Origin of the sequence: Xanthomonas sp. CFBP 8445 (assembly GCF_025666235.1) — a bacterium.
Lineage (GTDB): Bacteria > Pseudomonadota > Gammaproteobacteria > Xanthomonadales > Xanthomonadaceae > Xanthomonas_A > Xanthomonas_A indica.
In genome coordinates this window covers 2484388-2542058 of the sequence record NZ_CP102594.1, presented here as the reverse complement: position 1 = coordinate 2542058, position 57671 = coordinate 2484388, and the positions used below count along the sequence as shown (strand labels likewise).

The 57671-nt window shown below is 68.9% G+C and carries 44 protein-coding genes and 1 pseudogene (2 of these 45 only partly in view); 2 read left to right on the top strand and 43 right to left on the bottom strand.

The annotated features are described in order from the left end of the window. From NUG21_RS10825 to NUG21_RS10635, 39 genes are all read right to left on the bottom strand, one after another. Positions 1-435: the start of a methyl-accepting chemotaxis protein gene (locus tag NUG21_RS10825; RefSeq protein ID WP_263390850.1), read on the bottom strand. The gene continues 2061 nt to the left of window position 1, outside the view; 435 of the gene's 2496 nt are visible here — the first part of the coding sequence; it begins with the start codon at positions 433-435; the stop codon falls past the left edge of the window. A gap of 666 nt (positions 436-1101) precedes the next feature. Further along, positions 1102-3360 (bottom strand): methyl-accepting chemotaxis protein, encoded by a 2259-nt coding sequence (locus tag NUG21_RS10820; RefSeq protein ID WP_263390849.1) that lies wholly within the window; start codon positions 3358-3360, stop codon positions 1102-1104. A gap of 332 nt (positions 3361-3692) precedes the next feature. Continuing rightward, on the bottom strand, positions 3693-5936 hold the full coding sequence (locus NUG21_RS10815; protein WP_263393065.1) for a methyl-accepting chemotaxis protein: 2244 nt from the start codon (positions 5934-5936) through the stop codon (positions 3693-3695). A gap of 246 nt (positions 5937-6182) precedes the next feature. Next, the gene (locus NUG21_RS10810; protein ID WP_263390848.1) at positions 6183-8549 is read right to left on the bottom strand and encodes a methyl-accepting chemotaxis protein; all 2367 of its coding nucleotides are present in this window, start codon (positions 8547-8549) and stop codon (positions 6183-6185) included. 13 nt (positions 8550-8562) lie between these two features. Next, complete coding sequence (locus tag NUG21_RS10805; protein WP_263390847.1) at positions 8563-9324, bottom strand: transporter; 762 nt, start codon at positions 9322-9324, stop codon at positions 8563-8565. 229 nt (positions 9325-9553) lie between these two features. Further along, positions 9554-12202 carry a methyl-accepting chemotaxis protein gene (locus NUG21_RS10800; protein ID WP_263390846.1) on the bottom strand — a complete coding sequence of 883 codons (2649 nt, stop codon included), beginning with the start codon at positions 12200-12202 and terminating at the stop codon, positions 9554-9556. A 352-nt stretch (positions 12203-12554) separates the two neighbouring features. Further along, positions 12555-14798: a methyl-accepting chemotaxis protein gene (locus NUG21_RS10795; RefSeq protein ID WP_263390845.1), complete on the bottom strand. Its 2244-nt coding sequence runs from the start codon at positions 14796-14798 to the stop codon at positions 12555-12557. Between the two features lie 462 nt (positions 14799-15260). After that, positions 15261-17528, bottom strand: a complete 2268-nt coding sequence (locus NUG21_RS10790; protein ID WP_263390844.1) for a methyl-accepting chemotaxis protein — start codon at positions 17526-17528, stop codon at positions 15261-15263. A 498-nt stretch (positions 17529-18026) separates the two neighbouring features. Next, positions 18027-20030: a chemotaxis protein CheA gene (locus NUG21_RS10785; protein ID WP_263390843.1), complete on the bottom strand. Its 2004-nt coding sequence runs from the start codon at positions 20028-20030 to the stop codon at positions 18027-18029. Between the two features lie 31 nt (positions 20031-20061). After that, positions 20062-20427, bottom strand: coding sequence for a response regulator (locus NUG21_RS10780; protein WP_010341778.1), 366 nt, complete (start codon positions 20425-20427; stop codon positions 20062-20064). Then, a complete protein-coding gene (locus NUG21_RS10775) occupies positions 20424-20732 on the bottom strand; it encodes an STAS domain-containing protein (protein ID WP_010341777.1) in 309 nt (102 codons plus the stop codon). Before NUG21_RS10775 ends, NUG21_RS10780 begins: the two co-directional genes overlap by 4 nt. Positions 20733-20841: 109 nt before the next feature. Next, positions 20842-22221, bottom strand: a complete 1380-nt coding sequence (locus NUG21_RS10770; protein WP_263390842.1) for a chemotaxis protein CheW — start codon at positions 22219-22221, stop codon at positions 20842-20844. After that, positions 22218-23000 (bottom strand): ParA family protein, encoded by a 783-nt coding sequence (locus NUG21_RS10765; protein ID WP_160946684.1) that lies wholly within the window; start codon positions 22998-23000, stop codon positions 22218-22220. Before NUG21_RS10765 ends, NUG21_RS10770 begins: the two co-directional genes overlap by 4 nt. Further along, the gene (motD, locus tag NUG21_RS10760; protein WP_160946685.1) at positions 23000-23947 is read right to left on the bottom strand and encodes a flagellar motor protein MotD; all 948 of its coding nucleotides are present in this window, start codon (positions 23945-23947) and stop codon (positions 23000-23002) included. Before motD ends, NUG21_RS10765 begins: the two co-directional genes overlap by 1 nt. A 7-nt stretch (positions 23948-23954) precedes the next feature. Then, the gene (locus tag NUG21_RS10755) at positions 23955-24695 is read right to left on the bottom strand and encodes a flagellar motor protein (RefSeq protein WP_010341770.1); all 741 of its coding nucleotides are present in this window, start codon (positions 24693-24695) and stop codon (positions 23955-23957) included. 332 nt (positions 24696-25027) lie between these two features. Further along, a complete protein-coding gene (locus NUG21_RS10750; protein WP_263390841.1) occupies positions 25028-26776 on the bottom strand; it encodes a chemotaxis protein CheA in 1749 nt (582 codons plus the stop codon). A gap of 4 nt (positions 26777-26780) precedes the next feature. Then, the gene (locus NUG21_RS10745; protein WP_242083539.1) at positions 26781-27389 is read right to left on the bottom strand and encodes a protein phosphatase CheZ; all 609 of its coding nucleotides are present in this window, start codon (positions 27387-27389) and stop codon (positions 26781-26783) included. Beyond that, positions 27390-27782 carry a chemotaxis response regulator CheY gene (gene cheY / locus NUG21_RS10740; RefSeq protein WP_010341542.1) on the bottom strand — a complete coding sequence of 131 codons (393 nt, stop codon included), beginning with the start codon at positions 27780-27782 and terminating at the stop codon, positions 27390-27392. Between the two features lie 19 nt (positions 27783-27801). After that, on the bottom strand, positions 27802-28551 hold the full coding sequence (locus tag NUG21_RS10735; protein ID WP_160947158.1) for an RNA polymerase sigma factor FliA: 750 nt from the start codon (positions 28549-28551) through the stop codon (positions 27802-27804). Then, complete coding sequence (locus NUG21_RS10730; protein WP_010341540.1) at positions 28548-29432, bottom strand: MinD/ParA family ATP-binding protein; 885 nt, start codon at positions 29430-29432, stop codon at positions 28548-28550. The genes NUG21_RS10735 and NUG21_RS10730 overlap by 4 nt, the downstream gene beginning before the upstream one ends. Further along, positions 29419-31029, bottom strand: coding sequence for a flagellar biosynthesis GTPase FlhF (flhF, locus tag NUG21_RS10725; protein ID WP_263390840.1), 1611 nt, complete (start codon positions 31027-31029; stop codon positions 29419-29421). Before flhF ends, NUG21_RS10730 begins: the two co-directional genes overlap by 14 nt. A 170-nt stretch (positions 31030-31199) precedes the next feature. Next, positions 31200-33260: a flagellar biosynthesis protein FlhA gene (gene flhA, locus NUG21_RS10720; RefSeq protein WP_184502592.1), complete on the bottom strand. Its 2061-nt coding sequence runs from the start codon at positions 33258-33260 to the stop codon at positions 31200-31202. A 17-nt stretch (positions 33261-33277) separates the two neighbouring features. Then, entirely contained in the window at positions 33278-34408 is a 1131-nt protein-coding gene (gene flhB / locus NUG21_RS10715) for a flagellar biosynthesis protein FlhB (RefSeq protein ID WP_019798439.1), read from the bottom strand. 102 nt (positions 34409-34510) lie between these two features. After that, entirely contained in the window at positions 34511-37411 is a 2901-nt protein-coding gene (locus tag NUG21_RS10710) for a diguanylate cyclase domain-containing protein (RefSeq protein ID WP_263390839.1), read from the bottom strand. 271 nt (positions 37412-37682) lie between these two features. Beyond that, complete coding sequence (gene fliR / locus NUG21_RS10705) at positions 37683-38474, bottom strand: flagellar biosynthetic protein FliR (RefSeq protein ID WP_160947162.1); 792 nt, start codon at positions 38472-38474, stop codon at positions 37683-37685. Positions 38475-39114: 640 nt separating this feature from the next. After that, entirely contained in the window at positions 39115-39384 is a 270-nt protein-coding gene (locus NUG21_RS10700) for a flagellar biosynthetic protein FliQ (RefSeq protein WP_010343869.1), read from the bottom strand. A gap of 4 nt (positions 39385-39388) precedes the next feature. Then, entirely contained in the window at positions 39389-40219 is an 831-nt protein-coding gene (gene fliP, locus NUG21_RS10695) for a flagellar type III secretion system pore protein FliP (RefSeq protein WP_160947163.1), read from the bottom strand. Between the two features lie 2 nt (positions 40220-40221). Beyond that, positions 40222-40638 (bottom strand): flagellar biosynthetic protein FliO, encoded by a 417-nt coding sequence (gene fliO / locus NUG21_RS10690; RefSeq protein ID WP_184502590.1) that lies wholly within the window; start codon positions 40636-40638, stop codon positions 40222-40224. 8 nt (positions 40639-40646) lie between these two features. Next, the gene (fliN, locus tag NUG21_RS10685) at positions 40647-40922 is read right to left on the bottom strand and encodes a flagellar motor switch protein FliN (protein ID WP_223875781.1); all 276 of its coding nucleotides are present in this window, start codon (positions 40920-40922) and stop codon (positions 40647-40649) included. Between the two features lie 59 nt (positions 40923-40981). Continuing rightward, a complete protein-coding gene (fliM, locus tag NUG21_RS10680; RefSeq protein ID WP_019796142.1) occupies positions 40982-41989 on the bottom strand; it encodes a flagellar motor switch protein FliM in 1008 nt (335 codons plus the stop codon). Between the two features lie 12 nt (positions 41990-42001). Next, positions 42002-42520, bottom strand: a complete 519-nt coding sequence (locus tag NUG21_RS10675; RefSeq protein WP_019796143.1) for a flagellar basal body-associated FliL family protein — start codon at positions 42518-42520, stop codon at positions 42002-42004. Between the two features lie 251 nt (positions 42521-42771). Further along, on the bottom strand, positions 42772-44076 hold the full coding sequence (locus NUG21_RS10670) for a flagellar hook-length control protein FliK (protein WP_263390838.1): 1305 nt from the start codon (positions 44074-44076) through the stop codon (positions 42772-42774). After that, positions 44073-44534, bottom strand: coding sequence for a flagellar export protein FliJ (gene fliJ / locus NUG21_RS10665; protein WP_160947166.1), 462 nt, complete (start codon positions 44532-44534; stop codon positions 44073-44075). The genes NUG21_RS10670 and fliJ overlap by 4 nt, the downstream gene beginning before the upstream one ends. Positions 44535-44537: 3 nt before the next feature. Next, on the bottom strand, positions 44538-45914 hold the full coding sequence (locus NUG21_RS10660) for a FliI/YscN family ATPase (RefSeq protein ID WP_184502432.1): 1377 nt from the start codon (positions 45912-45914) through the stop codon (positions 44538-44540). Beyond that, positions 45911-46534, bottom strand: a complete 624-nt coding sequence (locus tag NUG21_RS10655; RefSeq protein ID WP_160947168.1) for a FliH/SctL family protein — start codon at positions 46532-46534, stop codon at positions 45911-45913. The genes NUG21_RS10660 and NUG21_RS10655 overlap by 4 nt, the downstream gene beginning before the upstream one ends. Then, the gene (fliG, locus tag NUG21_RS10650; protein WP_019797080.1) at positions 46531-47520 is read right to left on the bottom strand and encodes a flagellar motor switch protein FliG; all 990 of its coding nucleotides are present in this window, start codon (positions 47518-47520) and stop codon (positions 46531-46533) included. Before fliG ends, NUG21_RS10655 begins: the two co-directional genes overlap by 4 nt. A 10-nt stretch (positions 47521-47530) precedes the next feature. After that, positions 47531-49252 (bottom strand): flagellar basal-body MS-ring/collar protein FliF, encoded by a 1722-nt coding sequence (fliF, locus tag NUG21_RS10645; RefSeq protein ID WP_242083522.1) that lies wholly within the window; start codon positions 49250-49252, stop codon positions 47531-47533. A 12-nt stretch (positions 49253-49264) separates the two neighbouring features. Then, entirely contained in the window at positions 49265-49627 is a 363-nt protein-coding gene (fliE, locus tag NUG21_RS10640) for a flagellar hook-basal body complex protein FliE (protein ID WP_019797186.1), read from the bottom strand. A 255-nt stretch (positions 49628-49882) separates the two neighbouring features. Further along, positions 49883-53377, bottom strand: coding sequence for a glycosyltransferase (locus NUG21_RS10635; protein ID WP_263393064.1), 3495 nt, complete (start codon positions 53375-53377; stop codon positions 49883-49885). 467 nt (positions 53378-53844) lie between these two features. On the opposite strand from NUG21_RS10635, the gene NUG21_RS10630 reads away from it, so the two are divergent. Beyond that, on the top strand, positions 53845-54294 hold the full coding sequence (locus NUG21_RS10630) for a hypothetical protein (RefSeq protein ID WP_263390837.1): 450 nt from the start codon (positions 53845-53847) through the stop codon (positions 54292-54294). 224 nt (positions 54295-54518) lie between these two features. Here the strand turns inward: NUG21_RS10630 and NUG21_RS10625 are convergent, their stop codons facing one another. Next, positions 54519-55595: an FkbM family methyltransferase gene (locus NUG21_RS10625; protein ID WP_263390836.1), complete on the bottom strand. Its 1077-nt coding sequence runs from the start codon at positions 55593-55595 to the stop codon at positions 54519-54521. Positions 55596-55636: 41 nt separating this feature from the next. Then, the gene (locus NUG21_RS10620; protein ID WP_019796353.1) at positions 55637-55780 is read right to left on the bottom strand and encodes a hypothetical protein; all 144 of its coding nucleotides are present in this window, start codon (positions 55778-55780) and stop codon (positions 55637-55639) included. Positions 55781-56094: 314 nt separating this feature from the next. Here NUG21_RS10620 and NUG21_RS10615 point away from each other — a divergent pair. Then, positions 56095-56238, top strand: a pseudogene (locus NUG21_RS10615) (30S ribosomal protein S16); the annotation flags it as partial. A gap of 147 nt (positions 56239-56385) precedes the next feature. Here the strand turns inward: NUG21_RS10615 and NUG21_RS10610 are convergent. Together NUG21_RS10610 and NUG21_RS10605 are read right to left on the bottom strand one after the other, a co-directional pair. Beyond that, on the bottom strand, positions 56386-57003 hold the full coding sequence (locus NUG21_RS10610; protein WP_019796193.1) for an LbetaH domain-containing protein: 618 nt from the start codon (positions 57001-57003) through the stop codon (positions 56386-56388). Further along, positions 57000-57671, bottom strand: the 3' portion of a protein-coding gene (locus NUG21_RS10605) for an aromatic ring-hydroxylating oxygenase subunit alpha (RefSeq protein ID WP_263390835.1). 468 nt of this gene lie beyond the right edge of the window; only the last 672 of its 1140 coding nucleotides appear in the window; the start codon falls outside the window, past its right edge — the gene reads right to left on this strand; its stop codon occupies positions 57000-57002. The genes NUG21_RS10610 and NUG21_RS10605 overlap by 4 nt, the downstream gene beginning before the upstream one ends.

The following is a 57671-nucleotide window of genomic DNA, read 5'->3' as shown; positions in this document are numbered from 1 at the left end:
GTCGGCCTGGTTTGCGACCGCGGCGAAATCGCTGCGCCTGGTCTGCAAGGTCTGCTGCAACTGCGCCAGCGCCGCCGTGCTGCGTTCGAAGCCGGGCAGGGACGGCACGGTCCGCTGCAGTGCGTGCAGCGCCCGGTCCGCGGTGTCGCGCGCCTTCGCCGCGTCTGCGGCGTTGCCCACTTGTTCTTCCTGCAGCGCCCCGAGCAGGACCAGCATGTCGCGCAGCGGCGCGTAGCTGCGCAGTTCGGCGCGGCTGACCTCCACGCCGTCGCTGAGCGTGCGCGTGTACAGCAGCAGCGGGATGGCCAGCCCGATCAAGGCCAGGACCCCGATCAGGCTGAGCTTGCGTGCGATGGGAAGGTCGTGCCAGACCCGTAAACGGGAGCGGCGTTCGGAGGCGGGCGGAGCGGCGTGGTTCGCGGGATGCGACGTCATTGCGCGGGTCTCAGAGGAAGAGCGAAAGAAGGCGGGCGATCCACTGGGATCCGCGCCATGGGAATGCAGGGTGCAACCGGATGGCCGCCGAGCGTCGCCTGTCCAGGCGCGCGCATGCGGTGGAATCGGCAGCGCTCGACCGGGTCGGGCAGATCTTTAGCGGCCGCCGTAGACAAATGTTGAACCTGTCATGATGACCGGGTTAAGTCGCCGCCCCTGATGGTTGGCCGAGGCAGAGGGACGCATCAGGCGGGAGATACGCCGCAAGGCGTGGCTCGGATGCAGCATGCGTGCGCTTTTTCGCGCGCCTTGGCCCGCAGGCGTCATGTATGCCGGGCAGGGGCGTTGTCAGTGTGGCCTGGCGGACATCGGAGTGCAGCGTTGGCTGCTGTGTGATCGGGCGGATGCGAGCGAGGCATCGCGCCGCCGATGACTACGACCGTGGGTCGCGGGGGCTGCATGTGTGTCAGCGTGGGATCGCGGTGATGTCAGAGACGCGATTGAAATGAATGTCAGACGGATGCGGCTGTGGTCACAGCCGGTCCGGCTCGGGGCGGCATTTGCGCGAGCCTCGGGACATGGCGGGACGGCAGCCGATCGCAGTGTCGACCGGCTGCCAGATGCATCCTCGCGGCGTCGGTTGCCGGGCGGCCGGCCACCGTGGGCTTAGAACTCCTGCCACGTGTCGCCATTACTTGCCGCGGCCGCGGCCGCACGCCGCGCGGTTGGCGCTTGCGGGCCGGCGCTGGCCTTCGCCACGGTTGTGATGGCCGGCTTGGCCATCCGTGCGGGCGGCGCGCTGCGGGCCGGCGCCGGCCGCGCGATCGCGGCGACATTGTCGATCTTGAACAGCGCGACCGCATCGCTCAGTTGCACGGCCTGTTCTTCCATCGACCGTGCGGCGGCCGTGGCTTCTTCCACCAGGGCCGCGTTTTGCTGGGTGGTCTCGTCCATCTGGGTGACGGTCTGGTTGACCTGCTCGATGCCGGCGGATTGCTCCTGCGAGGCGGACGAGATCTCGCCCATGATGTCGGTGACGCGCTGCACCGAGGCGACGATCTCCTGCATGGTGCGGCCGGCCTGGTCGACCAGGACCGAGCCTTCGCTGACGCGGCCGACCGAGTCGTCGATCAGCGTCTTGATCTCCTTGGCGGCGTTGGCCGAGCGTTGGGCGAGGGTGCGCACTTCGCTGGCGACCACGGCGAAACCACGGCCCTGTTCGCCGGCACGCGCGGCTTCGACCGCGGCGTTGAGCGCCAGGATATTGGTCTGGAAGGCGATGCCGTCGATGACCGAGATGATATCGGCGATCTTCTTCGAGGAGGCCTCGATGCCGCTCATGGTCTCGACCACCCGGCCGACCACGCTGCCGCCTTGCGAGGCGACCGAGGCCGCGCCCACCGCCAGTTGATTGGCCTGGCGCGCGTGTTCGGCGTTCTGCTTGACGGTGGAAGTCAGCTCTTCCATCGACGCCGCCGTTTCTTCCAGGCTGGCGGCCTGTTGCTCGGTGCGGCGCGACAGGTCGTCGTTGCCGGCGGCGATCTCGGTGGCGGCGGCATTGATGCTCACCGCAGCGGTCTGGATGCGGCCGACGATGCCGGTCAACTGGTCGGCGGTGGCATTGGCGTCGTCGCGCATGGTGGCGAACACGCCGTGGAACTCGCCGTCCATGCGGGCGGTCAGGTCGCCGGAGGCGATCGACTGCAACAGCGCCGACAGCTTGCCGAGATTGCGATCGCTGACCTCCATCATCGCGTTGAGGTCCTGCACCATCAGCCGGAAGTCGTGCTGGAAGTGCGCCGCATCGCCGCGGGCGCTGAAGTCGCCGGCCGCGGCCGCCGCGGCCAGGCGCTTGATCTCGGTATTGATCGCCAGCAGGCTGGCCTTGGCCGCGTCCATCGATTCGTGCAGCACCGCGCGGCTGCCGGGCAGGCGGCGGGCGTCGCGGCGCAGGTCGCCATTGGCATATTCGTTGAGGACGCCGATCGCGTCGACGATGGCGTCCAGGTGCTCGAACATCATGGTGTTGATGCCCTTGCTCAACTCGCCGTACACGCCGGGGAAGTCCTGCGGCATGCGGTGGCTCATGTCCTTGTCCGCATGCAGTTCGATCATCAAGGCGGTTTCGCTGGAGAACCGCTGCAACTGGGTCTGCATGCGACCCATCGCGATCAGCAGGCGGCCGGGTTCGTCGCGCGCGGTGGTACCCACGTCGTTGTCCAGGCGCCCGTCGGCGATGGCTTCGGCGGCGCGGGTGGCGCGGCCCAGCGGCCCGGTCAGGCTGCGGGTGATGGTCCAGCCCAGCAGACCGCTGACCAACAGGACGGCGAGACCGCCGGAGATCAGGACGATGCGGCCACGCGCCATCGCCGCCGAGGAGACCGCATAGGCCTCCTTGCTCAGGCGCCGCTGCAGATCGGCATTGGCGCGGATCGCGGCCTGCTGCTTGTCCATCGCCACCGCCGCATCGCCGAGCAACAGCGCCTGCGCCTGCGTATTCTGGTCCTTTTCGCCCAGCGCGAGCACCTGATCGTTCAGTTGCATCGAGCGCGCGCGCGAGGCCTCGATGGTGTCCATGGCCTGGCGCTCGACCGGGCTGGTGGGCATCGCCGACAAGGCATCGTGCGCGGCCTTGTAGCGCGCACGGTTGCTCTGCACGATGTTGATCATCTTCTGGTTGGCCGCATCCCCATCGACGATGGTGATGGCCAGCAACCCGATCTGCACGTTGGTATTGGCGTCGAGCATCTCGTTGGAGAGCCGCACCTTTTCCATGTTCCTGTTGACGATGCTGTCCAGCTCGCGATGCGCCCTGGCCATGGTCAGCAAACCCATGGCGACCAGCAGGCCGGACAGCAGGATGAGGATGCCGAACGCCATGCCCAGGCGCCGACCGACGTTGTAGCGTTGCAGAATTGCGTTCATAGCCGACCTTTTGGGGGGACAGAGGGAGCCGGGTCGTAACGCTGGCAATCAGCGGTTGCGACGCGACCTGGTGATGCCTTGTCGCACCCTCAATATCGACGTGTCGGTGAGAAGTTGAGCATTTCTCACCGAGTTGTTGGCAGCCGGTTAGGAAGCTGTCTGCCTTCCGACTCGCGTCGTTCGGAGAGGGCAGAATCCGACGTTGTTCCGACATGCGCTGGCGGGTAATGCACCGGCATATACCTTGCGTATCGCCGGCATGTGCATGTGCGCATGGTGCACTGCCTGCACGGAATCCGGTCGCCATGCCCGCGGCATGGCGACCGTGCGACTCAGAACTCCTGCCAGTCGCCGCCGACCGCAACCACGGCGCGCTTGACGGTCTGCCGCTGTGGACGCGCCGCCACCTTGGCGACCCGCGGCGCGCTGGCCGCAACGGACGGCACCGGCGCTGGATGTACGCCAGCGGCTGTGCCGCCGATGCTGTCGATCTTGAACAAGGCCACCGTGCTGGTGAGCTGACCGGCCTGCTCCTCCATCGAACGTGCCGCTGCGGTGGCTTCTTCCACCAGCGCCGCGTTCTGCTGGGTGGTCTCGTCCATCTGCACCACGGTCTGGTTGACCTGCTCGATGCCGGCCGACTGTTCCTGCGAGGCGGCCGAGATCTCGCCCATGATGTCGGTGACGCGCTGTACCGAAGCCACGATCTCGCTCATGGTGCGGCCGGCCTGGTCGACCAGGACCGAGCCTTCGGCCACGCGCGTGACCGAATCGTCGATCAGGCCCTTGATCTCCTTGGCGGCACTGGCCGAACGCTGGGCCAGCGTACGCACTTCGCTGGCGACGACGGCGAAGCCGCGGCCCTGGTCGCCGGCGCGGGCCGCTTCCACCGCGGCGTTCAAGGCCAGGATGTTGGTCTGGAAGGCGATGCCATCGATGACGCTGATGATGTCGGCGATCTTCTTCGATGCCGCCTCGATGCCGCTCATGGTCGCGACGACCTGGCCGACCACGCTGCCGCCTTGCGAGGCGACCGAGGCCGCGCCCACCGCCAACTGGTTGGCCTGGCGCGCGTGCTCGGCGTTCTGCTTGACGGTGGAGGTCAGTTCTTCCATCGATGCGGCGGTCTCTTCCAGGCTCGCGGCCTGCTGTTCGGTGCGGCGCGACAGGTCGTCGTTGCCGGCGGCGATCTCGGTGGCGGCGGCACTGATGCTGACCGCCGCGGTCTGGATGCGACCGACGATGCCGGTCAATTGATCGGCGGTGGCGTTGGCATCGTCGCGCATGGTGGCGAACACACCTTGGAACTCGCCTTCCATGCGTGCGGTCAGGTCGCCGGCGGCGATCGACTGCAACAGCGCCGACAGCTTGCCCAGGTTGTGGTCGCTCACTTCCATCATCGCGTTGAGGTCCTGCACCATCAGGCGGAAGTCGTGCTGGAAGTGCGCGGCATCGCCGCGGGCGCTGAAGTCGCCGGCCGCGGCGGCCGCGGCCAGGCGCTTGATCTCGGTGTTGATCGCCAGCAGGCTGGCCTTGGCCGCGTCCATCGATTCGTGCAGCACCGCACGGCTGCCGGGCAGGCGGCGGGCGTCGCGGCGCAGGTCGCCGTTGGCGTATTCGTTGAGGACGCCGATGGCGTCGACGATGGCGTCCAGGTGCTCGAACATCATGGTGTTGATGCCCTTGCTGAGCTCGCCGTACACGCCCGGGAAATCCTGCGGCATGCGGTGACTGATGTCCTTGTCGGCATGCAGTTCGATCATCAACGCAGTTTCGCCGGAGAAGCGCTGCAACTGGCGTTGCATGGCATCCATGGCCAGCAGCAGGCGGCCGGGTTCGTCGTGTGCGTCGGTGGCGACGTCGTTGTCCAGGCGCCCGCCGGCGATGGCCTCCGCGGCGCGGGTGGCACGGCCCAGCGGGCCGGTCAGGCTGCGGGTGATCGTCCACGACAGCAGGGCGCTGAGCAGCAGGACCGCCACCCCACCGGCGATCAGCAGGTTACGGCCGGTAACCATCGCTTGCGTCGCCTTGACGTGGGCGAGCTTCATCTGCGCTTCCTGCAAGTCCACGTTCTCGCGGATCTTGGCCTGCCAAGCCAGTGTGGCTGGGCGCGAGCGCTCGCTCAGAACCGTCTGCGCCTCGGCGTTGCGGTGTGCGGTGGCGAGCGCAATCACTTCATCGTTCATGGCGCGCGCGGCGGTGCGGGCGGCATCGATGTCGGCGCGCAGCTTCACCGCATAGGCGTTGGCGGGCGGGAACGCCTCCAGCTCGTTGCGCAGGTCGGTGTAACGCTGGCGCTTGGCCTTGATTTCCGCCAGTGCCTGATCGTTGAGTTCTTCGCGCGTCTCCATCGCCAGCGTGCCGAGCGCGATCAGGATGCTGGAGTTGGCGTCGAGCATGCCGTTGCTGATCCGGCTCTTTTCGACATTCACCTTGACGATGTTGTCCAGCTCGGTGCGCGTGCGTGCCATGGACAGCAGGCCGATGGTGACCAGGGCGCAGGACAGCAGGATCAGCAGGCCGAAGGCGCCGCCGAGACGGCGGCCGACGTTGTAGCGTTGCAGGAAGGAGTTCATTGGTCGACCTCTTCGTTGACGATGTTCCTGGAGCATCCAGGGCCTACTGCGTCCAGACGGACTCCAGCAGCGCGTGTGCGCGTGGAGCGGCGGGGCGTGGCGGTCAGAAAAGAAGCAAGAAAAACCAAGTGCCTTTGCTGTTTCACTCTGCAACGCCGTCGCTCGAATGTGATATCGGCGTGACGGCGGATTACTCGATGGGTCGTTGGTCGTAAGACAATTCCCGACGCTGTCTAATTCATTTCCCTACGCGGTGAGCGGCTGCCACTGCGTGCCGATCGCGTCGGCGATGGCCTGGGCATTGGCCTGCGGCGCGTGCGCGGCGGCGGTCGTTGCGGGGGCATGGCTGGGCGCGGTCGCGGCAACGGCGCTGGGTGCAGGTGCGGCGCTGCGCACGGCCTGCTGTTCCACCCGGAACACCGCCACCGCATCGCTCAACTGCGCGGCCTGGTCCTCCATCGACCGTGCCGCGGCGGTGGCTTCCTCGACCAGCGCGGCGTTCTGCTGGGTGCTCTCGTCCATCTGGGTGACGGTGCGGTTGACCTGCTCGATGCCGGCGGACTGCTCCTGCGAGGCCGCGGAAATCTCGCCCATGATGTCGGTGACCCTGCCCACCGAGGCGACGATCTCCTGCATGGTCTGGCCGGCACGCTGCACCAGCTCCGCGCCGGTGGCGACCCGCTCGACCGAGTCGTCGATCAGGCCCTTGATCTCCTTGGCGGCGTTGGCCGAGCGTTGCGCCAGCACGCGCACCTCGCTGGCGACCACCGCGAAGCCTCGGCCCTGTTCGCCGGCGCGCGCCGCTTCGACCGCGGCGTTGAGCGCCAGGATGTTGGTCTGGAAGGCGATGCCGTCGATGACGCTGATGATGTCGGCGATCTTCTTCGATGCGGTCTCGATGCCGCTCATGGTGTCGACCACCTGGCCGACCACGGCGCCGCCCTGCGAGGCGACCGCGGCGGCGCCGGCGGCAAGCTGGTTGGCCTGGCGCGCATGCTCGGCGTTCTGCTTGACCGTGGCGGTCAACTCCTCCATCGAGGCGGCGGTCTCTTCCAGGCTGGCGGCCTGCTGCTCGGTGCGTTGCGACAGATCGCTGTTGCCCTGGGCGATTTCGGTGGCGGCGCTGTGGATGTCGCCGGCGGCGCGCTGGATGCGGCCGACGATGTCGGCCAGGCGCTCGGCGGTGCCGTTGGCGTCGTCGCGCATGGTGGCGAAGATGCCGTGGAAGTCGCCGTGCATGCGCGCACCGAGGTCGCCGTCGGCCAGCGCGCTGAGCAGCCGCGAGACTTCGGCGATGCTGATCGCGTTGGCGTCGAGCAGGCCGTTGAGTTGCTGCGCCAGCATCAGGAAGAAGCCCTGCTTGCCGGTGCGGTCGATGCGCTGCGACAGGTCGCCGGCGGCGGCGCTGCGCACCACTGAGGCCACTTCCGCCTCCACCCGCGTCTCGGCGGTGCGGTCGCGCCATTCGCAGACGAAGCCCAGGTGCGCGCCCTCGGCGTTGCGGATGGCGGAAATCTCCTGGGCGATGCAGACCTCGCGATAGCGCACCTCGCGCTGCGCCGCGCCCTGCCGGTCCAGCCGTTGATAGATCTCCGCGTCCTGCGAATTGCCCACCTCCAGCAGCGCCACCGACTGGCCCAGCAGCGGTGCGGTGCGGTCGAATGCCGGCGCGCAGGCGCGGATATCCTCTGCATGGGTCTGCAGCAAGGTCTGCAGCGCCGTGTTGGCGTAGATGATGGTCAGGTCAGGATCGGCGATGTACATGCCGGTGGAGGCGTTGTCCAGGGCGGTACGGATGCGCAGGTTCTCGGCGGCGACGCTGCGCTCGCGTTCGATGCGCTCGCGCAGTTCGCGCTGCATCCGCGCCAGCGCTGCCATCAGGCTGCGCCCGTGCCTGGCGGCGACCGGGATGGGCTGGTCCAGGCGGCCTTCGGCGATGTGCTGGGCCGCGTCCATCGCTACCCGCGGTTCGCCGCCGAGCAACTGCGCGACCGAGCGCAGGATCCAAGCCGCGGCAGCGCCCAAGCACAGTACGGCGAGCAGCACCGCGCCGGCCTGCTGCCAGATGGCGCGCCGGCTCTGCTGCTCGGCGGCCTTGCGGCTCTGTTCGTTCAGCGCCAGGATGCTGTCGCTGATCGTGTCCATGTCGGTTTCCAGCCGAGCGAACTGCGCGGTGAAGTCCGCATAGGCGGCGCTGCTGTCGCCCTGGGTCTCGGCCAGCGTCACCACCTTGTCGGCGGCGGCGATGTAGCGCTGCAGCGCAGGCCCGGCGGCATCCAGTTGCGCGCGCAAGGCGCTGTCCAGCGGCAGATGGTGGTTGTCGTCCAGCGCCTTGCGAAATTCGCCGGCGTGTTCGCCCAGGGAGGCACGCGCGGCCTTGACCCCGTCCGCATCCTGCCGCGCCGCCGCCAGCAGCGCAGCGGTGACGTCGCCGCGCAGGGCGTCGTGCATCATGTCGGCCTGCATGTGGTTGCGCAGCGCGTCCGAGGACGTGAGCTGTGCCGCGACCGAGCGCAGCAGGCCTTGTTGCGCGCTGTAGCCGACGCCGCCCAGCGCGAGCAGGGCAAGCACGGCCACCAGCACCAGGATCCCGAGCATATGCATGATTTTCATCGGTGTGGCCCGATCAGAAACGGAAGGACAGGCCGGCGCCGAGCGCGTGGTCCGGCGAACGGTCGTTGAGGCCGCGGCTGTACACCACGTCCAGCTGCACGTCCTGGCTGAGCAGCCAGGCCGAACCGACGTCGAGCAGAGCGACGGTGCCGCCGTCGTCGGCATGCGCGATCTGCGGCAGCGCCAGTTCCACGAACGAGCGGGCGCGGTCGTTCCAGGCCTTGCCCAGCACCACGCCGAAGATGCCGGCGGTGTAGCGATGCCCGCCGTCGCCTTCGTCGCGGATCACACCGGGCATCATGCCCAGCGAGACGCTGTCGCTGAGTTCCCATTCGGCCACCAGGCGGAACGAGGGGCGTGCCCCGCTGCCGCGCACATCGCGCGCGCCGCTGGGCAGGTCCACGTGCAGCAGCCAGGCCAGCGAGGCGCCGCCGAGCTCGCTGGCCAGGTGATGCTTGAGGCCCAGCGAAATATCGGAGAAGCCGGAGACGTCGTCGCCGACCGGGACGTCCACCGTCTGCCAGCCGTCGGTTTCCACGCGCAGTTCCCAGGTCGGGCCGATGCCGTAGCGGAACAGGGTCGGGGTGGCGTAGCCATCGACGTCGCCGTCGCGTTCCCAGGCCACGCTGGTTTCCACCTGCAGGCGCCGGTCGCCGACGGTGAGGCTGGATTCGACGAAGTCGGGGCGATCGGTGGCGATCGGTTCGACCTCGGCGTGCGCCAGACCGGCGAAGCCGCACAAGGTCAGACAACTGGTGATAACGCGTAGCTTCATGGCGGCTCCCGTTGGCGGTTCGGTCGGAACCGGGGGCCGGGCGCAGTGCGGCCGGCGCCGGGGCGCGCGGAGTGCGGCTCCCCTGGCATGGCAGTTCCGCTTTCTATATCGACCCTGAATGCACTTTCTTTACGAACGTGACGTGCTAGGCGCTCCGCGTCCGCCACGGCGCCAGGCAACCGACCGCAAAGCGCGCAGGGCGCTCGCGGTGGTGGGGATCAGTCGCGGGTCAGAACTCCTGCCACTGCCCGTCGTCCGACGCCGTGGTCGCGCGCGGGGCCGTCTTCAACGGGGCCGCAGCCGGTCGCCGAGGCGGTGTCGCCTTTGCCGCGGGAGCGGGCGGCACGGGACGGCGCGCCGGCGCCGGGGCGGCGATCGCCACGGCGGCGGCGGTCTCGAGTTTGAACAGCGCCACCGCCTGGTTGAGCTGGCCGGCCTGGTCCTCCATCGACCGCGCGGCGGCGGTGGCTTCCTCGACCAGTGCCGCGTTCTGCTGGGTGGCCTCGTCCATCTGAGTGATGGTCTGGTTGACCTGCTCGATGCCGGCCGACTGCTCCTGCGAGGCGGCGGAGATCTCGCCCATGATGTCGGTGACGCGCTGCACCGAAGCGACGATCTCCTGCATGGTGGTGCCGGCCTGCTCGACCAGCGTCGAGCCCTCGGCGACGCGCTCGACCGAATCGTCGATCAAGGTCTTGATCTCCTTGGCCGCATTCGACGAACGCTGGGCGAGGGTGCGCACTTCACTGGCGACCACGGCGAAGCCGCGGCCCTGTTCGCCGGCACGCGCGGCTTCCACCGCGGCATTCAAGGCCAGGATGTTGGTCTGGAAGGCGATGCCGTCGATCACCGAGATGATGTCGGCGATCTTCCGGGACGAGGCCTCGATGCCGTTCATTTTTTCCGTGACCTGGCTGGCCAGTACGCCGCCCTGCGAGGCCACCGAGGCCGCGCCGGCGGCCAACTGGTTGGCCTGGCGCGCGTGCTCGGCGTTCTGCTTGACGGTGGAGGTCAGCTCTTCCATCGACGCGGCGGTTTCTTCCAGGCTCGCCGCCTGCTGCTCGGTGCGACGCGACAGGTCGTCGTTGCCGGCGGCGATCTCGGCCGCGGCGCCGTTGATGCTGGCCGCAGCGGTCTGGATGCGCGCGACGATCGCCGCCAGTTGTTCGGTGGTGGCATTGGCGTCGTCGCGCATGGTCGCGAACACGCCCTGGAAATCGCCGTGCATGCGCGCGGTCAGGTCGCCGGCGGCGATGGCCTTCAACAGCGTGGACAGCGCCTGCAGGTTGCCGTCGGCCGTGGCCATTAACTGGTTGAGGCTCTCGACCATCAAGCGGAAATCGTACTGGAAGCGCGCGGCATCGCCGCGCACGCTGAAGTCGCCGGCCGCGGCGGCGCCGGAAAGATGCTTGATCTCGTTGTTCATCGCGGTCAGGTTGTGCTTGACCGTGTCCATCGTCTCGGTCAGCACCGCCTTTTCGCCGGGCAGGCGATCCATGTCCTCGGACAGGTCGCCGATGGCGTAGCGGCCCATGATCTGCGCCAGGCGCAGCTTGACCGCGATATGCGAGGCGGCCAGTGCATTGCTGTCGCGGACCATGCGCCCGTAGTCGCCGGGGAAGGCGCTCTCGTCCATGCGGTAGCTGATCTGGCCGGCGTCGTGGCGCTCGGCCATCTCCTTCTGTGCGTCGAGTACCGCGCGCAACTGCTGCTGCATGCGCTGCAGCGATCCCAGCAACTGGCCCAGTTCATCGTTGCGCGCATACTGGATGCGGCTGTCCAGGCGTCCGGCGGCGACCGCGCTGGAGACCTCCACCGCACTGGCCAAGGGCTTGACCACCAGCCGCCGCAGCAGCAGGTAGAGGCCGCCGCTGAGCAGCAGCGCGGCGCACAGGCCGACCGCCACGATGGTCCACAGCAGGTTGCGCGCCTGTGCCATCAGTACCGCCTTCGGCACCGCTACGCCCAGCGCGAAGCGCTCCTGGGCCTGGCCGATCTGCAGCGGCACATACACTTCCACGTCGGTGGCGCCGGTCTGCGGATCGATGGTGTCGCGGCCGACGGTCTTGCCCTGGGCGATGTCGGCCAGCAAGGCACGGGTGCCCGGATCCTGCAGCTTCTTGCCGACCAGCGCGGGATCGCGATCGGCGACGATGGCGCCGCCGGGCGAGAGCAGGCGCACGCGGCCGGCGCCGAGCGGACGCAGCTTGGCGACGCGCTGCTGCAGTGCGGCCAGGCCGAAATCGGTGGTGACCACGCCCAGGAACTTGCCGTCTTCCAGGATCGGCGTGCTGACCGTGGTCATCAGTACCTTCTGTCCGGCGATCTCGTAATCGTAGGGTTCGGCGACGGTCGGCCGCAGCAGCTTGCGCGGATTCAGATACCAGTCGCCGGCGCCGGCCACCTCGTAGTCGTGCAGCGGATCGCGCACGAGTTTCCCGTTCTGCCAGGACCAGTACACCATGTAGCGGCCGCTGGCGTCGTGGCCTGCGCTGTTGGCGTACTCCGCATCCTTGCCGTCCAGCGCCTGCGGTTCCCACAGCGTGCCGATGCCGGTCCAGTCGGGGTGCTGCTGCAGTTCGCGGCGCAGGCTCTCGCTGAACAGGTCGCGCGCCTTGTCCTGGCCGCGCTGGGCGAGCAGGGCATTGGCCAGCGCCTGGTTGGAGACGGCGGATGCGCCGATGGTGTTGCCGATGCGCTCGGATTCCAGGCGCGCGGTATCGGTCATGCCGACCTTGGCGGAGGCGAGCAGGGCGGAGCTGCTGCGGGCGTAGATGATGGCGGCGGTAATGCCGAAGCACAGCAGGGCGATCGCGGCCACGCCCAGCATCAGGCGGGTGGCGACACTGCTTGGGCGTGTGGAGGACGTCGTGGGCATCGCGGTCGTCTCGATGGGAGGAATGGAGCGGTCGCGCGGCGTGGTCCCGCAAAGCGTCTGCTTTGAGACACGTCAGGCAGAGCGCATGCGCGATAGTGCCCTTATCGGCATGGCATCCCAGAAATGTAGTGGCCGTCGTGGTTTATCGCCGGGCGCCGCACCGGTGCGGACCGCGTGGCCGGGGCCAGGCGCGCGGTCGGCTGCGGCGCATGTCGGGCGGAGGCGAGGCGGCTCCGGAACGGCGCACTGCACGGCGGCGCGGCGGCTGGGCAGGCAGGGCGGCATTAAAAAAGCCCCGGGAGCGGTTCGCTCCCGGGGCCGTTGGTGCGAGACGGGTGGCTGTGAGACGCGCTCAGAACTCCTGCCAGCTGTCGTCGCCAGAGGCGACCGCGACCGGCCGCGCCGCCGGCCGTACCGAACGCGCGGCGGGCTTGGCCGCCGGCTTGGCCGCCGACCGCGCGACCGCGCGGACCGGCGTGCTGGCCACGGTCTGCTGGACGGCGTGGCCGCCGTTCGCCTCGATCTTGAACACGGCCACGGCCTGGCTCAGCTGGCCGGCCTGTTCTTCCATCGACCGCGCCGCCGCGGTGGCTTCTTCCACCAGCGCCGCGTTCTGCTGGGTGGTCTCGTCCATCTGGGTGACGGTTTGGTTGACCTGCTCGATGCCGGCGGATTGCTCCTGCGAGGCGGCCGAGATCTCGCCCATGATGTCGGTGACGCGCTGCACAGAGGCCACGATTTCGTGCATGGTCTTGCCGGCCTGGTCGACCAGGGCCGAGCCCTGCGCGACACGGCCGACCGAGTCGTCGATCAGGCTCTTGATCTCCTTGGCGGCGTTGGCCGAGCGTTGGGCGAGGGTGCGCACTTCGCTGGCGACCACGGCGAAGCCGCGGCCCTGTTCGCCGGCACGCGCCGCTTCGACCGCGGCGTTCAAGGCCAGGATGTTGGTCTGGAACGCGATGCCGTCGATGACGCTGATGATGTCGGCGATCTTCTTCGAGGAGGCCTCGATGCCGCTCATGGTCTCGACCACTTGGCCGACCACCGCGCCGCCCTGCGAGGCGACCGCCGCCGCACCGGTGGCGAGCTGGTTGGCCTGGCGGGCGTGCTCGGCGTTCTGCTTGACGGTGGAGGTCAGTTCCTCCATCGAGGCGGCGGTCTCTTCCAGGCTGGCGGCCTGCTGCTCGGTGCGGCGCGACAGGTCGTCGTTGCCGGCGGCGATCTCGCTGGCGGCGCCGTTGATGCTGACCGCGGCGGTCTGGATGCGCGACACGATGGCGGTCAGCTGTTCGGCGGTGGCGTTGGCGTCGTCGCGCATGGTGGCGAACACGCCCTGGAACTGGCCATGCATGCGGGCGGTCAGGTCGCCGGCGGCGATCGACTGCAGCAGGGACGACAGCGCCTGCAGGTTGCCATCGGCAGTGGCCATCAGCTGATTGAGGCTGTCGACCATCAAGCGGAAGTCGTGCTGGAAGCGCTCGGTGTCGCCGCGCACGCTGAAGTCGCCGGCGGCCGCGGCGCCGGCCAGGTGCTTGATCTCACTGTTCATCGCAGTGAGGTTGCGCTTGACCGTGTCCATGGTCTCGGTGAGCACGGCCTTCTCGCCAGGCAGGCGATCCATGTCCTCGGACAGGTCGCCGATGGCGTAGCGGCCCATGATCTGCGCCAGGCGCTCGGTCACTGCGATGTGCGACGCGGACAAGGCATTGCTGTCGTGGACCATGCGGCCGTAGTCGCCCGGGAACGCGGTTTCGTCCATGCGGTAGCTGATCTGGCCGGCGTCGTGGCGCTTGGCCATCTCCGCCTGCGCGGCGAGCACCGATTGCAGCTGGCTCTGCATCTTGTCCATGCTCAGCAACAGTACGCCGGCCTCGTCCTTGCTGCGCAGGTCGATCGCGTTGTCGAGCTTGCCGCGGGCGATGGCGTCGGCCACGCCGATCGCGGTGCCGAGGCGCTTGAGCAACTGCCGGCGGATCAGGACCGCCAGGCCGATCGCGGCCACGATCACCAGCAGGTTGCCCAGCAGGATGGCCCACTTGTTCTGCGCGCGCACGGTATCCAGGGTCGCGCTGCGCTTGGTCAGCAGGCCGCGTTCCTCGTCGGTGAACTCACCGAGCAGGCTGCGGATCGTTTGCATGGCCTTGCGGTCGCGGGCCTGGCCGAACTCGGCGGCGATCTGCGCCGGATCGTTGGACTGGGTGCGCAGCGCGATGATCTGCTTCTCGACGCCGACCAGATCGTCGAACGCCGCATGCACCTTCTCCAAGCGTGCCTGCTGGCGCGGATTGTCCGCGGTCAGGCGCTTGGCTTCGGCGAAGTTCTTGTCGAACGCGGCCACGCCTGCGGTGAACGGCTGCAGATGCTGCTGCTCGCCCGCCAGCAGATAGCCGCGCGAGCCTGTTTCCACATTGAGGGCGTCGATTTCCATCATGTCGCCGGTGGCCAGCACCTTGTAGGTGTGGTCGTTCATGTCGGCGGCATTGTTGAGCGAGAACAGGCTGCTCAGGCTGATCGAGCCGATGATCACCGTGATCAACACGATGACGGCAAAACTGAGCGCGAGCCTGGCGGAAAGACTGAGATTCTTGAGCGTCATCGTTGTAGTCGTCCTGATGGGTGAAGCATTGGGGATGGCGTACCCCTTGCCTGAGTCGATGTCCGCGGAGGCGTCGGGCGCTGCCTTATCTGTTTCTGTTATGAATAAAAATCATCGAATCGATAGCTTTTTGAAATCAATAGCTTTTAAGGATTGAAACGGGCTCTCCAATTGCGGGTGTCTTGCTTTAGCGTGTTGATGTCAAAATTTGTTCAAATTTGTAGACAATTTGTGTGCGCAAGTCACGTATCGGCACGGTGCCGACGTTCTTTACGTGTCCAAGGCGTGCATTTAGCTGGCTTTCACGCATGCTTCACGCGAACTTAGATGCGCTTCACGCTCCGCAGGCCCCGGTTGGTCACGCGATCCCCTAATGACCTGCCTGGGCCGGTCGAAAAAAGCCCGGGAGCTGACGCTCCCGGGCTCGATGTCATGCAGTCGTCTGCAGGTCGGTCGGCGCGATCAGAACTCCTGCCAGTCGGTGGCGCCGGCTGTAACGGCGGCGACTGCCGTTGCCATCGGCCGGTGCGCGGCCGTGCGTGGGACCGGCCTCTTGACCGGCCGCCGTACGCTGGCGGGGGCGGGAGCGGGTGCCGATGCCGGAGCGGACGGGCGGTGGGCTGCCGTCGGCGCCTGCGGGTCGATCTTGAACAGGGCCACGGCCTGGCTCAGCTGGCCGGCCTGATCCTCCATCGACCGGGCCGCCGCGGTGGCTTCCTCCACCAGCGCGGCGTTCTGCTGGGTGGTCTCGTCCATTTGCATCACGGTCTGGTTGACCTGTTCGATGCCCGCGGACTGCTCCTGTGAGGCGGCGGCGATCTCGCCCATGATGTCGGTGACGCGTTGCACCGAGGTCACGATCTCCTGCATGGTCTTGCCGGCCTGATCGACCAGGGCCGAACCTTCGGCAACGCGGCCGACCGAATCGTCGATCAGGTCCTTGATCTCCTTGGCCGCATGCGACGAACGCTGGGCGAGGGTGCGCACTTCGCTGGCCACCACGGCGAAACCGCGGCCCTGTTCGCCGGCGCGCGCCGCTTCCACCGCGGCGTTGAGCGCCAGGATGTTGGTCTGGAAGGCGATGCCGTCGATCACCGAGATGATGTCGGCGATCTTCTTCGAGGAGGCCTCGATGCCGCTCATGGTCTGCACCACCTGGCCGACCACGTCGCCGCCCTGCGAGGCGACCGCTGCTGCGCCGCTGGCGAGCTGGTTGGCCTGACGCGCGTGCTCGGCGTTCTGCTTGACCGTGGAGGTCAGTTCCTCCATCGAGGCGGCGGTTTCCTCCAGGCTGGCGGCCTGCTGCTCGGTGCGCCGCGACAGGTCGTCGTTGCCGGTGGCGATCTCGCTGGCCGCGGCATTGATGCTGACCGCCGCGGTCTGGATGCGGCCGACGATGCCGGTCAACTGATCGGCGGTGGCATTGGCGTCGTCGCGCATGGTCGCGAACACGCCCTGGAAGTCGCCATGCATGCGCGCGGTGAGGTCGCCGATGGCGATGGACTGCAGCAGGGCCGAGAGCTTGCCCAGGTTGCGGTCGCTGACCTCCATCATCGCATTGAGGTCCTGCACCATCAGCCGGAAGTCATGCTGGAAGTGCGCCGCATCGCCGCGGGCACTGAAGTCGCCGGCGGCTGCGGCCGCGGCCAGGCGCTTGATCTCGGTGTTGATCGCCAACAGGCTGGCCTTGGCCGCATCCATCGATTCATGCAGCACCGCACGGCTGCCGGGCAGGCGGCGCGCGTCGCGGCGCAGGTCGCCGTTGGCGTATTCGTTGAGCACGCCGATGGCGTCGACGATGGCGTCCAGGTGCTCGAACATCATCGTGTTGATGCCCTTGCTGAGCTCGCCGTATATGCCCGGGAAGTCCTGCGGCATGCGGTGGCTCATGTCCTTGTCGGCATGCAGCTCGATCATCAACGCGGTTTCGCTGGAGAAGCGCTGCAACTGTTGCTGCATCGCGTCCATCGCCAGCAGCAGGCGGCCAGGCTCGTCGCGGGCGTCGGTGGCGACGTCGTTGTCAAGACGCCCGGCGGCGATGGCCTCGGCGGCGCGGGTGGCGCGCGACAGCGGCCCGGTCAGGCTGCGGGTGATCGTCCAGGCCAGCAGGCCACTGACGAGCAGCACCGCCAGGCCGCCGGCGATCAGCATGTTGCGGCCAGCTGCCATCGCCTGGGTCGCCTTGGCATAGGCGTGCTTCATCTGCACATCCTGGATATCGGCGTTCTCACGGATCTTGGCCTGCCAGGCGGCAGTGGCCGGCCGTGCCTGCTCGCTCAGCACCGCCTGCGCCTCGGCATTGCGATTTGCGGCGCCCAGTGCGATGACCTGATCGTTGAGCTTGCCGGCGACGACGCGATCGGCGTCGATCTCCGCGCGCAGCTTCCTGATCTTCTCTTCGGTGGCCGGAAACGCCTCGAGTTGCCTGCGCATTTCCGCATAGTGCCGGCGATGCTCCTGGATGTCCGCCAGCGCCTGCTGGTTGAGCTCGCTGTTGGAGACCATCGTCAAGGTGCCGAGCGCGATCAGGATGTTGGCGTTGTCGTCGAGCATGCCGTTGCTGATGCGGACCTTCTCGACGTTGACCTTGACGATGCGGTCTAGCTCGCTGCGCGCCTGCGACATGGACAGCAGTCCAGCGGCGATCAGCAGGCAGGACAGCACGATCAACAGGCCGAATGCGCCGCCGAGACGGCGGCCGACGTTGTAGCGTTGCAAGAACGAAGTCATGTGTGGAACCCCTTTTATCGAGTGAGGAGCGGTTGCGCGCTCCAACGCGAAAGGGAGACCCCGCCGTGGCGCCTGGCGGATCGATGTGGCGAAATGCGCAACGGAAATCCGTGAGCACACGAACGCGCGCGCCGCGAGAGCGCCGACATCGAACGGTGTTTCCCTTTCCCCTGCAACATTCGCTTCAGCGCCCGGCGTGTGACGGCCGTGCGTTCCCCCTGAAGCGCCGGCACGCCTCCCCAGGCGGCCGGTTCGCGCACGTAGACAAAAACTGTGCGCTCTATTGCTATCGACAGTACCGGCGGATTCTTTAGGGTCCTGTGCTGTCCTTGCGTGGCCGTTGCCTGTCCGGCAATGGCGCGCTTATGACGGTGGCGGCAGCCGCAGCGATACCGGCAGGACACGCGTTGCGGCCATGGCATCGCATGGCGCACAACGCAAAAGCCCCGGCATCGCTGCCGGGGCTCGTGTGGGACGTGACGCGGGAAGATCCTGCGGTCAGGCCGCCTGCTGCACCCGCAGCGAGCGGACCAGGCCGCCGATGTCCACGATCAGGGCGACGCGGCCGTCGCCGAGGATGGTGGCACCGGAGATGCCGCTGATGCGCCGGTAGTTGTTCTCGATGTTCTTGACCACCACCTGCTGCTGACCGATCAATTCGTCCACTTCCAGCGCCAGCTTCTGCCCGTCGGCCTCGACCACCACCACCAGCGGTTCCTCGCTCTGCTCGATGCGGCCGAAGCCGTAGGAGTCGCTGAGCGAGAGGATCGGCAGGTACTCGCCGCGGACGCGCAGCACGCGGCCTTCGCCGGCCATGGTGCGGATGTCGTCGGCCTTGGGCTGCAGTGCTTCGATGACGTAGGCCAGCGGCAGGATCAGGGTCTCGCCGGCCACCGCCACGGTCATGCCGTCGAGGATCGCCAGGGTCAGCGGCAGGCGGATCAGCACGCGGGTGCCGCGGCCGGATTCGCTTTCCAGCTGCACTTCGCCGCCCAGGCCCTGGATGTTGCGGCGGACCACGTCCATGCCGACGCCACGGCCGGACAGGTCGGTCACCGCATCGGCGGTGGAGAAGCCCGGGGCGAAGATCAGGTCCCAGACCTGCGCATCGCTCGGGTTGTCCGGCACCGCGATGCCGCGTTCGGCGGCCTTGGACAGGATGCGGTTGCGGTTGAGGCCGGCGCCGTCGTCGCTGACTTCGATGACGATGTGGCCGCCCTGGTGCGACGCGGCCAGGGTGATGGTACCGGTCTCGTCCTTGCCGGCGGCGCGGCGCGCCTCCGGCAGTTCCAAGCCGTGGTCGATCGAGTTGCGCACCAGGTGCACCAGCGGATCGGCGATCTTTTCGATCAGGCCCTTGTCCAGCTCGGTGCCCTCACCAATCGTGCGCAGGCGCACCTGCTTGCCGAGGCGGGTGGACAGGTCGCGGACCAGGCGCGGGAAGCGGCGGAACACCGCGTCCACCGGCAGCATGCGCACGCCGATCACCGCTTCCTGCAGGTCGCGGGTGTTGCGTTCCAGCAGGTCCAGACCGGCGAACAGGCGCTCGGCCACGGCCTGGTCCAGGCCGGTGGAGACCTGCTTGAGCATGGCCTGGGTGATGACCAGTTCGCCGACCAGATTGATCAGCGCGTCGACCTTGTCGACGCTGACGCGGATCGAGCTTTCCGCTTCGTGCGCGGCGGCGGCATTGCCGGCCGGGGCGTTGGCGGCCACGGCAGCGGCCGGCGCGGCGGTGGCGGCGGTCGGCGGCGCGGTCAGCACCGGGGCCGGCGCGGTAGCCAGGCTCGGCGGCGGCACCGGGCGGATGTCCAGTTCGCAGTCGTCGATGACCCAGGCAAAGGTATCTTCGATCGCGCTGCGCGGGATCTTGCCGACCAGGCCCAGGTCCCAGGCCAGGTAGGCCTCGAGCGGGTCGAGTTCGGCGAAGCCGGGCAGGCGCGTGCTGCGGCAGGCGACCTGCAGCGGGCCGAGATGTTCGAGTTCGCGGATGATGCGCAGCGGGTCGTTGCCGCTCATGAACAGCGACGGCGCCGGGGTGAAGCCGATCTGCCAGGCTTCCGGCTCGGCCGGCTGGTTCGCCGCCGGGGTGGCGGCGGCCGGCGCGGCGGGGCCGCCGTTCAACGCGTGCTGCAGGCGTTCGTGCACGGCCTTGACCGCGGCCGGATCGGCCGGGACGCCGTGTTCGGCTTCGCGCAGCAGGGCACGCAGCACGTCCACCGAGCCGAGGATGGCGTCGATGGCGTGTGCTTCGACTTCGCGCTTGCCGGCGCGCAGCTCGTCGAGCAGCGTCTCCAGCACGTGGGTGAGGCCGGCCATCGCTTCGAAGCCGAAGGTGGCGGCGCCGCCCTTGATCGAGTGCGCGGCGCGGAACACCGAGTTGATGGTCTCGGGATCGCGATTGCCTTCTTCCAGCGACAGCAATCCGGCTTCCATCGCATCCAGTCCTTCGCGGCTTTCCTCGAAGAAGGTGGCGTGGAAACGCTGCAGGTCCATGCTCATGGGGCGGGAGTCCGGAAAAGGAGGGGAGGGATCAGCCCAGGACTTTCTGGACGGTGGCGATCAGCTGTTCGGGATTGAACGGCTTGACCAGCCAGCCGGTGGCACCGGCCGCCTTGCCCTCGGACTTCTTCTCCGCCGCCGACTCGGTGGTCAGCATCAGCATCGGGGTGAACTTGTAGTCCGGCAGCTGCCGCAGCTCGCGGATCAGGGTGATGCCGTCCATGTTCGGCATGTTGACGTCGGTGACCACCGCGTTGAAGCGCTGGCCCTTGGCGCGGCCCAGCGCGACCGCGCCGTCTTCTGCTTCTTCGACGGCAAAGCCGGCCGAGGTGAGGGCGAAGGAGACCATCTGGCGCATCGACGCCGAATCGTCCACTACCAAGATACGTGCGCTCATGCCGCGTTCTCCACAGATTTCAGATTGTCAGGGGTTGCAGGAAGGCCCAGCGATTCGCTGACCCCTAGCAGGCGGGCCGCATCGCGAAAGGTCGCGTTGCAGGCCTCGAATTCGGTGCGCTTGCCGTCCTTGCGACGGGCGTCGACGAATGCGCACAGCACCTGTACGGATGCGGTATGGATGCGGCGCACTTCGCCGGCGTCCAGCCGCAGCACGTCGTCCGACGCAAGGAACGCGGTCAGGCGTTGTTTCAGGTCGGCGCTGGTCTCGATGCCGAGATCCTCGCCAAGGGGGACTGTGCTCATCATTGCTCCGCACCAAATGGTTCTATGGCAGATAACGGCCGTGGCCTGAAAAGCTTTAGTGGGGGTTGGAAAGTGCGGCACCGTTCCCAGTTGCGGCCCGCCGCGCGGGTCAATGCAGCAGTTGCTCGGCGTCGAGCAGGATCATCGGCTGCTGCGCCAGCCGCGCCACGCCGCGGAACAGATGGTTGGAAATGCGGCAGATGCGGGCGTTGTCCGGCGGCTCGATCTGCTGGTCGCTGAGGCTGGCCACGTCTTCCACGGCGGACACGCGCAGGCCCAGGGTCTCGCCGTTCTCTTCCAGCACCACCACCCGGGTCTGCATGTCCATCTCGATCGGCGCGGCGCCCAGGTGCACGCCCAGATCGAGCACCGGCACCACCTGTCCGCGCAGGTTCATGATGCCGAGCATGGCCGGCGGCGTGCCGCGCAGCGCCAGCAGCGGCACCGGCAGCACCACTTCCTGCACCTTCAGCAGTTCCAGCGCGTAGGCCTGCTCGCCGCAGCGCAGGCGCAGCCAGCGGGTGCGGCGCTCGGCCAGGCGTTCGGGAGCGATGGCCGAGCCATGTGGCACGCTCGGGGCCATGAACGCCTGCAGGTTCGGCGGCAGCTTGGCGCCGGCCGCCTGTGCGCGGCTGGCTTCGGCGCGGCGCTCCGGCGGCACCGCCATCGGCGGGCGCTTGACCGCGCGCGCGGCGGCGGCATCGTCTTCGGCGGCCAGGTCGCGCGGCACGGTGGCGCGCTGCCGTTCCATCGCGGCGACCGCATCCAGGTCGGCCTGGCGCTCGGCCTGCTGGGCCGGGGTCAGCGCGGCAGGCGCGGGCGCGTCCTGCGACATGATGCCGGCCAGGGCCGGATCCGAGTCGGCTTCGGCCAGGACCGCGGCGGCGATCTCTTCGGGCGTCGGACCAGTCGGAGCAGGCGCCAACGCCTGCTGCGACATGATGCCGGCCAGGGCCGGATCGGCATCGGCTTCGGCCAGGACCGCGGCAGCGATCTGTTCGGGCGTCGGGCCGGCCGGGGCAGGCGCCAGCGCTTGCTGCGACATGATGCCGGCCAGGGCCGGATCGGAGTCGGCTTCGGCCAGGACCGCGGCAGCGATCTGTTCGGGCGTCGGGCCGGCCGGGGCAGGCGCCAGCGCCTGCTGCGACATGATGCCGGCCAGGGCCGGATCGGAGTCGGCTTCGGCCAGGACCGCGGCGGCGATCTGTTCGGGTGTCGGGCCTGCCGGAGCGGGGGCGAGTGCCTCTTGCGACATGATGCCGGCCAGGGCCGGATCGGAGTCGGCCTCGGCCAGGACCGCGGCAGCGATCTGCTCGGGCGTGGGACCGGCCGCGGCTGCAGCAGCCGGAGCCGGCACCGTCTCCTCGGCTTCCGCTTCCACGTCGGCGACCGCGACCGGCGCGGGGCTCGGCGGCGTCTTCTGCTCTTCGGCGATCACGTCGTGGAGCAGGCCTTCCAGATAATCGTCGATGATGCCGGGGGTGCTCATGCGGCTTGCTCCATCGGTGTCGCATCGCTGGCCAGCAGCCATTCCAGCGCGCGGCGGTAGGCGGCCAGGCCGCGGCCGGGGTAGTCGCCGGGCACGCCGGCCACGGTCAGCGCCTTGACGTTGCAGATCTTGGTGTCGACCGGGATGGCGTCTTCCCACACCCGCTCGCCGTAGCTGTCCTGCATCTGCCGCAGGGTCTCGTTGCCGGCACGGGTGCGCTTGTCGAACAGGGTCGGCAGGATCGAGGCGGGCAGGGGCCGGCGGCGCGAGCGCTCGACCATGTCCACGGTGCGGACCATGCTGGCCAGACCGTGCAGGGCCAGCGGTTCGGCCTGGGTCGGGATGATCACGCGGTCGGCCGCGGCCAGCGCGTTGATCATCAGCAGGCCCAGGGTCGGCGGGCAGTCGAGCAGGATGTAGTCGTGCTGGCCGGCGTGGCGGGCCATGGCCTGCTGCAGGGCCAGGCCCAGGCCTGGCTGGTTGGCGCTGCGCCGTTCCAGCGTGGCCAGCGCGGTCTGCCCGCAGACGAAGCTCAGGCGCTCGACCGCGGTGTCGCGGGCCAGTGCGGCGAGCTCGCCCGGCGGGGACGCGAACAGGTCGAGCACGCCCGGCGGCTGCGGTTCCTGCGGCACGTCGAAGGCCCGGGTCAGCGAGGCGTGCGGATCGAGATCGAGCATCAGCACGCGGTGCCCGAGCATGGCCAGCCCACGGCCCATGGCCAGCGTGGTGGTGGTCTTGCCCACGCCACCTTTCTGGTTGGCGATCGCCCAGATGCGCATCAGTTGACTCCTTCAATGGCAGGTACAGCGCGGGGACCGCCGGCGCTGCCGGCGGCCGCCGCGGCGGGGGGTGTCGGGGTGGCCGGCGCGGCGCCGGCGCTCAAGCGGTCCGAGGCCGACGGCGTCGCATCGGTGCTGTCGCCGGAATCGGCCAGGATCACCAGCACCACGCGGCGGTTGGCGTTGCGGCCAGCCGGCGTGTCGTTGCTGGCACGCGGGCGGAACTGGCCGTAGCCGATCATCGACAGCCGCGAGGGCTGCAGGCCCTGGTCGGCGAACAGGTGGACCACGCTGGCCGCGCGTGCCGCCGACAGTTCCCAGTTGGACGGGAACTGCGCGGTGGCGATCGGGGTGTTGTCGGTGTAGCCCTCCACGCGCACGCCGTTGGGCACGCCGGCCAGCACCTGCGCCAGTTCCGACAGGGTGGCGCGTGCGCTCTGGTCGAGCGCGGCCGAGCCGGAGCCGAACAGGATGTCGCTGTTGATCTCCACTTCGATCCACAGCCCGGCGCGGCGCACGGTGATCAGCTTCTTCTGGATCAGCGGTGCCAGCGCGGCGCCGAGGCGGTCGGCGATGCTGTCGAGCTGGCGCTGCGCGCGGCGCAGCTGTTGCGCGTCGCGCAGGTCGTCGCCGCGCTGCGCGTTGCCGGAGGGCAGGCGGTTGGGATCGGGCAGGGTCAGCGCCGGGCTGGACTTGATCGGGGTCGGCCGTTCGCCGCCCTGGCCCTGCAGCGCCTGGTCGCCGACCTGCACCGGGCGCAACGTCTTCGGGGTGCCGCCGAACGCCGCGCTCATCGCGTCGGCCATCACCCGGTACTTGGCTTCGTTGATCGTGGACAGCGCGTACATCACCACGAAGAAGGCGAGCAGCAACGTCATCAGGTCGGCATAGGGGATGGCCCATGCCTCGTGGTTGGCGTGCTCGTCGTGGGAATGCTTGCGGGCCATTCGGAACTCAATGCAAGAATCCGGCCAGTTTCGATTCGATGTTGCGCGGGTTCTCGCCCTGGGCGATGGCGATCAACCCTTCGATGATCATTTCGCGCTCGCCGCAGCTGTGCTTGATCACGCTCTTGAGCTTGGCGGCCATCGGCAGGAACAGCAGGTTGGCCGAGGCGATGCCGTAGATGGTGGCGGTGAAGGCGGCGGCGATGCCGTGGCCGAGCTTGCTCGGGTCGGCCAGGTTCTTCATCACCGCGATCAGGCCCAGCACCGCGCCGATGATGCCCAGGGTCGGCGCATAGATGCCCATGCCCTCGAACACCTTGGCCGCGGCCAGGTCGCAATGTTCCTGGCCTTCCAGGTCGATCTCCAGCATGTGCCGGATGGCTTCCGGCTCCACGCCGTCCACCAGCATCTGCAGGCCCTTGCGCACGAACGGATCCTGCTGCTGCGGCACCTGGTTCTCCAGGCCGAGCAGGCCCTGGCGACGCGCGATGTTGCTCCATTCCACGATCTGCTTGAGCAGCGCCTGGCGATCGCTCGGCGGCGGCCACAGGATCCACTTGGCGATCTGGAACGCACGGCGGAACACGGAGGGCGGGGTGTGCACCAGGATCGCGGCGACGGTGCCGACGATCACGATCACGAACGCAGCCGGCGACCACAGCGCCGAAATGCCGGCGCCCTTGAGGATGCTGCCGCCGATGAGCGACAGAATCGCCAACAGCAGGCCGATGAGACTGAGCTTGTCCATGCAGGGGGTATCGGCCAGGGGCCAGGGGACTTGATGGGGGCGGGATTCGGGATTCGGGAATCGGGATTTGGGATTGGCAAGAGCGCGAGGGCGGAGGGTTGGTCGGTGTGCCGTAGGAGCGGCTTCAGCCGCGACGCGCGGACCTTGGCGCGTTGCCTAAACACAATCGTTCGGATCGTCTCGGCAATTGGCACTGCGCTGCGCGTGCTATCGCCAATCCCAGCCTCACCGCGTCGCGGCTGAAGCCGCTCCTACGGCGGAATCAGGGAAAACGAGGCGCCAGGGAAGTCGCTGTTGCGAATCCCCACTCCCGAATCCCCAATCCCGGCCCCTCAGGCCTTCAGGCCATCGACATCCAGGATCAACGCCAGGCGGCCGTCGCCGATCAAGGTGGCGCCGGCGTAGCCGGGCAGGCCGCGCAGGGAGCGCGGCAGCGGCTTGATCACCACCTCTTCGCGGCCGCGGACCTGGTCCACCACCAGGCCCATGCGCGATTCGCCGGCCTGCAGCACCACCACGGTGAGCAGCGGCAGTTGCGGGGCGTCGATGTTGAGCCACTGGCGCAGGTCCACCAGCGGCAGGGTGTGCGACTGCCGGTCGAGCACGGCGCGGCCGTCGAACCAGCCCAGCGAGCGGCGCGGCGCGTGCAGCACTTCGACCACGCGCGCCAGCGGCAGCGCGTAGACGGTATCGCCGGCCTGCACCAGCAGGGTCGGCAGGATCGCCAGGGTAAGCGGCACGCGGATCAGGAAGCGGCTGCCGCGGCCCAGTTCCGACTGGATCTGGATCTGCCCGCTGAGTTCGCGGATACGCGACTGCACCACGTCCATGCCGACGCCGCGGCCGGAGATGTCGGTGACTTCGGACTTGGTCGAGAAGCCGGGCAGGAACACCAGATGCAGGCATTCCTCGGTACTCAGGCGGGCGGCGGCCTCGGGGTCGATCAGGCCCTTCTCGCGTGCCTTGGCGCGCAGCCGTTCCGGGTCGATGCCGGCGCCGTCGTCCTGCACCTCGATGCTGACGTAGTCGCCTTCCTGCTGCGCCGACAGGCGCACGTGGCCGCCGCGCGGCTTGCCGGTGGCCTCGCGCAGCGCCGGCGCCTCGATGCCGTGGTCGATGGCATTGCGCACCAGGTGCACCAGCGGATCGGCCAGCGCTTCGACCAGGTTGCGGTCCAGTTCGGTGTCGGCGCCGATCAGTTCCAGTTCCACTTCCTTGTTGAGGGAGCGGGCGACGTCGCGCGCCACCTTGGGGAAGCGCGAGAACACCTTGCCGACGGGCTGCATGCGCGTGCGCATCACCGCCGACTGCAGGCGCGCGGTGGCGATGTCCAGGCTGCTGACCGCGCGGTCCAGTTCCTCGTCGCGCAGGCGTACGCGCAGGGTCTTGAGCCGGTTGCGCGAGAGCACCAGTTCGCCGATCAGGTTGACGATCGCGTCCAGACGCTTGGTGTCCACGCGCACGGTATGTTCGGGCTCGGCGGCCTTGGCCGGGGCGGCCGCGGCCTTGGGCGCGGGGTTGGGCGCGCGCGGCGCCGGCTGCAGCGCCTGCGGCGTGGCCGCCGGTGGCGCATCGCCGTGCAACTGGTCCAGCAGCGCCTCGAATTCGTCGTCGCTGATCAGGTCCGCATCGCCGGCGGCGGCTGCCTGGGGCGCGGGCGCCGGCGCGGCGCTCTTGGCCGGTGCTGCGGCCGGGGCGGCGTCGCCATGCGCATCGAACTGCGCGATCAGCTCCGCCGGCGCGCGCGGCGGCTCCTGGCCGCTGCCGAAGGCGTCGAGCATCGACTGCAGGTAGTCCAGCGACTGCTGCGCGGCGTCGAAGTGCCGCGCCTGCAGGGTGGCCTGGCCGGCACGGGCCATGCCCAGGGTTTCCTCCGCGGCGTGGCACAGCTCGACCATGGCGTTGATCGCCAGGAAGCCGGCGCCGCCCTTGAGCGTGTGGAAACCGCGGAACACGGCGTTGAGCTGGCCGCTATCCTCGGGCGCCTGCTCCAGCGACACCAACTGCTCGCCGAGCCGGTCCAGGATCTCCTGGGCCTCGATGATGAAGTCGGCAGCGATGTCGTCGGGTACGGCGCTCATAGCGTTACAGTCCCAGGCCCGAGAGCAGGTCGTCGGCGTCGTTCTGCGACACGCCGTGGCGGTCCAGGCCGGGCAGGGCCGGGCCGGCCAGGCTGCCGTCGGCCTTGCGTTCTTCCTTCGGCGGCAGACCCAGCGCGCCGAAGCCCTCGTGCACGCGACGCACGATGCCGGCGACGCGGCGGATGATCTGCCCGGTCAGGTCCTGGAAGCTCTGCGCCAGGGCCATTTCGGTGAGGTTGTGGCGGATCTTGTCGAGGATCTCGCTCTGGTCGCCGCTGAGGCCGCCGGCGGCCAGCTGGTTGGCCAGCGCACGGCATTCCTCGGCCAGGTCCAGGGTGCGGTGGCTGGCCTGTTCGGTCATCTCCACCACGTGGTCCAGGCGCGAGCAGGCGTCGTCCAGCTCGCCGGCCTCGCTGGGCACCATCGGCAGTTCGCCGAGCGCCTGGCCCAGATCGCGCGCGAGCCGGCTCAGGCCCTGCATCATCGGCCGCGTGCGCCAGGCGGCGAGGGTGTCGATCTCCCTGCGCCAGCCGGCCTCGTCGCCGTTTTCCAGCGCGTCCAGCGCGCCTTGCAGGCGTTCGATCAGGGCAGTACGTTCGGCGGTGGCTTCCATTTAGGCGGTCGCCCCCAGGCGCTCGAAGATCTTGCCCAGCTTCTCCTGCAGCGTCTGCGCGGTGAACGGCTTGATGATGTAGCCGTTCACGCCGCACTGCGCGGCCTCGATGATCTGCTCGCGCTTGGCCTCGGCGGTGACCATCAGCACCGGCAGGTGCTTGAGCTTGTCGTCGGCGCGGATGTTGCGCAGCAGATCGATGCCGGTCATGCCCGGCATGTTCCAGTCGGTGACCACGAACTCGAACGGTGCCGAGCGCAGCGCGGCCAGGGCGCTGTTGCCGTCTTCGGCCTCGGCGGTGTTGGTGAAGCCCAGATCGCCGAGCAGATTCTTGACGATGCGTCGCATCGTCGAGAAATCGTCCACGATCAAAATCCGCATGTTCTTGTTCACCACTGACTCCTAAGGGTTCCTATTCTTCGTCTTCCAGGCCGGCATCGGCGACCTCGAACGCCTTCAGGCGTCCGCGCAACCGTACCGTGGCCTGGCCATGGATCTGACACACGCGCGACTCGCTGACCCCGAGCACCGCGCCGATTTCCTTGAGGTTCAATTCCTGCTCGTAGTACAGCGACAGCACCAACTGCTCGCGTTCGGGCAATTGCGCGATGGCCTTGCCCAGCTCGCGGCCGAATTCGCTGCGCTCGAGCATCTGCTGCGGATTGGGTCCGCCCTTGGCGATGGTATCCAGTTCGCCATGGTCCTCGATGCGCGACTCCAGGCTCAGCACCTGGCCGCGGGCGGCATCTTCCATCAAACGCAGGTATTCGGGAAGCGGCATGTCCATCGCCGCGGCCACTTCGTTGGCGGCGGCGGCGCGGCCGGTGCTCTGCTCGATCTTGCGGATCGCCGAGGCGGCATCGCGGGCGCGGCGGTGCACCGAGCGCGGTACCCAGTCGCCGCGGCGGATCTCATCGATCATCGCGCCGCGGATGCGGATCGAGGCGTAGGTCTCGAACGAGGCGCCCTGGTCGGCGTCGTAGCTGCGCGAGGCCTCGATCAGGCCGATCATGCCGGCCTGGATCAGGTCGTCGATCTCCACGCTGGCCGGCAGCCGCGCCGCCAGGTGGTGGGCGATGCGCCGGACCAGGTCCGAGTGCTGGGCGATGTAGTCGTTGGCGCTGTTGCGCTGGACGGCGCGGTAGTGGGCGGCGGCGTTCATGCGGCCACCCCGCGCTGGATGATGCGTTCGACGAAGAACTCGACGTTGCCGCGCGGCGCGGTCGGCGCCTGCCAGCGCGCGGTGCGCCGGGCGATCTCGGAGATCGCCTGCGCCGACGGGCTGGACGGGTAGGCCTTGACCACCGGCTGCTGGCGCTGCACCGACAGGCGCAGCCAGTCGTCCTGCGGCACGCAGCCCAGGTAGTTCAGCGACACGTCGCCGAGGAACTTCTCGCAGACCCGGCTGAGCTTGTCGTACAGCAGGCGGCCCTCGTTGAGGTCTCGGACCATGTTGGCGACGATCTGCACCCGGTCCACGCCGCGCTCGCGCGAGAGCACCTTGATCAGGGCGTAGGCGTCGGTGATCGAGGCCGGCTCGTCGCAAACCACCACCACCGCGTCCTGCGCGGCCTGGCAGAAGGTCAGCACGCTGTCGGTGATGCCGGCGGCGGTGTCGACGATCATCACGTCCAGCTCGCGCTGCAGCTCGGAGAACACGTTGACCAGGCCCACGTGCTGGGCCGGCGGCAGCTCGGCCATGTAGCGGCGGCCGGAGGCGGCGGGCACCACCATCAGCCCGTTGGGCATGTCGATCAGCACCTCTTCCAGGGTGCAGCGCCCGGCGACCAGGTCGGCCACGGTGAACTTGGGGGTCAGCCCCAGCAGCACGTCGACGTTGGCCAGGCCGAGGTCGGCGTCCAGCAGCAGGGTGCGCTTGCCCATGTCGGCCAGCGCCATGGACAGGTTGACGGAGATGTTGGTCTTGCCCACGCCGCCCTTGCCGCCGGTCACGGCGATGGTGCGCACCGGACCCAGCGGTTCGCTGCGCGTCGCCGACAGGGGGAAGGCATTGGTCAGATTGACGTAGTCACGCGACGGCATGGGTCTGCTCCGGAGTACAGGGCTTATCGGCAGCGCGCCGCAAATCTTCAAGGCGCAATACCAGGCTGGCGGCGTTGGCGCGGTGCAGGTCGTCCGGCACACGCTGTCCATCGGTCACCCAGGTGATGGGGAGGCGGTGGTCCACGACCACCGACAAGGCACTGCCGAACCGCCCGGTCTCGTCCAACTTGGTCATGATGACCCCCTGTGGGTCGGCGCCGGCAAACCGGCGCACCACCTCGTCCAGGTCGGAGAAATGGGCGTTGGCAGGGAGGACCAGCAAGGATCGGACCACGCGCGAGGCGCGCAGCCAGTGCAACTGGGCGGCCAGGGCGCGGTCGCGCTGGCCCATGCCGGCGGTGTCGATCAGCACCAGCTTGTAGTCGGCCAGGCGCTCCAGCAGCTGCTGCAGCGCGGCGTCGCTGTCGGCCTCGTGCACGGCGATGCCGAGCTGGCGGCCGTAGCTGTGCAGCTGTTCGCGGCCGCCGACGCGGACGGTGTCGGTGGTGACCAGGGCCACGTCGCGGGCGGCGTGGCGCTCCAGGAAGCGCGAGGCCAGCTTGGCGATGGTGGTGGTCTTGCCGGCGCCGGTCGGGCCGATCAGGGCGATCACGCCGCCTTCCTCGAGCGGGTCCAGCGCGGCGATCGGCAGGCGCTTGGACAGCAGGCCCAGCATCAGCCCGCGGCCGCGGTGCAGCTCCAGGTCGGCGGGGATCTGCATGACCACGTCGCGGGTGATGCCGCTGTCGAAGCCGTAGTCGTCCATCAGCTCCAGCGCCTGGGCGCGGACCGGCGAGCCGCGCAGGCGCTCGTCGGTGAGGCGGTTCATCTCGCGCTCGATCATCTGCCGCATCAGCGCCAGTTCGTCGCGCAGCTGCGTCAATTGTTCGTCGTTCTGCGGAGCGGGGAAGGTCGGCACTGCCGCCAGCGTCGCGGCCGCCGGGATTCCGGCAGTGGCTGGCGCGTCCGGCTTGGCCACGCTGGACGCGGCCGGGGCCGGGCTCGCCACCGGCGTCAGTGCCACCGCGGCGACGTCGTCGCGCCAGGCCGGCGCGGCGTCGACGGCCGGCGCCGGGGTGGCGGCGAACGGGCTGGGCATCGGCACGCTGATCGGGGCGTTGCGGAACACGTCCTCGGGGATGCTGAAGTCGGCGCGTGCCGGGGCCGCGGCCTTGGCCGCTGCGGCCGGGCGCGCTGCGGCGGCCGGGGCCGCCGCGGCGGGCATGGCCGAGGCGGCCAGCGCCGCCGGCTGGGTCAGCGGCCGGGCCGCGGGCGCGGCCGGCGCGGCACCGCCGCGGCGTTCGCTGATCGCGGCCATCATCGCCATCGCCGGGTTGGCCGCGGCGCTCTCGCCACGCGCGGCGCGCGGGGCCGGAGCGGCCGGTGCCTGCGCCGCGGCGGCGCGCGGCGCCTCGTCCGGGCGCACCGCATCCAGCGCCCGCTGCACCAGCGCCTCGTCGTAATTGCTGGCGGCGACGATCTCGATGCCCTCGTCGGTACGCCGGTTGGACAGGATCACCGCATCCGGGCCGTGCTCGTCGCGCACCATCCGGAAGGCGGTGCGCATGTCGGGGGCGACAAAGCGTTTGATCTTCATGGGTGGGAGCCGGGAATGGTGAATGGGGAATTGGGAATGGATGCGGGATCGGTGCCGGTACGTGGCGGGCCGCGGTGTCGTGTCTGGTTTTTCGTGATCGTGTTCATTGCTCTCTCCGCTGCCGGGGCAAGGGTGCGATTCCCCATTCCCTATTCCCGATTCCCGTCATCTCAACTGATCGTGCCCACCAGCTTCAGCCGCTTGTCCTCCGGCACTTCGCTGTAGGACAGGACCGACAGCGCGGGGACGCTGTGGCGAACCAGGCGGGCGAGGGCGGCGCGGACCTGCGCCGGCACCAGCACCACCGCCGGTTCGTTGCGCGCCTCCTGCTTGCTCACGCAGTCCGCCAGACTTTGGTGCAAGCGTTCGGCCAGTCCGGGTTCCAGCGCCGCGCCGTTGCCCTGGGTAGAGTCCTGCAAGACACGTTCCAATTGCGGGGCCAGGGTGAACACCGGCAGTTCCGGGGCCATGCCGGCGATCTCCTGGACGATGAAACGGCCCAGGGCGTTGCGCACGGCGGCGGTGAGCGCGCCGGGTTCCTGACTCTGCGGGGCATGCTCGACCAGGGCCTCGACGATCTTGCGCAGCTGCCGCACCGGGATCTTCTCGATCAGCAGGTTCTGCAGCACCCGCACCACCACCGACAGCGGCAGCGCCTTGGGGGTGAGGTCCTCGACCAGCTTGGGCGCGCTCTTGGCCAGGGTCGCCAGCAACTGCTGCACTTCCTCGTGGCCGAGCAGTTCCGGGGCGTGCTCGCGGATCAGGTGCGAGAGGTGGGTGGCGATCACCGTGGCCGGGTCGACCACGGTATAGCCCATGGTCTCGGCCTGGGCACGCAGGTGCGGCTGGATCCAGATCGCATCCAGGCCGAACGCCGGATCCTTGCCGGGAATGCCGTCGATCTTGCCGAGCGCGCCGCCCGGGTCCAGCGCCAGTTCGCGGTCCGGGTGGATGTCGGCGGTGGCCACCGGCACGCCGTGCACCAGCAGGCGGTAGGCGTTGGCCGGCAGTTCCAGGTTGTCGCGGATGTGCACCGGCGGCACCAGGAAGCCGATGTCCTGGGTCAGCTTGCGGCGCACGCCCTTGATGCGTGCCATCAGTTCGCCGCCCTGGGCCTTGTCCACCAGCGGGATCAGCCGGTAGCCGACCTCAAGGCCCAGCGGGTCGATCGGGCGCAGTTCGTCCCAGCCCAGTTCGGCATTGGCCTGGGCCGCAGCGGCGGCCTGCGGCGCCGCCTCGGCGGCGGCCGGCGGCGGCAGCAGGCTGCGCTTCCACATCTTCCAGGCCAGCAGGCCCAGGATCAGCGCCAGCGTCAAGAAAGCGACATTGGGCATGCCGGGGATCAGGCCGACCAGGCCCAGGATCGCCGCGGCCACCGCCAGCGCCTTATGCTGGCCGAACACCTGGCCCATCATCGAGGCGCCCATGTCCTGCGAACGCGAGGCGCGGGTGACCAGCATCGCCACCGCCGAGGACACCAGCAGCGCCGGCAGCTGCGCGACCAGGCCATCGCCGATCGAAAGCAGGGTATAGGTGGAGGCCGCCTGTCCCACCGGCATGCCATGCTGCAGCACGCCGACCGCCATGCCGCCGATCAGGTTGATGAACAGGATCAGGATGCCGGCGATGGCGTCGCCGCGGATGAACTTGCTGGCGCCGTCCATCGAGCCGTAGAAGTCCGCTTCCTCGCGCACCTCCTCGCGGCGGGCCTTGGCTTCCTCGCGGGTCAGCAGGCCGGCGTTGAGGTCGGCGTCGATCGCCATCTGCTTGCCGGGCATGGCGTCGAGGATGAAGCGCGCGGTCACTTCCGACACGCGCCCGGCGCCCTTGGTGATGACCACGAAGTTGATGATGGTCAGGATCGCGAACACCACGATGCCGACCGCATAGTTGCCGCCGATCACGAATTCGCCGAAGGCCTCGATCACCTTGCCGGCGGCGCCATGGCCGTCCTGGCCATTGATCAGGATCACGCGGGTGGAGGCCACGTTCAGCGCCAGGCGCAGCATCGTGGTCATCAGCAGCACGATCGGGAAGATGCTGAACTCCAGCGGCCGCTTCACGTACACCACCGCCAGCAGCACCATCAGCGAGATGGCGATGTTGAAGGTGAACAGGGCGTCCAGCACCGGGGCGGCCAGCGGCACCACCACCATCGCCAGCATCAGCAACACGATCACCGGGGCGCCGAGCCCGTGCTTGATCATGTCCATGACTTTGCGCGTGTTCATCTGCGCGGCGGGCTGACTCATGGCTGGCTCCCCGGGGCGAATTCATCGACTTCCAGCGGCGGCAACGGCGGCATCGGACCGCTGCGCCAGGCGCGCAGCTGGTAGACGTACGAGAGGACCTGCGCTACCGCGGAATACAGTCTCACGGGAATTTCCTTGCCGAGTTCGCCTTCCCTATACAAGGCGCGTGCCAAAGGCGGGGCCGAGATCACGGCCACGCGGTGCTGCTCGCCGACCTCGCGGATGCGGAAGGCGATCTCGTCCACGCCCTTGGCGACCACGGTCGGCGCGCGCATGCGCCCGCTCTCGTACTTCAGCGCCACCGCGTAGTGGGTGGGGTTGACCACCACCACGTCGGCCTTGGGCACCGCTTCCATCATTCGCCGCTGCGACATCTGCATCTGCATCTGGCGGATGCGGCCCTTGACCTCAGGGCTGCCGTCGCTTTCCTTCATTTCCCGGCGCACTTCCTCCCGGGTCATCTTCAATTTGCGGATGTAATTCCACTTCTGATAGGGCGCGTCGATCGCGGCCAGCAGCGCCAGCGCGCCGGCGGTGTACAGCAGCAGCCGCAGGGTGAACCCCAGGCCGTGGCCGATGGCCTGCTCCAGCGGCTGCAGCAGCAGCCCGCGCAGGAAGTCGACGCTGCCCCACAGGCACAGCAACGCCGCGCCGCCGACGAAGCCCATGCGCAGGATCGATTTCAGCAGCTCGGCGATGGTCTCGGCGCCGTACATGCGACTCAGCCCGGCCATCGGGTTGAGCCGGTCGAACTTGGGGATCAGCGCCTGGCCGGAGAAGCGCAGGGTGCCCATCAGCACCGGCGCGGCGAAGCTGGCGGCGAAGCAGATGCCGACCAGCGGCAGCACCACCCAGAGCAGGCTCAGCAGCAGCTCGCCGAAATGGCCGAACATGGCCTCCGGATGTGCGCGCATCGACAGGTCCGGGCGCAGCGCCTGCTTCAGCCAGGCCACCGCACCGGCGGTCATGGAGGTGGACAGGCCCATCAGGGCGAAGACGCCGGCGCTGAACACCGCCGCCGTCGCCAGTTCCCGCGAATGCGGGATGTTGCCCTGTTCGCGGGCTTCGCGCAGGCGTTTGTCTGTTGGTTGTTCTGTGCGCTCTGCGCCTTCTTCGCTCTCGGACATCGGGGGATGCGCTCGGCCAGGATCGACCCTGCGCACTGCAAGGACCGTGCCGGTCCATGGCCGAGCTCGTTGATGCTGCCGCGGCGCGCCTTCAGGCCCCGGCTAGGCCGGCTGCAGTTCCACCCGGTCGCGGCCCAGGCGCTTGGCCTGGTACAGCGCCGCATCGGCGCGCGCCAGCAACTGCTGCAGGGATTCGCCCGGCCGGTACCAGGCCACGCCGATCGAGGCGGTGATGGCCAGTTGCCGCTCGCCGATGCGCAGCGGCTGCCCGGCGATGGTGGCGCGCAGGGCCTGCAGTCGTTCGCCGCAACTCGGCGGCAAGCCGGGGAGCACCGCCAGCAGTTCCTCGCCGCCGTAGCGGCCGACCAGGTCGGCGTCGCGCAGGTTGGCGCCCAGGCGCCGCGCCACCTCGATCAGCACCGCATCGCCGACCAGGTGGCCATGCTCGTCGTTGATCCGCTTGAAATGGTCCAGGTCGATCATCGCCACCGCCAGCGGGGTGTGTTCGGCCTCGCTGCGGCGCATCTGCGCGGCCAGCGCGTCGAGGATGCCGGCGCGGTTGAGCAGGCCGGTGAGGGCGTCGTGCGAGGCCTTCACCGCCAGCGCGGCGCGGGCCATCTCCAGTTCGCGCTTGTCGTGCTCCAGTTCCTCGGTGCGCCGCGCCACCAGGTCGGCCAGCTCGCGCTGGCGCTGGTGCAGGCGGCGTTCGCGCCAATGCAGCAGCGCCACCACCAGGCCGCCGCCGAGCAGCAGGTACAGCGCCAGCATCGGCTGGCTGCGCCACCACACCGGCGCCACCGAGAACGCCACCCGCAGCGGTGCCGAGGCGCTGCGCCGGTAGGCGTCGAGCAACTGGATCTCCAGCACGTAGTGGCCCGGCGCCAACGGCGGTTGCTCGAACTCGAAGTTGGGCGTGTGCAGCCAGCGGGTGTGGGCGCCCTCGAAGCGATAGCGGAAGCTGATGCGGCTGCGTTCGTCGTACAGATCCGGCGAACCGACCGCGATGTGCAAGGGATCTTCGCTCCAGGGCAGGCGCGCGCCCGCGCCGATGGCGATGCCGCCGCGGCTGAAATCCTGCAGCGCCAGCCGCGGCGCCCGCGCCGGGAACAGCCGCGACGGATCCTGCAGGTGGGTGACGCCGCGGCTGCTGCCGAGCCACACCGAGCCGTCGTGGTCCTCCAGGAAGGCCGATTCGGACATGTCGTTCCAGAGCAGGCCCTGCGCCTGGGTCAGCCGCGACCAGGCGCGTCCGTCGTACACGTCCACGCCCTGGTTGTGGCAGATCCAGATCCAGCCGTTGCGGGTGTGGCGCAGGCTGTAGATCTGCAGGTCGCGCAATTGCGCGTCGGCCGGCTGCAGGTGCAGGGTGTCGCCGTCGAGCCGGCCCTGCCAGGCACCCGGACCGTACAGGCTGGCCCAGGCCTGGCCATCGTCCAGTACCAGCAGCTTGCTGAGCACCGCGTGCGCCGGCGCCCCTTCCAGCACCAGGCGCAGCGGGGTCCAGGTCTCGCCGCGCAGGCGGAAGACGCCGGCCATGCCCACCACCAGCACGCTGCCGTCGCGGCGCTGCTGGATGTCCGAGTACTCGCCGTCCGGCAGCGCCTGTACCTTTTGCGGCAACGCATCGGCGTCGGCCTGCGCCAGCAGGTAGATGCCGCGATTGGTGAGGATCCACGCCCGACCGCGTGCGTCCACGAACAGCTGTTTGGCGATGCCGTCCAGCGGCGGGTAGGCGCGCAGCAGCCGGCCCTGCGCGTCGTAGTGGCGCAGCACGCCGACCGACCCGATGCTCCACAGCGTCCCTTCCGCGCCGCGTTGCAGCCCGATCATCTGCGTGCCGTCGTCGCTGGGCCAGCGCTGGAAGCGGCCGTCCGCGCGCAGCCGGTCGACGCCGCCCTCGTTGCCGGCCAGCAACTCGCCTTGTCCGGTGCGCTGGATGCTCCAGGTCGGCGCCCGGCCGATGCCCTGCGACACGTCCCAGTTCTCGATCCAGCCATAGCCGTTCCAGCGCAACACGCCTTCGCCGTCCATGCTCAGCCACAGGTCGCCGGCCTGGTCGAAGCGCATGGCCACGATGTTGCCCTCGGGCAGGCCGTGGCGGCGGTCGAAGCTGCGCCAGTGGTCCTGCTCCCAGCGCGCCAGGCCCTGGTTGGTGCGCATCAGCACGCGGCCCTGCGGGTCGAGCAGGATCGGCGTGCGCCACGTCACCAGGGCGGGGCCGTCCATTCCGGGAGGCGTCTGTTCCTGGAAGCGCGCCGCGCCGGCCGGCAGCCGCATCACCTTGCTGCCGCCGACGACCCACAGGGTGCCGTCGCGGTCGCGGACCGCGTTGCGCCATAACTCGGGCGGCAGGCCCTGGGCCTGGTCGTAGCGGGTCGCGCGGCCATCGGCCTCGACCCGGCACAAGGCCTTGGCGCAGCCCAGCCACAACGTGTCGCCGGCTACGAACAGATCGTGGATATCGGCCAGTTCCGGTTGCCGTGCCAGCGTCGCCGCATCGAACAGGGGCCGCAGCTCCCATCCCGTTCCGTCGGCCTTGCGTACCGCGCGCAGGATCCGGTGGTCGTCGAGCACCACCGTGCCCCAGGCGGGCGTGGCCAGGCGCGGACGATTCAGCTGGCGATGCGACGGCGGGCTGTCGTGCTGCAGCGGGATCCAGCGCGACGGGGTGCCGTCGCCGACGTAGATCGCATCGAAGGTGGCCAGCCACAGGCGTTGCGCGGCATCCTCGGCCGCATCGGAGATGTAGTGGCCGCCGCGGCCCTGCAGCGGCAGCTGCTGGAACTGATCGCCGTTGAAGGCGTACAGGCCGCTTTCGCTGCACACGAGCAGGCTGCCGTCGCGACGCTGCAGCAGGCAGGTACCGGCCAGGCCGAGCAGGCCCTGGTCCTGCGCGTAGTGCCGCAACGGGATCACCTGCGCCTGCGTGGCCCCGCTGCAGGTCAGCGCCGCCAGCAGCAGCCACAGCGGCCAGCGCCGGCATCGGCCCAGGAACGTCCCCATGCGACGCTCAGCCGCCGCTGTGCCGCCGCGGGACACGGCGATGGCAGGCACGAGCGAGCGCTGGCGGGTGGTGGGGCATGGCGTGCGCGGGCGGAGGAGGAAGGGCGGACGGCGGCGATCGGCAGTGTAAGGACAGCCGGCATCGCCGCTGCTCATCCTGGCGTCACACTGCTCGCCTTCTGCCGGTATCGGCCGGGTCCCGGCGCAGCTTGAGTGCCAGGGCGTGTCATCCATTCCCCGGCACGACATGCTCGGGGATGGACGACACGCCCTAGGCGGTGAGCGCGCGCGCCGCGTCGAAGGCGCTGTCGAACAGGCGCTGCACCGGCGGCCCCATCTCGCCGACCAGCAGCGCCAGCAGCGCCAGGCCCAGCACCACCGCCACCGGCAGGCCGAGCTGGATCGGGTTCAGCGACGGCGCCGCCTTGGCCAGCGCACCGAAGGCCAGGTTCACCGCCATCATCGCCACCATCACCGGCAGCGCCAGCGTGACCGCACCGCGCATCATGCTCATGAAGAAGTTCGGCGCCACCGAGGCCATCGCCTGCGCATCGGGCAGCGCGGTGCCGATCGGCAGCGCCTTGTAGCTGTCCACCAGCAGCGAGACCACCGCCAGATGCCCGTTGGCGGTGAAGAACATCAGCCCGAAGGCCAGGTAGAACCACTGGCCGAGCACCCCGGAATTGACCCCGCGCAGCGGATCGGCCATCTGCGCGAAGCCCAGGCCGGTACTCTGCGAGACCAGTTCCCCGGCCATCGCCCCGGCCTCGAAGATCAACCGCAGCATGAAGCCCATGCTGGCCCCCACCGCCAGCTCCCGGGCCACGCTCAGCACCACCGCCGCATTGAACCCATCCCAGTCCGGCACCGGCGGCAGCATTGGCGCCAGCGCGATGGCCAGCGTCCCCGACAGGATCACCCGCACCCGTCCCGGCACCGCCTTGGTTCCCACCAACGGCATCACCGTGAACATCGCCCCGATCCGCAGCATCGTCCACAGCACCGCCCCGATCATCGCGAACGCCCGCGACCCATCGACGACCATTTGCGTGGCGGCATCCATCAGCCCGAGACCCCGGCAGACATCACGAAGGAACGGCTAGCGCCAATCGTCCAACGCGAGCGGCTTGGAGCCAAGGACAGATCGACTAGCCCAAGAACAACAACGGACACCGCACGACGGGCACCCAAGACAACGTCCCCATAGCCGCAGCTATCGCTTTTGCCGTTGCCGTTGAAGTTGTTTTTGCTGTTGTTTTGCTCTTGAGCCACCGGGTCCCCTCCGCAGCGGCGGAGCTGGCAGGCAAAACCCCCCGCAGGGGGGCGGCGCACAGGGATGTGCGCCGTTTTCGGCCGGGGCAGGGCTCGCCGGGAAAAGGCGAAGCACTGCTTCGCCCCGGCGGGCGGGCAGGCGCCGTGAGGCGACTGCCCCGGACTTGGCTGCGAAGCAGACAAGCCCCGTCCGAAAATCCCGCTAGCGGAGCGGACCCGCGCAGCGGGCGCGAAGGCGGGGTGTGCTTGATCAGCCATTCGGCTGCTGTAAAGCGGCTTCTTTTGGTTACTTTTCTTTGCACAAGCAAAGAAAAGTGACTCGCCGCAAGGCGAAAGCTCTTGCTGTTGCTCTCCACATAAAGAAAAGCAGGCAGAGGCATCCACCACAAAGGGAGAAGGAGCAGTCAGGGAGGCAAACGCAGCCATCCCAGCTACCCAATCAAATGCGGAATACGCTGAAACAGCATCGTTGTGTACTCCACCAGATGCGCCAGCAACATACTCCCCGTCGCGAACAACATCGCCGTCAACGCCACCACCTTCGCGATGAACGCAATCGTCGGCTCATTGAGCTGCGTGGCCGCCTGGAACACACCGATCACCACACCCACCGCCAACATCGCCAGCAACAACGGCCCGGCCACCCACAACACCGTGATCAGCCCGCCGCGCAACTCCGTCAACGCCAGTTCCGGACTCATCGCCTCAGACCCCGTTGAAACTGGCGGCCAACGTGCCGACCGTCAGCACCCAGCCATCGACCAGCACGAACAACAGGATCTTGAACGGCGCCGAGATCAGCATCGGCGACATCATCATCATGCCCATCGACATCAGCACGCTGGCCACCACCAGATCGATGATCACGAACGGAATGAAGATCAGAAAGCCGATCTCGAACGCCGTCTTCAGCTCGCTGGTGACGAACGAGGCCACCAGCACCTGGAACGGCACCGCGTCCGGACTGCTGTAGGTGCCGTTGCCGGCCATGCCGGCGAAGGTCATCAGGTCGGTTTCGCGCACCTGCGCCAGCATGAAGGCGCGCAGCGGCTGCGTGGTCAGCGTCCACGCCGTCTGGAAATCGATCTGGCCGTTGAGATACGGGCTCATGCCCTGGCCCCAGGCCTTTTCCCACACCGGCATCATCACCAGCGCGGTCAGGAACAGCGCCAGGCCCATCAGCACCTGGTTGGACGGGGTCTGGCCGGTCCCCAGTGCCTGCCGCAGCAGGCCCAGCACGATGGTGATGCGGGTGAAGGCGGTCAGCACCAGCAGCATCGACGGCAGCAGGGTGATCGCCGTCATCAGCAGCAGGGTCTGCAACGGCAGGCTCACCGGCTGCGCGCCGATCTTGCCGACGTTGACCTCGGGCAGCGAGGGCAGGGTGGGCGCGGCGTTCTGCGGGTTCTGCGCGGTCGGGGTGGCGGCCGGCGCCGTGTTGGCCTGCGCCCAGGCGAAGGCGGGCAGCAGGCTCAGCGTCAGCAGGATCAGCAGCAGGCGCAGGCGGCGGGCGTTGCGGTTCCAGAAAAACGGCATGGTCATTTGTCCTTGCGCAGCTTCTGCGCCAGAAGCTGGGCGAAATCGGGAAGCTGCTTGAACTGCTTGATCGAGGGCAGGGTCGGCGCGGGCGCCTGCGGCAGCGGCTCGGGCAACTGATGCAAGGTGCGTACCCCGCCGGGCGAGACCCCCAGCAGCAGCTGTTCGCCGTTGACCTCGACCACCACCACCCGCTCCTTGGCGCCGACCGCCAGGCTGGCGACCACGCGCAGGCCCTGGGCCGGGCGGAAGCCGCTGCCGGGCAAGCGCTTGAGCACCCAGGCCATGGCCAGGATCAGCCCCAGCACCAGCAACAGCGCGAACACCGCGCCGAGCAGGCTGGGCGCCGACGGCGCCGCGTTGCCGACGCTCGCGCCGTGCTTGGCGGTCTGCGTTGCGGTCTGCGCGGCGACGGCCAGCAGCAGGTTCACCGCAGTCTCCGGATGCGCTCGCTGGGGCTGACCACGTCGGTCAGGCGCACGCCGAAGCGGTCGTTGATGGTCACCACCTCGCCATGCGCGATCAGGGTGCCGTTGACGTACACGTCCAGCGGCTCGCCGGCACCGCGCTCCAGTTCCACCACCGAGCCCTGGTTCAGCTGCAGCAGGTTGCGGATCGGGATGCGGCTGCGGCCCACCTCCAGCGACAGCGTCACCGGCACGTCCAGGATCACGTCCAGGTTCAGGTCGTTGGACTCGGCCATGGCGTCCGGCTGCAGGCTGTCGAACTGGGCCGGCGCCGGCTGGGTGGGATCGGTCTGGGTCATGGCAGGTCTTCCTGGAGAGCGGGGCGGCGGCGCAGCGCGCCGGGGGGATGGGTGGCGGTGATCTTCACCGCGTTCTGGCCGTGCGAAATGCCGAACTCGCCGGTGAACACCGGGATGTTCTCCACGCACAGCGGCACCTGCTTGGGCAGGTCGATCGGCAGCACGTCGCCGATCTTCAGCCGGGTCAGCTCGCGCAGGCTCATCTGCTTCTGCGCCAGCACGCTGGAAATGGTGACCTCCGAGCCGAACAGCTGCTCGCGCAGCATGATGTTCCAGCTCTCGTCGCGGTCCACGCGGTCGCTCTGGATGCCGGCGTCGAGCAGTTCGCGGATCGGCTCCAGCATCGAATACGGCAGGGTCACGTGGATCTCGCCGCCGCCGCCTTCCAACTCCACGTGGAAGCGGCTGACCACCACGTACTCGCGTGGGGTGACGATGTTGGCGAAGTGCGGGTTGACCTCGGAATTGAGGTACTCGAACTCCACTTCCATCACCGGCGCCCAGGCTTCGGCCAGGTCGGCGAAGGTCTGCTTGAGCATCAGCTGGATGACCCGCATCTCGGTCGGGGTGAACTCGCGGCCCTCGATGCGGGTGGGATAGCGGCCGTCGCCACCGAAGAAGTTGTCGACCACGGTGAACACCAGGGTCGGCTCGAACACGATCAGGCCGGTGCCGCGCAGCGGCTTGAACTTGATCAGGTTCAGGTTGCTCGGCACGTACAGCGAGTGCATGTAATCGTTGAACTTGATCAGGTCGATGCCGCGCACCGACAGGTCGGCCGAGCGCCGGATCAGGTTGAACAGGCCGATCCGCCACAGGCGCGCGAAGCGCTCGTTGACCATCTCCAGGGTCGGCATGCGCCCACGGATGATCCGGTCCTGGCTGGAGAAGTCGTAGTTGCGCGCTTCGCCCGGCTCGGCCGGCGCCGGCTCGGTGTCCACCACGCCGGCGTCGACGCCATGCAATAGCGCATCGATCTCGTCTTGGGAGAGCAGGTCGGTCATCGCGGCAGCGCCTTACTGGGTGACGAAGCTGGTGAACAGCAGTTCTTCCACGCACTTCTTGCCGGTCTCCGCGGTCATCAGCTTCTGCGCGGTGGCCAGCGCCTCGGCCTGCAGCTTCTTGCGCCCGTCGATGTTGGCGATGTCGGTCGCCTGCACCTGCGAGAACAGCATCAGCAGATTGGCGCGGATCGCCGGGGCGTTCTCGGTGATCAGCTTCAGCTCTTCCGGGTCGCGGGTCATCAGCTGCACTTCCAGCTGCAGGTAGTGCGGGCCGTCTTCGGCGCCACCATTGAGGTTGACCACGAACGCCGGGTCCATCGCGAAGTACTGCGCCGGCTTGGGGATCTCGGCGGTCTTCTCCTCGGCCTTGGCGTGGCCGCCGCCTTCGGGCTTCTTCAGGAAGAAGAACGCGCCGGCGCCGCCGCCGCCCAGGACCAGCACGGCCGCGACGACGATGATCAGCATCTTCTTCGACTTGCCGCCTTCCGGGGCGTCCTTGGCGTCTTTCTTGGATTTGTCGGCGGCTGACACAGTACGGGCTCCTGAGGGGGGGTCTGCCCCTGAGGATGCAATCGCCGTGCCGAAACCGGGCGCTTGGCGCGCCGGGTGTTTGACGGTGCCGCCGCGCGTGCTGCGGGCGATGGCCGAGACCGTTGCGGGAGAAGGGATCGGGGCAGGGACGGTGTCAGCCCCGACGCGTTTCGCAAGCGGCGCGTCGGGGCTGGAAGCGGTTCCCAAGGGCGGACATCATGCCGTCCGGGGGGGCGGCAGCGCCGTCAGGATCAGGCGTAGGCGTCGAGCAGGCCGCGCTGGCGCAGCACCATCGCCGGAATCCCGACGCTGCCGGAGAGGTCGTCGGCGAGCTCGCCGCCGCTGCGGCTGCCGCCCTGCGGCGTGCCCTGCGCATTGGCCTGCTGCTGCTGCGGCTGCTGCTGGCCGACGTCGGCCTGGCCGAGCTGGAAGCCGTGCTGGCCGAGCATGTCGCGCAGGCGCGGCAAGCTGTTCTCCAGGGCCTGGCGCACATCGGCCTGGTTGCTGCTGAAGCTGGCGTTGACCTGGTCGCCGGTCATGTGCAGGCGCACCTCGACCGGGCCGAGCTCGGCCGGATTGAGCTTGATGTGGGCGTGGCCGATCTTCTGGTCGGCCAGCCAGCTGATGCGCGCGCCCAGTTCCTCGTCGAACTGGTTGCCGTGCAGGTTCGGCGTCGGCGTCGGCGAGCCGCTGAACGGCTGCGGATCGGCCAGCCGCGTCGCGGCGTGCAGCGGGGTCGCCGCCGCGGTCGGCGCGATCGCGCTGGGATCGGCGGCGGGTGCGGCATCACCGCCGTCGCCGCTCTTGCCGCCGGCCGCCGCGGCGATGGCGGCCAGTGCGGCCAGCGGAGCCGCGGTCTCGGCGCCGCCGGCCTTGTCGCCCGCGCCGGCCTGCGCCAGCAGCATCGCGCCGAAGCCGCCGGCGGCGGACGCCGGGGCGGTCCCGGCGGTGCCGGCCGTGGCCGCGTTCGGATCGGTGGCGCCGGCGGCGGTCTGCGGCAGGGCATCGCTGCCGCCGAGCAGGGCGGCCGCGCCGCTGGCCACGGCACCGGCAACGCCGACGGCCAGCCCGGCCGCCGCGCCCAGCGGGGTCGCCGTGGCCGCCGGCAGCACCGCCGCGCCGATCGCGGGCAACAGGCCCAGGCCGATCCCGGCCAGCCCGGCCGGCGGCCAGGCGCTCTCGTCGGGCTTGGCGTCGTCGCGCTTGTCCTCGGTCTTGCCCTTGTCCTTGCCCGAGGCCTTGGTCTCGGTGCTGCTCTTCTCGGTGTCCTGGGCGACCTTGTCGCCGGCCTGCGCGGTGCGCGCGGGGTCGCTGGCGGCGTCGTCGGCGGCAGCCGGACGCTTGTCCGCCTGGTCCTTGTCCGCGCCCTGCGCCGGCTTGGCCGTCTCGCGGGCCGCCGGCTTGGGGGCGGTAGTGCGCGCCGAGCCGCCGCCGCCGAGCAGCTTGGCGAAGTCCTTGTCCCTGCCGCCGGTGCGGTCCGCACCCTGGCTGTCGTTGCCGCCGCCGATCTGGCTGGCGCGGCCGCTGCCGCCCAGCGCGGAAAGCGCGTTGTTCATCGTCCGTCTCCGTTCTCGTGTTCGTCGGCGGTGGCGGCCAGGCGCGCGCGGCGCGCGCCGAGGTCGTCCATCTCGCGCTGGCTGCGGCGGTCGTCGACCTTGCGTTCCTGCGCGCGGTAGCTGGCCGCCAGCTGTTCCAGCACCTGCTTGTCGCGGCTGGCCAGCAGCAGCCGGCTGCGCTCCATCTCCACCTTCTCGCGGTTGCGGTCCACGGTCTGGCATTGCTGCTGCACCGCGCTCTCCAGCCGGTCCAGGAAGGCGCGGCGGTTGGCCAGCTGCGCCAGGCTGGTCGCGGCCATCTGGCTGTTGGCGTACTCCTCGGCGTAACGGCGCAATTCCTCCAGCCGCGACTCGTGGGTGGCCAGGGCGCGCTGGCGCTCGGCGAGATCGCGGGCGACCTCGTCTTCGTGCTGCTGGGCGCGGCGGAGCAGGGGATCGAGACGTTGCGATTGCATCATGGCTTAGTTCTCGCGGTCGACCAGCCGCTTCAGGGCGGCCTGGCTGTGGGGCAGATCTGCGGCTTTGGCGACGTCCTGTCCGAGGAATTCCATGATCTCCGGCCAGCGCTCCAGCGCTTCGTCCACGGCCGGATCGTTGCCGCGCTGGTAGGCGCCGATGGTGATCAGGTCGCGGTTGGCCGAGTACGCGGCCACCAGCCGCTTCAGCGAACGGATGCGCAGGCGCCACGGCTCGTCGGCGATGTCCTGGACCACGCGGCTGACCGAGGACTCGACGTCGATCGCCGGGTACAGGCCGCTGTCGGCGACGCGCCGCGACAGCAGGATGTGGCCGTCGAGGATGGCGCGGGCGGCATCGGCGATCGGGTCCTGCGGGTCGTCGCCTTCGGTGAGCACGGTGTAGAAGGCGGTGATCGAGCCGCGGCCCTTGGCGCCGTTGCCGGCGCGTTCGACCAGCGCCGGCAGCTTGGCGAACACCGACGGCGGATAGCCGCGGGTGGTCGGCGGCTCGCCCACCGACAGGCCGATCTCGCGCTGGGCCTGCGCGAAGCGGGTCAGCGAGTCCATCAGCAGCAGCACGTTCAGGCCCTGGTCGCGGAACCACTCGGCGATGGCGGTGGCACGGTAGGCGCCGTGCAGGCGCGCCAGCGGCGGGCGGTCGGCCGGGGCGGCGACGACCACGGCGCGGCGCAGGCCTTCCTCGCCCAGGGTGGTCTCGACGAAATCGCGCACTTCGCGGCCGCGTTCGCCGATCAGCCCGACCACGATCACATCGGCGGCGGTGTAGCGGGTCATCATGCCCAGCAGGGTCGACTTGCCGACGCCGGAGCCGGCGAACAGGCCCACGCGCTGGCCGCGGCCGATCGGCAGCAGCGCGTTGATCGCGCGCACGCCCACGTCCAGCGGGGTGGTGATCGGTTCGCGCGCCAGCGGGTTGATCGACACGCCGGCCATGCCCACCGAGCCTTCGGCACGGATCGGGCCCTTGCCGTCCAGCGGCACGCCGTCCGAATCGATGACCCGGCCGAGCAGGCCTTCGCCCACTTCCACGCCGCCGCGGCGGTGCAGCGGCACCACCCGTGCGTTGGGCAGCAGGCCGTGGGTTTCGGCGCTGGGCATCAGCGAGGTGCGGTCGCCGGAGAAGCCGACCACTTCGGCATCGACCCAGCCGCCATCGACCTCGACCTTGCAGGTGGCGCCCATCGGCGCCTCGCAGCCGACCGCTTCCAGGGTCAGGCCGACTGCGCGGCGCAGGATGCCTTCGCGGATCAGCCCGCGGCCGGCGGCCGCGTCCAGGTCGAGCCGGCCCAGGCGGCCGGCCAGGCGCAGGTTGCGCGCATCCAGCCAGTCGCCGGGATGGGTGCCGGACAGGGCGCTCACAGGCCGGCTCCGGACTTGCGCATCACCGTTTCCAGGGCCGCGCGCAGGCGCGCCTCGAGGGTGCCGTCGATGCGCACCGATTCGGCGTGCACGCGCAGGTCGCCGCGGCTCAGGCTGAGGTCCGGCACCAGCCGGATGCCCTGGTCCATCATCGTCAGCAGCGGGGTCAGCGCGGCGATGTCGTCCGGGTGCAGGCGCACCTCGACGTCGCGGCGGGCGCCGCCGACCGCGTCCAGCGCCTCGGCGACCAGCTCCGACAGCAGCACCGGGTCGGCCTGGTAGGCGCGGCCGACCAGGCTGCCGGCGATGCGCACGGCCAGTTCGCCGAGCGCGCCGACCACTTCGTTCTCCAGCCGCGCCAGCGGCCGCGAGAAGTTGTCCAGGATGCCTTCGATCTGCGCGGTCAGGCGGCGGATCTCGGCCTGGCCCTGGGCCAGGCCCTCGGCGTGGCCGCGCTCGAAGCCTTCGTGCTGGGCCGCGGCCTCGATCGCCTGGATCTCCTCCAGGCTCGGCGGACGCAGCACCGGCTCGTCCGGCAGGGCCTCCTCGTACGGCTGCGCCGCCGGCGGGGGCGGGGCATCGAGTTCCGGCGCCAGCCAGCGCACCACGTTGCCGTTCATACCATGGCCTCCGCACCGCTGCCGCCCAGGGCGATCACGCCTTCATCGGCCAGGCGCCGCACGATCGCCAGGATTTCCTTCTGCGCGGCTTCCACGTCGGACAGGCGCACCGGACCGCGCGCTTCCATGTCTTCGAGCAGGATCTCGGCGGCGCGCTGGGACATGTTCTTGGTGATCTTGTCGCGCACCTTGATGTCGGCGCCGCGCAGGGCCAGGCCGAGGCGGTCGCCGCTGACTTCGCGCAGCATGGTCTGCAGGGCGCGGTCGTCCAGCTCCACCAGGTTGTCGAACACGAACATCAGGTCCTGGATGCGGCTGCCCAGGTCGGCGTCGATCTTGCTGATCGCCGAGAGCACGCCCTGGTCGGCACCGCCGTCCAGGAAGTTGAGGATATTGGCCGCGACCTTGACCCCGCCGACGTTGGACGACTTCAGGTTCTGGTTGCCGGAGAACTGCCGCTCCATGATCTCGTTGAGCTCGTTGAGCGCGTGCGGTGGGATGCCGTCGAGAGTGGCGATGCGCATCAGCACGTCGGCGCGGGTGCGCTCGGGCAGCAGCTTCAGCGCCTCGGCGGCCTGGTCGCTGTCCAGGTGCGCCATCACGATGGCGATGATCTGCGGATGCTCGTTGCGCACCAGGTCGGCGATGGAGCGCGGGTCCATCCACTTCAGGGTGTCCAGGCCGGTGGTGTTGCGGCCGAGCAGGATGCGGTCGATCAGGCTGCCGGCCTTGTCGGCGCCCAGCGCCTGCACCAGCACGTTGCGGATGTAGTCGTCGGCGCCCACGCCCAGCGAGGTCTTGCTGCCCAGCTCGGCGTTGAACTCCTCCATGACCTTCTCGACCTGGTCGCGCGAGATGCCGCTCAGCGTCGCCATGGCGATGCCGATCTTCTGCACCTCCTTGGGGTCCATGTGCTTGAGCACCTCGGCCGCGTCGGCCTCGCCGAGCGACAGCAGCAGCACGGCGGCACGCTGGGTGCCATTCATTGCGTTCGCATCAGGCTTCACTGGCGACCCATCCCTTCACGACCTGCGCCACGCGCTTGGAATCCTGTTTGACCGCTTCGCGGGCCTGGCGCAACCGCTCTTCGTACGCGTCGGGCAGGGCGATGGCGGGGTTGCCGCCGGTGCCGCCGCTGAGGCTGGCGGTGTCCTCGCCCAGCGACGGCAGCAGCGGGTTGTCGTCGTCGAGCATCGACAGCTTGGCGTCGCGCGGCTCGTCGCCGTCGCGGTCGTGGCCCACGGCCGCGGCCGGCGCCGGGCCGGCGATCTGGCGCAGCGCCGGGCGCAGCACGCCGAACAGCAGCGCCAGCACCACCGCCGCACCCAGCACCAGGCGCGCGCCGTTCATCACCCGCGGATCTTCCCACCAACCGGGCTTGTCGTCCGCTTCCGGGGCCTGGCGGACGAACGGAGCGTTCATCACCGAGACGGTGTCGCCGCGTTCGGCGTTGAAGCCCACCGCCTGCTTGACCAGGCCTTCGATGCGGGTCAGCTCGGCGGCGCTGAGCGCCTGCTCGGTCATCTTGCCCTTGGCGCCCGGACGCATCACGTGGTCCACCAGCACCGCCACCGACACGCGCTTGATGCGGCCGGCCGGCTGCCGGGTGTGCTGCAGGGTGCGGTCCAGCTCGTAGTTGCGGGTGGCGCTCTTGGAGCTCTCGGTCGGCGTCGCGGCGGCGGTCTGCTGGGTGCCGGCCGTGCCCGGGGCGGGCGGGGCGCCGGTCGCGCCCGGCTGGCCCGGCGCGCTGCCCGGCGAGTTGCTGGTCGCGCCGGGCGCGCCCTGCGGGCCGCCGGTGCTGGTGCTGCTGTCGCTGACCTGCTCGCTGCGCAGCTTCGGCGGGTCGCCGTTGTACAGTTCGCGCGCTTCCTCGACCACCGAGAAGTCCATGTCCACGTTCACTTCCGGATTGACCCGGCCCGGGCCGGTCATCGGCTCCAACAGTTCGCGGATGCGCTGGTTGTAGGCGCTTTCCTGGCGCCGCACCTGGTCGAACTGGGCGGCATTGAGGGCGGCGTCGCTGTTGGGGTCGGCGATGGTCAGCATGCGCCCGCTCTGGTCGACCACGGTGACGCGGTCCGGCGACAGGTCGGGGATGCTGGAGGCGACCATGTTGACGATCGCATCGACCTGGTTGCGTTCCAGGGTGGTGCCGCCGCGCAGTTCCAGCACCACCGAGGCGCTGGCGGCCTCGCGCTGGCGGGTGAACGCGCTCGGCTTGGGGATGGCCAGGTGCACCCGCGCTTCGCGCACCGGGCGCAGGCTGGAGATGGTGCGCGCCAGTTCGGTTTCCAGGGCGTGCTGGTAGCGCGCGTTCTCCACGAACTGGCTGACCCCGAAGCCGGGATCCTTCTCCATCACCTCAAAGCCCATGTTGCCGTTGTCGGTCAGGCCGGAGCCGGCCAGCTTCAGCCGCGCGTCGTACAGCTTGTCCTCCGGCACGGTGATCGCGCCGGTGGCCGGGTCGAGCTTGAACGGGATCTGCGCGGTGCGCAGCAGGTCGGTGGCCTCGGCCGTGCCTTTCTCGTCCAGGCCGGTGTACAGCGGGGTGTAGGCCGGCTTCTGCGACCAGAAGAACACGAACAGGCCGGCCGCCACGGCCACCGCGATCATCGCCATCAGGCCGATGCGACGGGTGATCTGCAGGCTCTGCAGGCGGTCAAACCAGGCGCCTGCCTTTTCGCTGCTGAACGTCTCTTTGCTGATCGCAAGCGCCATCGTCTTCTACCCTTACAGCGGCATGTTCATCACGTCCTGGTACGCCTGGACGAGTCGGTTGCGGACTTCCACGGTAGCGCGAAACGCCACCTGGGACTGTTGCGCGGCCAGCATCACCTTGGCCAGATCCGCGCTGGGGTCGCCCAGTTCGAAGGCCTTGGCGAGGTCGCCGGACTTCTGCTGGGCTTCGTTCACGCCGCCGATCGCGTTGCGCAGGGTCTCGGTGAAGCTCGGACCCTGCACGCCCTGGTTGCCGGTCAGGCCTTCGATCGCATTGCTGCGGCCGACATCGCCCACCCGCGTCTGCGCCGCCTGGCCGACCTGGCCCTGGTAGCTGCGGATCTGCGAAAGAATGGAGCTGATGGAGTCGCTCATACGGTGAAATCCCTGCCGGGAGACGGCTTGCCCGTATGCAATGCAAGCGGTGTGCCGAAACCGCATTCACCTGCTGCGCGGCTCACCAACACGGTGCGGGCGGGAAGGCCAGGCGGCGGCGACGGGTTCCCGGCGCCGGCAGCGTGGCCGGCACGGGCTGCGGTGCGGCGAGGTGTCGGCGGGTTGACGCTGTGCGCGGCGTCACGGTCGACGTCAAAGCCGCGCGGCGCTCTTGGGTTGGGGCGAGCGGCTGGGTCAGTCCGGCAGCCAGGCCGCGCGCCACTCCTTCAGGTTGTCGCCCTGCAGCAGCCAGTCGCGCTGCACCGCTGTGCGCAGGGCGGTGCCGGCCGCGGCCCGTGCGTCGGCGTCGGCCAGGTGCGCGCGGATCGCGTTCACCCAGTCGCGGAAGCGGTTCTTGACCAGGGTGACCGGCAGCCCGCCGTCGCGGTAGGGCGGCAGGTCGCTGGCCACCACCGGATAGCCGCAGGCGCCGTACTCGAGCAGGCGCAGGTTGCTCTTGCAGCGGTTGAACAGGTTGTCTTCCAGCGGCGCCAGCGCCAGGTCCAGCCCCAGCGCGGCCAGCGCCTGCGGATAGCGGGCGAAGTCCACGCCTTCGTGCACTTCATGAACATGTCGGCGCAGCCGCGCCGGGCACAGGCCCATGAACACCCAGTGCACCTCGCCGGCCAGCGCCTGCACCACGTCGGCGATCAGCTCCAGGTCGCCGGTGTGGCTGAGTCCGCCGGCCCAGCCGACCCGCGGCTTGGTCGCGGCGGACGCCGCCGGTGCCGGCAGCGCACCCCATAGCCGCGGTTCCAGCCGGTTGCGCACCACGCGGATGTCGCCGTGCAGGCCGGCCAGCGCCTCGGCCAGGTCCGGGGTGGAGACGGTGACCCGGTCCACCAGCGTGGCGGCGCGCCGCAGCGAGCGCAGCACGTCCTTGGGCATCTGCTCGCGGTGCGCGCTCTTGAGCGGCAGATTGGGCAGGTAATCGTCCAGTTCGTAGACCATGAAGGCATTGCCGAAACGGCGCATGCGCTCCATCCGCGCCAGTTCCGCATCGCCGACCCGGCGTTGCAGCACCACCACGTCGGCGCCGATGCGCTGCAACTCCACCGGGTCGAGCAGGCGCGCGTAGTACAGGCCGTCGATCTGCGCGGTCGCGGCCAGCGCCTGGAACGGCTGGATCACCCGGTACTGGCCGCTGCCGAAGGTGTCGCCCGGATGCGCCAGGACCCTGGGCAGCGGCTTCCACGACAGCGGCTGCCAGGAGAACTCGGACTCGGTCAGCTGGAAGCCGCCGGGCTGGTCCAGGCCCAGGCTGGGCGAATACGCCGGATCCTGCGCCAGCGCCGGCAGCCAGCGCTGCAGCAGGGCGTCTTCGGCCGCCTCGCTGCGCGTGGCCGCGGCCGGCTGCAGCAGCAGCGCCTGCGGCGTCCACACGGTCCAGGCGCCGGCCGCCGCGGCACGCAGGCACAGATCCACGTCGGCGCCGCCGGCGGCGAAGTCGGCCGCGTCGAATCCGGACAGATGCTCGAACAGCGCCCGCCGCACCAGCAGGCACTGTGCCGACACCGCGCTGTAGCGGTGCGCTACCTGCAGCCGGCCCATGTAGCCCGGCTGCGCCATCGCTTCGCCGGCGAAGGCGTGGCCGGCGCCGGCCAGCAGGCCCGGCAGCAGGCCGGCATGGGTGATGCGGCCATCGGCGGACACGCCCTTGGCGCCGACGATGCCGACCTCCGGCCGCTGCGCGTGGTTCATCAGCGCGTGCAGCCAGCCGTCCTGCACCGCGGCGCTGTCGGCGTCCAGGAACAACAGGTACTCGCCCTGTGCCTGGGTGGCGGCAAGGTTGTGCGCCTCGGCCGGGGAGACCCGCTGTTCCAGTGCGAACACGCGGATGCGGCCGTTGCCCAGTTCGGCCACCGCCTGCATCCACGCGGTGATCTCCGGCGCCTGGCTGGCGTTGTCCACCAGCAGCAGTTCGTAGGCCGGGTAGGCGGTCTGCTCGAGCAGGCTGACCACCGCGCGCTGCAGCGCCGGCAGGTTGTCCTGCGCCAGCAGCACGATCGAGACCGGCGGCTGCCCGGGGTGGCCGTAGTCGATGCGGAACAGGCCGCCGGGCAGCGGCTCGACCGTGGCCTGCGGATAGCCGCGGGCCTGCAGGTGCGCCGCGATCGCACGCTGGCGCGCCTGGCTGCCGCCCTCGGCGCTGGCCGGCGCGGCGACCAGCAGCGGCTCGGGTAGGTGGGCGATGCCGTCGCCACCGTCACGCAGGAACAGGCGCAGGATCAGATCGAGCTCGCTGGCGCCGTCGTAGGCCGGATCGAAGCCGCCCAACGCCTGCACCGCGGTGTGGCGGAATACCCAGTGGCCGGCGGTGGCCAGCGGATTGCCCAGCAACAGGTCCAGGTCCGGATCGGGCCGCAGCAGTGGCGCCAGGGTGTCTGCGTCCACGGCCAGCCACTCGTCCGCGTACAGCGCGTTGCATTGCGGCTGCTGCGCCAATTCCAGCAGCAGCCGCAGCAGGCCACCTTCGCAGAAACGGCTGCCGGCGGCCACGCGCAGGCACCAGTCGCTAGACGGCGCGGCGTCCAGGGCGGCATGCAAGGCCGCCGCATCGGCCTCGGGCGCCAGCGGCGGCAGGCTCCGGACTCGCGGGTCCGGCCACGCGGCGGGGGGCGCATCGCCCAGCACCAGCGCCTGCACCTGCGCGAACGGCGCGCCGTCCAGCAGCAGGCTGTCCAGGGTCGCCGCCAGCGCGGTGCGGTCGGCGCCGCGCGCGTCGACCAGCACGGCCAGCCGCGGGGCGCCGCCCAGCGCGGCGAGACGCGCATCGAGCAGGTCGCGTTGCGCCGGCGTCACCGTCCGCCGCGCCTGCCAGTCGCGCAGGGTAGCTTGCACGCAGACGCGCGCGTAGGCGTCCTGGATCGCCTGCAGCAGGTCCACCGGCGCGCCCGGCCCGCCGCCCAACGGCGTCACCGTGACCTGGCGGACATCGCCATCGCCGCGGTACCAGCCCATCGCACGCACGCCCTGGCGGAAATTGGCATGGCCCTGGTCGCCGATGCCGGGCTGGTCGCGGCCGACCTGGCTGTATTGCTCCTCCGACACCCGGAACCGGGTCAGCGGCCGCGCCAGCAATGCCAGGTGACCGCGGTGCAGCAGCTTGGCGTACAGCGCCAGGTCGCCGACCCAGTTGATCACCTTGCCGGCCAGCGTCATCAGCTCGTCGCCGATCTCCAGCAGGTCGCTGCGCCGGCACAGCACGCAACTGGGCTCGCCGACGAAGTTGATGGTGTGGTCGGCCAGGAACGACAGCAGTTCCGGCCCGTCCAGCAGCACGTCGCCGGCGAACGGGAAGGCGGTCGCGGGGATGTCCTCCAGCGGCGCGCCATGGCTGTCGATGCGCTGCCGCCGCGAGGAGGCCAGCAGCACGTCCGGCGCGCTCTGCATCGCCGCGACCAGCGCGGCCACGCAGTCCGGCGCCAGCACATCGTCGTCGTGCAGGAACTTGACGTACTCGCCCTGGGCCAGGGCGATGCCGCGCGCGGTGCTGCCGAGTTCGCCCAGGCGGCTGGGATTGCGGTGGTAGCGGATCGGGAACGGGGCCGTGGCGGCGCGGCGTTCCACCACCTCGGCGATCGCCTCGGTGGGGTTGTCGTCGCAGATGACCAGTTCCAGCGCCGGATAGGTCTGGGCCAGTACGCTGTCGAGCGCCTGCTCGAAGTAGCGCAGCTTGTAGGCCGGCATGACCACGCTGACCAGGGGCGGGTGGGGCATGAAGGGTGGACCGTGTCGGGAAGGGGGGCGGGTCGGTGGCGAGCGTACTCGCGATCGAGCGGAGCAATTGCCCGATGATGCAATAAGCGTGCCTGTCGGCGTCCTCGCTGGACACAGGGTCGGGGTGTGCCCTAACGCTTGTAGGCGGGCGAGGAATGGCGCGGGAACGTGGCCTGTCGCGGCGCGATGTTATGTATGGACACTGCACGCCGGTGTAGGGCTAGCGTAACCATTCCATCGTCGCTCGATGCGGCGATTCCCTGCCGATGTCGCCGAAGAAGACCATGCAAACCGGCGGATCACTTGCGCGCATCTACATCAAATTCATGGCGGAACACGCGAAGAAGGCGAGATAGTGCGATAGCACCGGGACATCGTAACGTCACCTTGCCGTGATGGCGTGGCATTGCTTCATCAAAAACGTATCAGGGGGAAATATGATCAAGCGTAAAGCTTTGGTATTCATGGCGCTCGCTCTGGCGGCGGGGTCTTCGCAAGCATGGACTTTGGTTTATGCGACCGACGCGAATGGAAATGTCTCGGCTGGTTCGCTGCAATCACTGCGTACGGCCGTGGACAATGGTGCGGATCTCAAGGTTCTGGTGACGGCGCCGAACCAGAATACGCAGCACACCTGGGGTGTTCTTTGCACCAATACCTCCATGAAGCTCGACTCTTCGCAGGCCCTGGTGTGTGTCGGGCACGACGATTACGCGATAAATATCGGCATGGGCAGCCAGTTCGGTGAACCCAGCAATCCGCCTTTTTCGGCCCATTTCCTCATCAATACCTCCGGGGAGTATGCCGAGGCATACATGAGGCTCGGTAGCGGGGAGCTCATTTCCAAGTCGAAGTATGTCTATGCGATGCGCTGGTTTGTGAATTGATGGGCGCGTCTTAGTTTGGAACGGCCGCTTTGATTTTTCGGTGGCCAATCAAGCCGATTTCTTTGTGCCAGTGGCGTGTCGGCGAACTCGACGTACTCGCCGTACTCGCCGACACGCCTTGCTGATGCACGTCTGGGCTGCACTAACGCCGGCAGATCGCATGGCGGCAGCGCGACATCGCCTTATGAAGACCGCGGGCGGATCAAAGGTAAGACATCCGCTCGCTACTCTACATAGAGCACGCTATCGAAGAAGTACATCGCGTAATGGCGCAGACGCAGCTTGGCGTCGGGGATGATTCGATCCAGTTCGGCGACGATGTCCAACAAATCGAGCGCGTGGTGATAGCAGGTGATCGCCATGCGTGGGCGGCATCGGCCTATCAGTTCGGACGCGCCACGCAGGACGTGCGGTTCGAAGCCTTCGACGTCCATCTTGAGCAGCGTGATCTGCTCCAGCACATCGTCCAGCCGCACGCTGGAGACCTGGATGTCGCCACTGGCCTCGACCCTGCTGCCCATTGTGCCACTGGCCAGGAACGACAAGGGCTGATTGGAATCTGATACGGCTTCGTTATGAAGGAAGATCGGGCCTGACGTGGATTCCAGGCGGCGTTGCAGAGCGGCGAAGTTGCGTGGGTCCGGTTCGTAGGCGTGGATCGAGGCGAAGCGGTAGCGCGCTGCGGTCAGGAACTTGCCGACCGTATCGCCGTCGTAGGCGCCGATGTCGACGTAGTGTTCGTGGTCATGCAGCGCGATCGGGGCCTCGCTGGAGGGATACATGGAGAAGTACTCCTGTTCCATCGGACGGATCACGTCCAGCAACTCAGCTCGGTTGCCGGTCATGCGCAGGCGCAGTATCGCGTCCAGCGTGGCGCGGCTGAGCGTGTCCTCCAGGCGCGTACGCAATGCCGCGAAATCCGCTGCGCGCTCCAGCGTCTGCGCGCGCATGACCGGTCCGGTCTGATAGATCCACGGCCTGTCCAGGATATAGAGGAGTTCCGGCAGGTCGATCGCCCTCCCTGGCAACCCACGTTGCAGGTGATCGAAGTACAGCCACGTGGGCAGTTGAAAGGAGCAGTTCACCGTGATTGAATTCGGTCCCTGCGGGTTTGCGAGATAAGCGGCGACGGTGCGGATCTCGTCGAAGCCCGGGGCCTTGCCGCGATTGGCATGGAAATAGTCGTCCGCCGCGATCAGGCGCAGCTTCTCTGAGCGCTGCCGCAAATTGTCGACGAGGGGCGTGACGAAATCTCCCAGGTAGGAACTCGGTGCCAGGAACACGATCGTGTCCGCCTTCATGCAAGCGTCCAGCAAGTCCGTCTCGTTTTGGTTCGTGTATGTCATGGTCGTTCGCCGTTGAGGGCGCGGATCGCGTAGAGCCCCTCGAGACTGGAGCTGGTGGCCAGCAAGAGCGCGCCGCCGGTGCGCGCGCAGGTGTCGATCAGGTCAGCTTCGCGATGAAGCGTGGCCGGGAAGTCGGTCATGGGTGTACTCGAACGGGTGCGCCGTCACAGGTCGCGCAAGCTTGGGAAGGTGGCGTGCGACAGCGTCACGCCAGGACGGCGATCAGGTCACGTCGCGGACGCCGTGAAACCTCATGCTAGTCAGGGAAGCTCGGGGGCAAACGGTGCGCGCACCACAAAATTGCGCTTTGTCGCATATTGCGATTGCGCGCTGACACGGATCGACACGCGCTGTGGTGCCTCTCCGAGGGCGAACGAAACATCCTCGCAGGCAGGATCAAGTGGCCTGCTGTGGCTGCCAGTAGTGCCGCAGTCATCGCGCTTGACTAGGCTGGATCGCCCAGTTCCGCCCAACCCGTGGTGGCGCCAAGAAGCGCCCTTCTACCGTCACCGACATGCGCGGCGCGCGCGACGGCCGCAACATCGAGCGCGTCGGTTACTACAACCCGGTCGCCCAGGGCGCCGAGCCGCGCGTGGTGCAGATTCCGCGGCGTGACGAGCGCGCCAACCAGCGACGTCAGCGGGACCAGGCGCGTATCGTCTTCACTGCGGTATCAGTCCATCGTGTGCACCCCGGCCGATGCCGGCGTTGTCCGTTCGCGCCGCACTGGCCGTCTCGTCGATGTTCAGCGCAGGATACGTGCGCCGCCAGGCATCAAAGCGTCGTAGAAGCAGCGGTCGGGCAGCACATCCGGCACGGTGCCCGGCAGCAGCCACTCGCAGTGCCGGCCGATGCTGGCACCACTGCGGGTCATGCTGCCGCCGCCCAGGGTGCTGCCCTGGCCGATCTGGGTGCTGCGGCCGAGATGCACGCCGGCATGCAGGGTAACGCAGGCGCCGATGCGCGCGTCCTGTTCGACGATCACCTGCCGTTCCAGCCAGGCGCCAGGACCGATGCTGCTGCCGGCAGCGATGTTGCAGCCTGGGCCGATGTGCACATTGCCGAGCAGGCGTACCCCGGTATCGACGTGGGCCTGTGGCCAGACCAGGTCGATGCTGCCGTAGCCTGCCAGGCGCACATCGGCCAGCAGCTTGTGCCGCGACTGGTTGACCGCGCGTTCGTCCAGCGCCACGAACACGTCGGTCGTGGCGGCTGGATGGCTGGCGCGCAAGGCGCCAAGGTCGAAGTTGTAGCGATCCGGCGATTCCAATGCGATGACGACGTGGTCCAGCCCACAGGCCTGCACGGTGCGGTGTGCCTGTTCCAGCGCCTGGCCCTCGCCGATCAATACCAGCCTCTTCATGCGGATTGCTCCAACACGTTGGCGCGATACCACAGGTGCTGGCGGACCAGCTCGGTCTCGTAGTCACCGTGAGTGAAGGGCAATGAATGTGGGCCAATACCAGCCTGCATGCGTTCCAGCAAGGCCGTGTCTTCCGCGATCACCAACCGTTCGGCCCTGATCAAGCTGCTCAGCAACGCAGTGAAGTCGGTACGTGCGTCTTTGCGGCGGGCGGTCATGACCCACAAGTGGTAGTCGGTTTCTCCTGGAGTGACAGGGTCGTACTGCTGCAACAGGAAGTGATCGCCGCGCACGCAGCAGAAATTGACGTTCGGATAGATGAACCAGTTGTAGTAGGCAGAGTCCTCGCCGTAACGCTCGCAATGGCTCCGAAACCAGTTGTCCTGCGGCACAATCGCTCCCTTGGCCGCAAAGCTCAAACGATGCAGCGGCATGGGAGCGTGCGCGCTCAGGAGTTGCTCGACCTCGGAAGGGACATCGGCAGCGCGCTCGATATTGGCTGGGGTCCTGTCCGCCTCCGTCATCAGCGGGCCGAAGGTTTTGGGATGGACGAACGGGACATGGTTGTAGTCCTTGACGTTCTCCATGTTGAGCTTCCAGTTGTAGCGCACGCGGTGGCAGCTGTAGGCGATCTGCGAATCCAGGTGCGAGGAGGCTGTCGCGATATT

Excerpts from the sequence above, each read along its gene's own strand:
- NUG21_RS10820 (WP_263390849.1), bottom strand. The coding sequence starts at position 3,360 with ATGAACGCAATTCTGCAACGCTACAACGTCGGTCGGCGCCTGGGCATG.
- NUG21_RS10815 (WP_263393065.1), bottom strand. The coding sequence starts at position 5,936 with ATGAACTCCTTCCTGCAACGCTACAACGTCGGCCGCCGTCTCGGCGGC.
- NUG21_RS10810 (WP_263390848.1), bottom strand. The coding sequence starts at position 8,549 with ATGAAAATCATGCATATGCTCGGGATCCTGGTGCTGGTGGCCGTGCTT.
- NUG21_RS10805 (WP_263390847.1), bottom strand. The coding sequence starts at position 9,324 with ATGAAGCTACGCGTTATCACCAGTTGTCTGACCTTGTGCGGCTTCGCC.
- NUG21_RS10800 (WP_263390846.1), bottom strand. The coding sequence starts at position 12,202 with ATGCCCACGACGTCCTCCACACGCCCAAGCAGTGTCGCCACCCGCCTG.
- NUG21_RS10795 (WP_263390845.1), bottom strand. The coding sequence starts at position 14,798 with ATGACGCTCAAGAATCTCAGTCTTTCCGCCAGGCTCGCGCTCAGTTTT.
- NUG21_RS10790 (WP_263390844.1), bottom strand. The coding sequence starts at position 17,528 with ATGACTTCGTTCTTGCAACGCTACAACGTCGGCCGCCGTCTCGGCGGC.
- NUG21_RS10785 (WP_263390843.1), bottom strand. The coding sequence starts at position 20,030 with ATGAGCATGGACCTGCAGCGTTTCCACGCCACCTTCTTCGAGGAAAGC.
- NUG21_RS10780 (WP_010341778.1), bottom strand. The coding sequence starts at position 20,427 with ATGAGCGCACGTATCTTGGTAGTGGACGATTCGGCGTCGATGCGCCAG.
- NUG21_RS10775 (WP_010341777.1), bottom strand. The coding sequence starts at position 20,732 with ATGAGCACAGTCCCCCTTGGCGAGGATCTCGGCATCGAGACCAGCGCC.
- NUG21_RS10770 (WP_263390842.1), bottom strand. The coding sequence starts at position 22,221 with ATGAGCACCCCCGGCATCATCGACGATTATCTGGAAGGCCTGCTCCAC.
- NUG21_RS10765 (WP_160946684.1), bottom strand. The coding sequence starts at position 23,000 with ATGCGCATCTGGGCGATCGCCAACCAGAAAGGTGGCGTGGGCAAGACC.
- motD (WP_160946685.1), bottom strand. The coding sequence starts at position 23,947 with ATGGCCCGCAAGCATTCCCACGACGAGCACGCCAACCACGAGGCATGG.
- NUG21_RS10755 (WP_010341770.1), bottom strand. The coding sequence starts at position 24,695 with ATGGACAAGCTCAGTCTCATCGGCCTGCTGTTGGCGATTCTGTCGCTC.
- NUG21_RS10750 (WP_263390841.1), bottom strand. The coding sequence starts at position 26,776 with ATGAGCGCCGTACCCGACGACATCGCTGCCGACTTCATCATCGAGGCC.
- NUG21_RS10745 (WP_242083539.1), bottom strand. The coding sequence starts at position 27,389 with ATGGAAGCCACCGCCGAACGTACTGCCCTGATCGAACGCCTGCAAGGC.
- NUG21_RS10735 (WP_160947158.1), bottom strand. The coding sequence starts at position 28,551 with ATGAACGCCGCCGCCCACTACCGCGCCGTCCAGCGCAACAGCGCCAAC.
- NUG21_RS10730 (WP_010341540.1), bottom strand. The coding sequence starts at position 29,432 with ATGCCGTCGCGTGACTACGTCAATCTGACCAATGCCTTCCCCCTGTCG.
- flhF (WP_263390840.1), bottom strand. The coding sequence starts at position 31,029 with ATGAAGATCAAACGCTTTGTCGCCCCCGACATGCGCACCGCCTTCCGG.
- flhA (WP_184502592.1), bottom strand. The coding sequence starts at position 33,260 with ATGAACACGCGCAAAGTCATGGACATGATCAAGCACGGGCTCGGCGCC.
- flhB (WP_019798439.1), bottom strand. The coding sequence starts at position 34,408 with ATGTCCGAGAGCGAAGAAGGCGCAGAGCGCACAGAACAACCAACAGAC.
- NUG21_RS10710 (WP_263390839.1), bottom strand. The coding sequence starts at position 37,411 with ATGGGGACGTTCCTGGGCCGATGCCGGCGCTGGCCGCTGTGGCTGCTG.
- fliR (WP_160947162.1), bottom strand. The coding sequence starts at position 38,474 with ATGGATGCCGCCACGCAAATGGTCGTCGATGGGTCGCGGGCGTTCGCG.
- NUG21_RS10700 (WP_010343869.1), bottom strand. The coding sequence starts at position 39,384 with ATGAGTCCGGAACTGGCGTTGACGGAGTTGCGCGGCGGGCTGATCACG.
- fliP (WP_160947163.1), bottom strand. The coding sequence starts at position 40,219 with ATGCCGTTTTTCTGGAACCGCAACGCCCGCCGCCTGCGCCTGCTGCTG.
- fliN (WP_223875781.1), bottom strand. The coding sequence starts at position 40,922 with ATGGCCGAGTCCAACGACCTGAACCTGGACGTGATCCTGGACGTGCCG.
- fliM (WP_019796142.1), bottom strand. The coding sequence starts at position 41,989 with ATGACCGACCTGCTCTCCCAAGACGAGATCGATGCGCTATTGCATGGC.
- NUG21_RS10670 (WP_263390838.1), bottom strand. The coding sequence starts at position 44,076 with ATGAACAACGCGCTTTCCGCGCTGGGCGGCAGCGGCCGCGCCAGCCAG.
- fliJ (WP_160947166.1), bottom strand. The coding sequence starts at position 44,534 with ATGATGCAATCGCAACGTCTCGATCCCCTGCTCCGCCGCGCCCAGCAG.
- NUG21_RS10655 (WP_160947168.1), bottom strand. The coding sequence starts at position 46,534 with ATGAACGGCAACGTGGTGCGCTGGCTGGCGCCGGAACTCGATGCCCCG.
- fliG (WP_019797080.1), bottom strand. The coding sequence starts at position 47,520 with ATGAATGGCACCCAGCGTGCCGCCGTGCTGCTGCTGTCGCTCGGCGAG.
- fliF (WP_242083522.1), bottom strand. The coding sequence starts at position 49,252 with ATGGCGCTTGCGATCAGCAAAGAGACGTTCAGCAGCGAAAAGGCAGGC.
- fliE (WP_019797186.1), bottom strand. The coding sequence starts at position 49,627 with ATGAGCGACTCCATCAGCTCCATTCTTTCGCAGATCCGCAGCTACCAG.
- NUG21_RS10635 (WP_263393064.1), bottom strand. The coding sequence starts at position 53,377 with ATGCCGGCCTACAAGCTGCGCTACTTCGAGCAGGCGCTCGACAGCGTA.
- NUG21_RS10630 (WP_263390837.1), top strand. The coding sequence starts at position 53,845 with ATGATCAAGCGTAAAGCTTTGGTATTCATGGCGCTCGCTCTGGCGGCG.
- NUG21_RS10625 (WP_263390836.1), bottom strand. The coding sequence starts at position 55,595 with ATGAAGGCGGACACGATCGTGTTCCTGGCACCGAGTTCCTACCTGGGA.
- NUG21_RS10620 (WP_019796353.1), bottom strand. The coding sequence starts at position 55,780 with ATGACCGACTTCCCGGCCACGCTTCATCGCGAAGCTGACCTGATCGAC.
- NUG21_RS10610 (WP_019796193.1), bottom strand. The coding sequence starts at position 57,003 with ATGAAGAGGCTGGTATTGATCGGCGAGGGCCAGGCGCTGGAACAGGCA.